Source organism: Streptomyces sp. NPDC058741 (genome assembly GCF_042746715.1).
Lineage (GTDB): Bacteria > Actinomycetota > Actinomycetes > Streptomycetales > Streptomycetaceae > Streptomyces.
In genome coordinates this window covers 1-57,671 of record NZ_JBHYQH010000033.1, presented here as the reverse complement: position 1 = coordinate 57,671, position 57,671 = coordinate 1, and the positions used below count along the sequence as shown (strand labels likewise).

At 69.9% G+C, this 57,671-nt stretch carries 46 protein-coding genes and 3 pseudogenes (1 of these 49 running past the window's edge); 28 read left to right on the top strand and 21 right to left on the bottom strand.

Going from position 1 to position 57,671, the window contains the following annotated elements; all coding sequences use genetic code 11:
* The 7 genes from ACFW6P_RS23690 to ACFW6P_RS23660 all read right to left on the bottom strand — a co-directional run.
* Positions 1-772: the 5' portion of a ParA family protein gene (locus tag ACFW6P_RS23690; RefSeq protein WP_386357358.1), read on the bottom strand. 494 nt of this gene lie to the left of the window's left edge; 772 of the gene's 1,266 nt are visible here — the first part of the coding sequence; its start codon is at positions 770-772; its stop codon lies off the left edge, out of view.
* 1,874 nt (positions 773-2,646) lie between these two features.
* The gene (locus tag ACFW6P_RS23685) at positions 2,647-3,756 is read right to left on the bottom strand and encodes a hypothetical protein (RefSeq protein ID WP_386357355.1); all 1,110 of its coding nucleotides are present in this window, start codon (positions 3,754-3,756) and stop codon (positions 2,647-2,649) included.
* Positions 3,757-4,022: 266 nt separating this feature from the next.
* Complete coding sequence (locus ACFW6P_RS23680; protein WP_386357352.1) at positions 4,023-4,334, bottom strand: replication initiation protein, RepL2; 312 nt, start codon at positions 4,332-4,334, stop codon at positions 4,023-4,025.
* Entirely contained in the window at positions 4,331-4,783 is a 453-nt protein-coding gene (locus ACFW6P_RS23675) for a MarR family transcriptional regulator (protein ID WP_386357349.1), read from the bottom strand. The genes ACFW6P_RS23680 and ACFW6P_RS23675 overlap by 4 nt, the downstream gene beginning before the upstream one ends.
* Before the next feature lie 1,132 nt (positions 4,784-5,915).
* Positions 5,916-6,362: a hypothetical protein gene (locus ACFW6P_RS23670; RefSeq protein WP_386357347.1), complete on the bottom strand. Its 447-nt coding sequence runs from the start codon at positions 6,360-6,362 to the stop codon at positions 5,916-5,918.
* A 325-nt stretch (positions 6,363-6,687) separates the two neighbouring features.
* Positions 6,688-8,130, bottom strand: a complete 1,443-nt coding sequence (locus ACFW6P_RS23665; RefSeq protein ID WP_386424676.1) for a hypothetical protein — start codon at positions 8,128-8,130, stop codon at positions 6,688-6,690.
* A 67-nt stretch (positions 8,131-8,197) separates the two neighbouring features.
* Positions 8,198-12,628 (bottom strand): AAA family ATPase, encoded by a 4,431-nt coding sequence (locus ACFW6P_RS23660; RefSeq protein ID WP_386424674.1) that lies wholly within the window; start codon positions 12,626-12,628, stop codon positions 8,198-8,200.
* Positions 12,629-12,725: 97 nt separating this feature from the next.
* Here ACFW6P_RS23660 and ACFW6P_RS23655 point away from each other — a divergent pair, with 97 nt between their 5' ends.
* Positions 12,726-13,724: a translation initiation factor 2 gene (locus ACFW6P_RS23655; RefSeq protein WP_386357339.1), complete on the top strand. Its 999-nt coding sequence runs from the start codon at positions 12,726-12,728 to the stop codon at positions 13,722-13,724.
* A gap of 347 nt (positions 13,725-14,071) precedes the next feature.
* Here ACFW6P_RS23655 and ACFW6P_RS23650 read toward each other — a convergent pair whose 3' ends face one another.
* From ACFW6P_RS23650 to ACFW6P_RS23615, 8 genes and pseudogenes are all read right to left on the bottom strand, one after another.
* Complete coding sequence (locus ACFW6P_RS23650) at positions 14,072-14,833, bottom strand: PfkB family carbohydrate kinase (protein ID WP_386424685.1); 762 nt, start codon at positions 14,831-14,833, stop codon at positions 14,072-14,074.
* 131 nt (positions 14,834-14,964) lie between these two features.
* Positions 14,965-15,174, bottom strand: a pseudogene (locus ACFW6P_RS23645) (PfkB family carbohydrate kinase); the annotation flags it as partial.
* Positions 15,171-16,670 (bottom strand): glycoside hydrolase family 32 protein, encoded by a 1,500-nt coding sequence (locus ACFW6P_RS23640; RefSeq protein ID WP_386424671.1) that lies wholly within the window; start codon positions 16,668-16,670, stop codon positions 15,171-15,173. The gene ACFW6P_RS23640 and the pseudogene ACFW6P_RS23645, both read right to left, overlap by 4 nt.
* 52 nt (positions 16,671-16,722) lie before the next feature.
* On the bottom strand, positions 16,723-17,601 hold the full coding sequence (locus ACFW6P_RS23635; RefSeq protein ID WP_386357333.1) for a carbohydrate ABC transporter permease: 879 nt from the start codon (positions 17,599-17,601) through the stop codon (positions 16,723-16,725).
* Positions 17,598-18,497, bottom strand: a complete 900-nt coding sequence (locus tag ACFW6P_RS23630; RefSeq protein WP_386424669.1) for a carbohydrate ABC transporter permease — start codon at positions 18,495-18,497, stop codon at positions 17,598-17,600. The genes ACFW6P_RS23635 and ACFW6P_RS23630 overlap by 4 nt, the downstream gene beginning before the upstream one ends.
* Before the next feature lie 103 nt (positions 18,498-18,600).
* Positions 18,601-20,013 (bottom strand): ABC transporter substrate-binding protein, encoded by a 1,413-nt coding sequence (locus tag ACFW6P_RS23625; protein WP_386424666.1) that lies wholly within the window; start codon positions 20,011-20,013, stop codon positions 18,601-18,603.
* 93 nt (positions 20,014-20,106) lie between these two features.
* Entirely contained in the window at positions 20,107-21,165 is a 1,059-nt protein-coding gene (locus ACFW6P_RS23620; protein ID WP_386424663.1) for a LacI family DNA-binding transcriptional regulator, read from the bottom strand.
* Positions 21,166-21,671: 506 nt separating this feature from the next.
* Positions 21,672-21,875, bottom strand: coding sequence for a hypothetical protein (locus ACFW6P_RS23615; RefSeq protein WP_386424688.1), 204 nt, complete (start codon positions 21,873-21,875; stop codon positions 21,672-21,674).
* Between the two features lie 126 nt (positions 21,876-22,001).
* Here ACFW6P_RS23615 and ACFW6P_RS23610 point away from each other — a divergent pair.
* Positions 22,002-22,216, top strand: a pseudogene (locus ACFW6P_RS23610) (hypothetical protein); the annotation flags it as partial.
* Positions 22,217-22,625: 409 nt separating this feature from the next.
* Here ACFW6P_RS23610 and ACFW6P_RS23605 read toward each other — a convergent pair.
* Positions 22,626-23,351, bottom strand: a complete 726-nt coding sequence (locus ACFW6P_RS23605) for a FadR/GntR family transcriptional regulator (RefSeq protein ID WP_386424661.1) — start codon at positions 23,349-23,351, stop codon at positions 22,626-22,628.
* A 313-nt stretch (positions 23,352-23,664) separates the two neighbouring features.
* Here ACFW6P_RS23605 and ACFW6P_RS23600 point away from each other — a divergent pair, with 313 nt between their 5' ends.
* From ACFW6P_RS23600 to ACFW6P_RS23555, 10 genes are all read left to right on the top strand, one after another.
* Entirely contained in the window at positions 23,665-24,663 is a 999-nt protein-coding gene (locus ACFW6P_RS23600; protein ID WP_386424659.1) for a substrate-binding domain-containing protein, read from the top strand.
* A gap of 78 nt (positions 24,664-24,741) precedes the next feature.
* Entirely contained in the window at positions 24,742-26,268 is a 1,527-nt protein-coding gene (locus ACFW6P_RS23595; RefSeq protein WP_386357313.1) for a sugar ABC transporter ATP-binding protein, read from the top strand.
* Positions 26,265-27,275, top strand: coding sequence for an ABC transporter permease (locus tag ACFW6P_RS23590; protein WP_386357310.1), 1,011 nt, complete (start codon positions 26,265-26,267; stop codon positions 27,273-27,275). Before ACFW6P_RS23595 ends, ACFW6P_RS23590 begins: the two co-directional genes overlap by 4 nt.
* Positions 27,276-27,403: 128 nt before the next feature.
* The gene (locus tag ACFW6P_RS23585) at positions 27,404-28,405 is read left to right on the top strand and encodes a mannonate dehydratase (RefSeq protein WP_386357308.1); all 1,002 of its coding nucleotides are present in this window, start codon (positions 27,404-27,406) and stop codon (positions 28,403-28,405) included.
* Positions 28,406-28,494: 89 nt separating this feature from the next.
* Positions 28,495-29,199: an RraA family protein gene (locus ACFW6P_RS23580; RefSeq protein ID WP_386357305.1), complete on the top strand. Its 705-nt coding sequence runs from the start codon at positions 28,495-28,497 to the stop codon at positions 29,197-29,199.
* A gap of 3 nt (positions 29,200-29,202) precedes the next feature.
* Positions 29,203-30,039, top strand: a complete 837-nt coding sequence (locus ACFW6P_RS23575; protein WP_386357303.1) for an SDR family NAD(P)-dependent oxidoreductase — start codon at positions 29,203-29,205, stop codon at positions 30,037-30,039.
* Complete coding sequence (locus ACFW6P_RS23570; RefSeq protein ID WP_386424656.1) at positions 30,036-30,656, top strand: bifunctional 4-hydroxy-2-oxoglutarate aldolase/2-dehydro-3-deoxy-phosphogluconate aldolase; 621 nt, start codon at positions 30,036-30,038, stop codon at positions 30,654-30,656. Before ACFW6P_RS23575 ends, ACFW6P_RS23570 begins: the two co-directional genes overlap by 4 nt.
* Entirely contained in the window at positions 30,653-31,630 is a 978-nt protein-coding gene (locus ACFW6P_RS23565; RefSeq protein ID WP_386424653.1) for a sugar kinase, read from the top strand. The genes ACFW6P_RS23570 and ACFW6P_RS23565 overlap by 4 nt, the downstream gene beginning before the upstream one ends.
* Positions 31,627-32,490, top strand: a complete 864-nt coding sequence (locus tag ACFW6P_RS23560; RefSeq protein WP_386357294.1) for an MBL fold metallo-hydrolase — start codon at positions 31,627-31,629, stop codon at positions 32,488-32,490. The genes ACFW6P_RS23565 and ACFW6P_RS23560 overlap by 4 nt, the downstream gene beginning before the upstream one ends.
* Positions 32,491-32,497: 7 nt before the next feature.
* The gene (locus ACFW6P_RS23555; protein WP_386357291.1) at positions 32,498-33,481 is read left to right on the top strand and encodes an aldose 1-epimerase; all 984 of its coding nucleotides are present in this window, start codon (positions 32,498-32,500) and stop codon (positions 33,479-33,481) included.
* Between the two features lie 382 nt (positions 33,482-33,863).
* Here ACFW6P_RS23555 and ACFW6P_RS23550 read toward each other — a convergent pair whose 3' ends face one another.
* Positions 33,864-35,012: a dihydrofolate reductase family protein gene (locus tag ACFW6P_RS23550; protein ID WP_386357288.1), complete on the bottom strand. Its 1,149-nt coding sequence runs from the start codon at positions 35,010-35,012 to the stop codon at positions 33,864-33,866.
* A gap of 217 nt (positions 35,013-35,229) precedes the next feature.
* Here ACFW6P_RS23550 and ACFW6P_RS23545 point away from each other — a divergent pair.
* The 13 genes and pseudogenes from ACFW6P_RS23545 to ACFW6P_RS23485 form a co-directional block, all read left to right on the top strand.
* A pseudogene (locus ACFW6P_RS23545) lies at positions 35,230-35,928 on the top strand (histidine phosphatase family protein); the annotation flags it as partial.
* An 836-nt stretch (positions 35,929-36,764) separates the two neighbouring features.
* Positions 36,765-37,361, top strand: coding sequence for a GTP cyclohydrolase II (gene ribA / locus ACFW6P_RS23540; protein ID WP_386357285.1), 597 nt, complete (start codon positions 36,765-36,767; stop codon positions 37,359-37,361).
* Complete coding sequence (locus ACFW6P_RS23535) at positions 37,358-38,737, top strand: FAD-binding oxidoreductase (RefSeq protein ID WP_386424650.1); 1,380 nt, start codon at positions 37,358-37,360, stop codon at positions 38,735-38,737. The genes ribA and ACFW6P_RS23535 overlap by 4 nt, the downstream gene beginning before the upstream one ends.
* A gap of 64 nt (positions 38,738-38,801) precedes the next feature.
* Positions 38,802-40,040 (top strand): glycosyltransferase, encoded by a 1,239-nt coding sequence (locus ACFW6P_RS23530; RefSeq protein ID WP_386424648.1) that lies wholly within the window; start codon positions 38,802-38,804, stop codon positions 40,038-40,040.
* Positions 40,037-41,317 carry an MFS transporter gene (locus tag ACFW6P_RS23525; RefSeq protein ID WP_386357277.1) on the top strand — a complete coding sequence of 427 codons (1,281 nt, stop codon included), beginning with the start codon at positions 40,037-40,039 and terminating at the stop codon, positions 41,315-41,317. Before ACFW6P_RS23530 ends, ACFW6P_RS23525 begins: the two co-directional genes overlap by 4 nt.
* Entirely contained in the window at positions 41,314-42,621 is a 1,308-nt protein-coding gene (locus ACFW6P_RS23520) for a glycosyltransferase (RefSeq protein ID WP_386424645.1), read from the top strand. Before ACFW6P_RS23525 ends, ACFW6P_RS23520 begins: the two co-directional genes overlap by 4 nt.
* 55 nt (positions 42,622-42,676) lie before the next feature.
* Entirely contained in the window at positions 42,677-43,252 is a 576-nt protein-coding gene (locus ACFW6P_RS23515; protein WP_310869145.1) for a disulfide bond formation protein DsbA, read from the top strand.
* A 51-nt stretch (positions 43,253-43,303) separates the two neighbouring features.
* On the top strand, positions 43,304-44,455 hold the full coding sequence (locus ACFW6P_RS23510) for a Gfo/Idh/MocA family protein (protein ID WP_386424642.1): 1,152 nt from the start codon (positions 43,304-43,306) through the stop codon (positions 44,453-44,455).
* The gene (locus ACFW6P_RS23505) at positions 44,361-45,638 is read left to right on the top strand and encodes a DegT/DnrJ/EryC1/StrS family aminotransferase (protein WP_386424640.1); all 1,278 of its coding nucleotides are present in this window, start codon (positions 44,361-44,363) and stop codon (positions 45,636-45,638) included. The genes ACFW6P_RS23510 and ACFW6P_RS23505 overlap by 95 nt, the downstream gene beginning before the upstream one ends.
* The gene (locus tag ACFW6P_RS23500) at positions 45,635-46,993 is read left to right on the top strand and encodes a thymidine phosphorylase (RefSeq protein WP_386424637.1); all 1,359 of its coding nucleotides are present in this window, start codon (positions 45,635-45,637) and stop codon (positions 46,991-46,993) included. Before ACFW6P_RS23505 ends, ACFW6P_RS23500 begins: the two co-directional genes overlap by 4 nt.
* An 18-nt stretch (positions 46,994-47,011) precedes the next feature.
* Positions 47,012-48,913, top strand: a complete 1,902-nt coding sequence (locus ACFW6P_RS23495; RefSeq protein ID WP_386424635.1) for an ABC transporter ATP-binding protein — start codon at positions 47,012-47,014, stop codon at positions 48,911-48,913.
* On the top strand, positions 48,913-50,706 hold the full coding sequence (locus tag ACFW6P_RS23490; protein ID WP_386424633.1) for an ABC transporter ATP-binding protein: 1,794 nt from the start codon (positions 48,913-48,915) through the stop codon (positions 50,704-50,706). Before ACFW6P_RS23495 ends, ACFW6P_RS23490 begins: the two co-directional genes overlap by 1 nt.
* Before the next feature lie 54 nt (positions 50,707-50,760).
* Complete coding sequence (locus ACFW6P_RS23485) at positions 50,761-51,651, top strand: fructosamine kinase family protein (RefSeq protein ID WP_386424630.1); 891 nt, start codon at positions 50,761-50,763, stop codon at positions 51,649-51,651.
* A gap of 59 nt (positions 51,652-51,710) precedes the next feature.
* On the opposite strand, the gene ACFW6P_RS23480 is transcribed toward ACFW6P_RS23485, so the two are convergent.
* Positions 51,711-52,613 (bottom strand): glycosyltransferase family 2 protein, encoded by a 903-nt coding sequence (locus ACFW6P_RS23480; protein WP_386424628.1) that lies wholly within the window; start codon positions 52,611-52,613, stop codon positions 51,711-51,713.
* 93 nt (positions 52,614-52,706) lie between these two features.
* Between ACFW6P_RS23480 and ACFW6P_RS23475 the strand changes: the two genes are divergently transcribed.
* Positions 52,707-53,675: an LLM class flavin-dependent oxidoreductase gene (locus tag ACFW6P_RS23475; RefSeq protein ID WP_386424625.1), complete on the top strand. Its 969-nt coding sequence runs from the start codon at positions 52,707-52,709 to the stop codon at positions 53,673-53,675.
* Between the two features lie 5 nt (positions 53,676-53,680).
* Here the strand turns inward: ACFW6P_RS23475 and ACFW6P_RS23470 are convergent, their stop codons facing one another.
* Positions 53,681-54,853, bottom strand: a complete 1,173-nt coding sequence (locus ACFW6P_RS23470; RefSeq protein ID WP_386424622.1) for a glycosyltransferase family 4 protein — start codon at positions 54,851-54,853, stop codon at positions 53,681-53,683.
* A 202-nt stretch (positions 54,854-55,055) separates the two neighbouring features.
* On the opposite strand from ACFW6P_RS23470, the gene ACFW6P_RS23465 reads away from it, so the two are divergent.
* Both ACFW6P_RS23465 and ACFW6P_RS23460 read left to right on the top strand, forming a co-directional pair.
* Positions 55,056-55,415, top strand: a complete 360-nt coding sequence (locus tag ACFW6P_RS23465; RefSeq protein WP_386424619.1) for a hypothetical protein — start codon at positions 55,056-55,058, stop codon at positions 55,413-55,415.
* Positions 55,408-56,331 (top strand): histidinol-phosphatase, encoded by a 924-nt coding sequence (locus tag ACFW6P_RS23460; protein WP_386424616.1) that lies wholly within the window; start codon positions 55,408-55,410, stop codon positions 56,329-56,331. Before ACFW6P_RS23465 ends, ACFW6P_RS23460 begins: the two co-directional genes overlap by 8 nt.
* A gap of 4 nt (positions 56,332-56,335) precedes the next feature.
* On the opposite strand, the gene ACFW6P_RS23455 is transcribed toward ACFW6P_RS23460, so the two are convergent.
* On the bottom strand, positions 56,336-57,397 hold the full coding sequence (locus tag ACFW6P_RS23455) for a hypothetical protein (RefSeq protein WP_386424613.1): 1,062 nt from the start codon (positions 57,395-57,397) through the stop codon (positions 56,336-56,338).
* 173 nt (positions 57,398-57,570) lie between these two features.
* A partial coding sequence (locus tag ACFW6P_RS23450) for a helicase associated domain-containing protein (RefSeq protein WP_386424682.1) occupies positions 57,571-57,671 on the bottom strand: 101 nt, incomplete at its 5' end.

Below are 57,671 nucleotides of genomic sequence, written 5' to 3'. Positions count from 1 at the left end.
GCACGTCGAGGAGGAAGGCGTCGTTGCAGGCGGGTAGGAGGTGGAGACGTCCGCCGAAGGTCTCGTCGTCGATGGAGACGATGAGGTTGCGGAGATCGCCCTTGGCGTCGCCGGCCATGTGGTTGGTGAGGCTGTCGCCGTTCATCGGCAGGGGAGAGGCGCCGAGTTGGTTGGTGAGGTGGCACTGGGGGTCGAAGTCGACCAGAAGCACTCGCTGTCCGAGTCCGGGGAGGTTCTCCACGTCGAGCGGATCGGCTTCTTGCTCGTGGTGATTTTCGTGTACTTCACTGGCGCGTAGGGCTTTGGCAAGGGCTTTGGCGACGCGCACGGAGTGCAGCGTGTTGGGGTCTTCGGCGAGCGCCTCGCCGAGACCGGCCGTGATGGCGGTCTTTCCTACGCCGCCTTTCTGGTTGCAGACGATGATGCGACGGGTGATGGACGGTCGTTTCACATCGGGGGCGGGGTGGGTGTCGAGCCACAGTTGGACGGACTGGGCCAGGCCTTGGACGAGGGAGACGCGACGGTCGGATGCAGTGCGTGTGAACTCTTCCCAGTGGCCGTGGGGGAGGAAGGTGGAGAAGGAACTCGCGCCGGCGGTGTCGACCTGGGCGGGGGAGGAGGCCAGGTTGCACCAGTCGGTGATGCCTTGTTCAACAGCGGCCTGGATCTCGATGCCGTGCTGCGCGGCTCTGATCTTGAGGTTCTGCCGGAGCCATCCCGGCAGTTTGGACACGACCTTCTCGCGGTCGCTGGAGGTGGCTGGCGAAGTCATGAAGGACACCATACTAACGCTCATGATCTTTTGCTGCCCTTGACACGTTACCTTGCCTACCTGTTGCTTCGTCAGGAGGACTTCGGGCCTGCGTGGGAGCTATTACGCCGTAATAGCTCCGCCTTCCGGGCGCGGGTGGACCCGACGGCGGGCGGGGTCTGCTATTACGCCGTAATGGCAGGCGATGGCCGTGAGAACACGCCCTGCTGGTTCGCACAGTCAGATGGGACGCGGCTGTAGCGGCAGGCAGGGCCGAGACAGTGCCTCCCAGCCGGGGCGCAATCCCGGGTGCCAACCGTGAGGTGGGCGGCACCCCGCGACTCCAGCGGCGGCCCCCGCCGGGCGGGCCTAGGCGTTCGAACGACTTCCGTGAATGGCCCGCAGAGCGTCGGCGGCCGGGGGGTCCGATCCGTTCCTCTCACTGCGTCGCCATAGGCGGTCCGCCGCCTGTGCCCGTCCAGCGACCTTGTCACACCTAGCGGTCGAGGTCTTGCGGAAGCACTCGACGTCGCGGTGGTCGCCCTCAGCCGGTCGAAGCGCTCACCCCTCATTCATCTTCATAACGTGGAACAGGTGGCCGGACGCACCACGCGCCGTCTCCTTCTTCTTCCACTCGGAGGTCCTGGAGTGCGGTGGAGTGTGGGTGGGCCTGCTGGAGTGTGGCGTTGCTGTCGGTCATCTGCTGTGAGGCAGACCGGGGGAGCCACCGCTTCCGTTGGCTCGTCAGAGGCAGCAGCATCCTCGTCCGTAGCGGCTGGCGCCGTCAGCGCGGCAGGGGCAACGGCCTCACCGACGACGTGTTGCAACGTCGCCGGATCAGCGTCGAGTTCGGTGGCCACGTCCTGGGGGCTGTTCTCGGCGGCACGTGCTGCTCCCATGCCTCCAGCTCAGCTTGGAACTCAGCGCGGACGTCCAGCGGTCCAGCGGCAGACGTTGGCACCGCGGTGACTCGCCGCGCCCCACAACAGCGCCCCCGCAGGCCGGCCGGCGCGTGGAAAGGGGCAGGCCCCGGGTGCAGGATCTCCGTCAGCCAGGCCTTTCCGGCGTCGATGCGACTCAACGCCGAACGACCGCGGCCTTGATGGAGGACATCGCCCGCTGCTGAGAAGAACTGGCCGCCGCTCGCCTCTCCGGTGAGTCAGGCCGTACCGCCGGCTTGGAGGCCCGTGTCGCAGTCCGCATGACGGTGCGCGACGTGGGTGGCATCGAGTACGCGATGCAGCTCTCCGTCCTCGCTGGCGCAGGCCCCTGCCGACAATGCCGGGCTCGCCGTCGCCGGATGGGAACCAACCCTGTTCGCCGCCGTCGAGCGCGCATCGAGCTGGGTACGGACTGCCCGTCGCCAGATCGCAGCTGTCTGACCACGATCGGAAAGACCTGAGTCCCGGAGTCGCAGACTCCGGGACTCAGGTCGGCCGCGCGGTCGCGTCCTGTGCACACCGTCCGAGTACGAGAGAGGGGGTGGACCGGCTGACCGTCATCGGTCCGAGAAGGGCTACCTGCCGTGTTCATGTTCGACGCGGGTGTCCAGCTCGCAGCGCGGGGAGTCCCCGCACCGCATCGCCCCCTCATGCGGGACGACTGTGGTGTTGCCCGGCGGGGCTGGGTGTGGGGTCGATCGGCGGGATGACAGGCTGCGCCGTGATGCAGTAGCGAGTGTGATCACAGCGGCGGCTCCGAGGGCGCCGAGCATCTCGGGCAGGGAAGCGATGAGTAGCGACAGCACCATGAGGGCTCACTCCGGGATGCGAACGGAGCAGGCGGCCCTGCGGGCGGGGAACACAGGTGACCCCATCAAGCCGGTTGGGCCCGCCGGTTGGGCGAGCCGCGCCGACTATGACGGAGCGCGGGGTTAGCCCCGCAACCCCTACCTGTCACTGCTCCTCGTCTTCGTTGCCGAGCAGCACGCGCGGCACGTCGTCGGTGGAGTCCCACCCTGGCGTCGGCACGAGTGCGCTGGGGGCATCGCCCTCCCAGACGCCGGCGCCCGCGGGTTGGGCTTCCCGTTCGGCGCCTCCCTTGCCTCTCACCATGCGGGTGAGTGCCTCGCGGAAGACGGGGAGGATCTCCTTGTCCATCCGGTACGCGATGTTCTGGTGCCAACTCGGGTTGTCGGGGTCGGAGACGGGGGTGATGGGTGCCAGGGTTCCCTCCGGCCACCACCCCTTGCGGACCCCGCGCGGGACGGCCCGGGTCAAGCCGTTGGAGGGGCCGTTGAGCCTGCCGATCTCGCGTCGGAGGTCGTTGGCGTCGATGTAGCCGTCGCTGTCGAGGATGACCATCTCGGCCATCCGTCGCGAGCCGGCGGTCAGGTCGCGCAGGTAGCGCTCGGCGCGGTCGACGGTCCACCCCGGCCGGACGGTGCTGATGGACAACTCTGCGTGGTGCTGGGCGGCGAGCGCGACGAGCTTCTCGGCGAACTCCTCGTTCGCGCCCTCGATAGTGATCTTCACTGCAGCCTTCCGGCAGATTCTCACCCGGTTCTCCCCGGTCTCCATGAGAGTGTTCCCTCCCCGCCCTCCTCCGTCTAGGGCACCGGCGGTGAAGACGGCTGGGGCTGCGGTGGTGTACGCGCCCCTTCTGACCGGAAAGGTGATCCAGGGCTGGCCGTCGCCCGGGGGGTCGTAAGCGAGGTAATGAGCACCGAACACCGTCGGGATGAGGAGCAGCCCACGTCCCGCAAGGTGAATGTCGCCGTCGCGGCCGGAGGCCGTCGTTACGTGCAGCACCGGTGATGTCCATGTGATGTAGTGCGGGCTGAGCTCGCTCAACAGGCGCTCGGCACCGTCCTCGGCCAGTTGCCGCAGACGCAGGGCCCGGCCGGCGCTGGCATGCTGCTCGATCCGCAGCCAGTACGGCGCGATGAACAGGTTATGCGGGCTCTGTACGGCGTCTGCGACGTGGTGGATGAGTGAGGGGTCTTGCCGCCGCCGCTCCGCTGGACACCCCAGCGCCGGTGCCCCGGTGCGGCTCCCGTCGATCACCTGCTGATGGTCCCGCCACCGGTCACAACGTCCGTTGCCTACCAAACGGCTGCAGCCGTTCCCACTCGACACCGTCGGATCGCCCTGCCCCATGCCTACGACAACGATCCGGGCATGGGGTGGGGCATTCATATGATTGTCCGGACAGCTCCTCTTCCTTATCCAGGGGGAGGCCCATGGCCCTCATGTACGTGAGGTCAATGAGCACCGATCCTGAGATGGGTGCTCATTGACCTCACGTACATGTGTTCTGCGTGCTGAACCGTTCAGGTGGCGCGGCGAAGAGGGACGACAACGTCCTCACCGGTGCTCTTTGCGCTGAGCCGGTAGTAACTGATGTGCGCGAGCCGCTCGGACTCCTCAAGCCAGCCGGCCTCAACGACCTGGCGTCGGGTGCGGGAGAAGACGGTCGGGGACATGCCGACGAGTTCAGCGAGTTTGGCGCCGGTCTCCACGACGGCACCGCCGCGGTCGGTGGGGTGCATCGCGTAGAGCATGACGACCAGGCGCTGGTTTGCGGTCATGCCGGCCGTGCGGTGGAGGACGTCCAGGAGCTTGTGCTTGTCGTCGTTATTCACTGGACCTCCCACAGCGAAGGGGTCGTGTTGTCGAAGCCGGGGATGTCCGGCGGGTTGCATGTCTTGATCGCTTCCCGTTGCTCGATGCCGGTCCCGTGGAAGGCAATGTACGGGCTGATTCGGTAGAGCCTGTAATTGCCGATGCGCCCGCGCTCGATGAGGATGCGCAGCTTGAGCAGCTTCCGGTTGATCTTGCCGACCGCATCGGAGGTCATCCCGACCTTCTTGGCGATGTCCGCGCCGGTCGCCCTCAGCGGCGCCATGCCCTGGGGCGAGACTCCGATCCACCACAGCACCATGTACTTCTGGCTCGGGGTGAATTCCTTGCTCTCGGTGATCGCCTCGACCCGGGCCTTGTCCACCTGAATGTGCTCGCCCGAGAAGGCGTAGGGGGCATAGGGGATGGCCTCGCCGGTATCGGCATCAACCAGTCTGCGTACCGCTCCCAACAGACCCTCCAGGCTCGGACATTGCCTCAACGTCGATGAGTGGCGACCCTCAGGGCCGACCAGATGAACTTAACGTACATGAGCGCGAAGTTCATCAAGTCCGCTTTCAGGGCGTGTCGGTCTACCAGGCGTTGATCCACACGGGATGCAACCCCCCGAGAAACAACGCCCGCTCATGTACGTGAAGTCAATCTGGTCAGATCCTGCAGCCGTTGTCACGGTTCATGAGACATGGGTACAACGGCTGTCGGAACTGCCTGCCCTGCTCCTGAGAACCGGGTGCACGATGCTCAGAACTGGCTGCCAGATCGGCAGAACCGTATGGGGAAGGAGGTTTCCGCAGGTCAGGGCGTCTTTGCTCTGTGCGCCCTCTCTTACAGCAACACAGGCTGTTAGCTGCGGGGCCAGCCACCCACACACCGTGCTCCTGCGCGCAGTCGCGCGGGCCGCGCCTCAACACAAGCCTGCGAGGCGTCACAGCAGTGCCGACTTACAACCCGTCGACGAAAACGCTGGCGCCCTCCCCCGTCCTCAGCCGACGAAAGCACGCCACGATGCGCCTGCAGGCGACGATTGACCCGCCACGTATGCTTCCCTCAGCCCTCGCTGACCTCGACCACGCCTATGTGTGCCTTGACCTGGCCCGCAGTCGCTCGACGGGCCGCGGCCCCCATCGGGGGCACCGCAGGCCCCCAAGGGCCGAGGATGCGCCCGATCCTTAGGCGCGAAGAGCGGCTCCGCCGGCCTCTCACCTCGTGCGAGGCAGCAGCGAGCGGCGGCCGTGACCGGACGACCATCTGGTGTGAGCGAGGGGGATCTCTCCATCCTCAGTGACCAGAACACCTGCCCCGCACGATCCCCGACCTTTCACCAAAGGTCTCCTCCGGGTCGGCCTCCCATCCCGGACGATCACGTTCCTCTCTGGGCCTGCCGCCGCTGCGTCGTCTCACGCACGAGTACGAGATCATCCAGACGGACCGAATGGAGACCTTGGTCGACCTTCAGCTTGGGGGAGCCCACAGCATCAGTGGGGCCAGGCGACGTGGCTGGCATGAGGAGGAACGAGCATGGAGTTGCCGACCACAGGGACGTTGGCAAAGGTGTCCCGGCTGTCGCCGGAGACGCTGCGTCTTCACGACGAGCTCGGCCTGCTCGCGTCGACCCTGTGAGGGGCTACGGCCTCTACGCACCGGAGCAACTGGATCAGACCCGGCTGGTCGACAGCGCCAAGCTGTCGCGCCCAGCCCTGGAGGGACAAGCCGTTGATGCTCTCGACCGCGGCGATCGATGACGCACGGGCAAGGCTCGTGGCGAAGTCGAGGGTCTTCTCATCAGGGACGTAGGCGAGAACGGGTCCGACACCACGGGCTATACGGCCCCGGGAGGCACGCGGTGTCGTGACAGCGTGCTCAGCGGCGAAGCGCCGCAGGGAGGGGACCTGCTGCTCGACACCGAAACCGTTGAGCACAAGCACTCCGGTGGCGCCCTGCTGACGGCATTCCTGCCGGACCCGGTCACCAGCCAGGCCGGCCGCGATCTCCCAGTCGCGCTGCGGGTCGTCATCGGGCAGCCACGCCACGCGCAGGATGTTGGTCGTGCTCGTCGTGATCGCGTCTCCTCTCCCCCTTGTGTCCGCGCGAAAGCACGGCCCTGCCGACACGAGGGCCGAAGCTCAGAAGTCGTCACCAGCGAAGCTGTGTGAGGTGGCGGACAGGACCGGTTGCAGCAGCCTGGTTGTCACCGATGAGGCATTCGACTTGTCGCAAGTGCTCATTCCGCAGGCTTGCTGTCACCAGTACGCAGGATCCGAAGTTCTCCGAAGTTCCTGGAGGTTGAAAGGGATTCCAGAGGGGATGCCGACGGCGGTCCCCATGTATCGGACCCCTTCGAGCTTGGTCAGAGGTTCACAGCTCGCCGACGGTGACGACTTCGTGGCACACCACGTACGGACGGTCGGCCTCGACCCGCAGGACCCAGGTCCCCTCGGAGGCCGTCAGTTCGGCGGCCACCCCGCCCGTGCCGTCCGGAAGCAGGGTCACCGGCTTGGCGTCGGCGAGCGGCCCGGAGGGAGGGGCGAGGCGGGCCCGCAGCGTCCGTTCTGTGACCGTCGGGCCGGTCGCCCGGACGATGAACGGCACGCCCGCCGAGGCCAGTTCGGGCACCTCGACGCCGAAGGCAGTGTCCCCGTCGAGCATCTGGCGGGCGGGCCTGCTGCGCCGGATCGCGCCGAGCTGATGCCGCAGGGACTCGGCACCGGCCATGCCGGAGTGCCGTTCGGCGCTCCACAGAGCGTCGTCCTCCCGCTCCAGTGCCCAGGAGGCCATGGCCGATCCACCAGGCACCGTGCCGTCGCCGCTCCAGTCCCCGTCGTTGTCCAGCCGTGTCACGAACTCCAGCGTCCCGTCGGCACCGACCACGACGCCGTGCACGGTGGGGTGCGCTCTCCCGGCGAAGCAGTGCACCCGGTACGGCGGTGCGGACAGTCCGGCTTGATGGCGTTCCCACGCCTCGTCGATGTCCCGGTGGAACGCGAACGCCTCCTCCACCAGCTCGGTGGGCAGGTCCGGCACGGGTACCCGGGTCAGCAGGCGCCGCTTGTCGTCGTCCTCGCTGAGCACGGCCTCGTACCGGGGCAGCAGTTGGGCGACCGACGGGAAGGACCGCGCAAGGTGGGCCAGTCTCTCGTTGACCGACAGGACGCGCTCGAACGCTCGGGTGACCGTATTCTGCGGCTCCAGGGCGTGGCCGGTGAGAACCCGGACCGCCTTGGCGGCTCCCCGGAACGGCGTGCCCAGGGTCACCAGGGCGCGGGTGTGCCCGCGTCCACCAAGGCACTCCAGGTAGTAGCGGGCGACCAGGCCCCCCATGGAGTGGCACATGAGGATCAGCTTCGGCGGGTCGTCATGTGCCGCCGGGTAGACGCTGGGCGCGAGTTCCCGCCATTCGGCCAGGGCCGTGTCGACCCGGTCCCGCAGCCGCCGCGCGGTGAGCCGGTTCGACAGGCGCCAATCGTAGGGGAACACCAGGTACTGCTTCGGATGCGGCTCCTGCCCGTCCCGGCCGGCGTCGCTCCAGCCGAGGGCGGCCCGGACCTCGGGGTACCCCATGTTGGACACGAGGCCGGGCAGCGCCTCGGGGCTCTTCAGCAGCCGGTCGGATTCCAGGGTCCACGGGCCTTCGGGCGCCTCATCGCCGATGCCCGGCGGCAGCAACAGACCTTCCACCGCCCTCCCGGGTCTCCGAAGGCCGAGCAGCGCCTGCTTCGACTGGTTCCACACGTCCTTGCCGTCGCGCGTCAGACGTGTGCCGAGGATGCCCGGTACGAAGACGACCAGGTCGTGGATCATGTGAGGGTTCTCCGCTCTCTTCTGCTCAGGGGGGTCTCGCCCGCCTGCCGTCGCCCCAGTTCGGGGTTCACCTGCGCCGCAGTGCGGCCGCCATGCGGTCCTGGGGAATCCTCACCTGGTCGCAGCGGTCGCGGCCCTGGACGAACAGCGTCAGTCCGTGGCGCGGGCTGTGCACGGCGTTCGCTGCCTGTACCTCCATGCCGCGGTACGGGATCGCCAGCTCGTCGAGCGGGGCGTCCCCGACCCCGTCCCGCACGGTGACGGTCCCGGCCCCGCCGAACGCCAGCAGCAGCGGCTGTCGGGCCGTACCCGCGAAGGCCAGCGCGGTGGGCGGGCCGTGCGGGGCGGAGAACCGGCCGACCGACCATTCGACGTCGTCGTACTCGGCCAGCCGCACGGTGCCCGCCTCGGTCCAGGCCACCAGGGGCACCCGTGCTCCGCCGTCGAGGCGAGTGGTCAGGACGACGCCCACGCGCTGGTCGGGGGCAGCGGCCCGCTGTCCCACGCAACGGAAGCCGCTCGCGGTGCTCTGCCACAGTGTCAGCGCGTCGCCGCAGTCCGCCACGACCCAGGTCTGTCCGTCCGCCGTGTGCGCGGCCATGTCGCACACCTTCACCTGCGCAGCTTCGATTGCGGGCTGTGCGGTCCACGTGTTGCCCTCTCGGCCGTATGGGACCACCCGCAGCCCGTCCGGGACGAACAGCAGGCACCCGCCCTCGGGGGCCGGTACGAGTGCGAGCCCGGGGACCACATCGTTTACGTCGCCGCTCAGTTCGACCGGGTCGTCCTCGGTCCACTCCGTGAGGTCCTCGGCCAGCCGCCACACCCGGACACGGCGCCCGGCCGCAGCAGCCACGAGCCACGCACCGTCGTGCCACAGCGAGGAAACCGCCGTGACCCGTTTCCCCCGGGAGAACGCGACCCCCGGACCCGCCTGACCGCGCAAAGGAGTGTGCACACCGAGCAGCACCCGCTCGCTGGTCGCCCGCGCCAGCAACACCGACCCCGAGGACGCCGTCGCCACGGCGATCCGCGGCCAGGCCTCGCCGCTCACCGGCCGTGGGGCCGAACCGGCGCCGCTGAAGGCCGCGATGTCGACCACCCGGACTTCCTCGCCGTCCCCGACAGCCAGCCGCCCGGTGCCGGTTGGGTCGAACGCTAGGCCGCTTCGCGGCGCGGTCAGCCGCAGCACCGCGTCGACCGTGTCGTCGGTGAGGCTGCGCACCCGGACTCGCCCGCCCTCGTGCAGCGCGAGCAGCGGCGCGGCACCCCGCCTGCCGAGGGCGATCTGCCGCGCAGGGGAGTCGAACCGCGCCACGCGGACGATGTCCGGGTCCCCGTGCCCCGGCGCGGACACGCGCCATACCGTGACGGTGTCTCGGTCGGCGCCCGCCTCGGCCACCGCCACGAATCCGTGGTCGGCGTCCTCGGCGAGGGCCGCGGCGGCGTGGTAGCGCACGCCCGGTGCGCTGTGGAACTCCCGGCTGCCGCGCACCAGGGGCCGGTCACCGTAGAGCTTGCCGTGCAGTTCGTGCAGGGCGAGCGAACCGGCGGCGGTGAGCAGGAAGCAACGGTCCCGTAACGCCAGCAGGGCCACCCGGTCGGCCGGCACGGGCAGGACGTCGTGGCGCACGTCTCGATCACCGGGCGCGCCACCCGACGCCACGGCCAAGCGCCATGCCCACACCCGGTGCCCGTCCGCCGCCACGATCTGGACGCCGTCGCCGCAGCGGGCGGCGTCCAGGGCGCTGATGTTGCCGTCCCAGCCGTAGGTCCGGTGTGGTAGGCGCTCGTCGCCCCACCACAGGTGCAGCGACCGGCCATCGTGCGAGGCGGTGATGCGCCGGCCTCGCAAGGACACCTCGCGGACCGCAGTGAACATGGCGTCCCGGGCCCGGGCCTGGGGGGCCCGCCGGGTGTGGACGTAGGCACCGGTTTCGGCCCGTCGTCCGACGATTTCCCCGCGGCCGGCGAGGGAGAGCGGTCGCGCCCGGCTCCAGTCCAGGGCCAGGACACCGCCGAGCGGGGCGGGCATCGTCAGCTCGGCCGGCCGCGGGGTCGAGTCTGTCCACACCTCCCGCCATCCGCGCTCCGCGAACCCCGGCAGCCGGTCGAGCGCCTCGTGGAGGTCGGGATGGCCGATGAACGCCTCGGCGGCGAGCACCGCTCTGCGCCGCGCTGGCGACTGGTCGTCCCGAAACGTGGCGCCGACCCGCCGGTAGAGGTCGGCTCCCTCGCAGGTGCCGGCCGACTGCCCGGTCAGTGGCAGCATCACGTCCGGATCCGTCCACACCAGGAACTCGGGGTCCAGGAACAACTGCTCCAGAGGGTGCTGCTCGTCCGGCGGATCGTCCGGACCCACCGGTACCTGGGCGGCGTGCGCGCCGAGATAGGCCAGGGTGTAGTTGTGCGCCCGTTTCCAGTCGCCCGCGGGACGGTGCAGGGCATCGAAGACACGGCGGTGCGCGGCCCCCTCGGTCAACCGGGCCCGCTCCAGCAGGGCCGTGCCGTAACTCGCGTGGTCGAGACGGTGGAGCGGGGGCAGGCCCAGCCTGCGTTCCGTGGTGATCAGGACGCCCTTGAGCCGGTGAAGCATGGCGTCGAGCATCCCGCGCGTGATCTCCGGTGTGCGCCTGCGGCGCAGCTTGTTGGCCAGGGTGAGCCAGAGGTCCCGATCCGCCAGGCCGGGGCCCTGGACCACGGCAAGCGGCAACAGCAGCTCGGCACACCGGTCCCGGTCCCCGGGGTCGAGCACGTTCAGCTCGTCGGCCATGCGCGCGCGCAGTTCGCCGCCCCCGCGCCGGACGAAGAGGTCGAGCGCGTCGGCGGAGAGCGGGGCGGACTGCCGGGCGAGTGCGCGGGCCGCCAAGCGGGCGACGAGGAACCTGCGGCCGCAGCGCCGGGCCACCAGGGCGGCCGCCTCCCACCGCAGTGCCGCATTCTCCGGTCCCGCGTAGGGGGAGCCGGGGGTCTCGGCAAGGACGATGGCCACCAGCGCGGCAACGTCCCGCTCGGTGTCCCGGTCGCGGTCGAGGTCCAGGACGGGGGAAGAGCCATCCAGGGCGTCGATCAGCGACTCGCGTGCCCCGCCGTCGACCGCCCGGCGAGGGTGGGCGCGGGTACCGACGACCAGCTTCACGCCGGGGCACCGGGAGAGGGGGTTCAGCAGCCTCCGGGCGATCTCGTGGGCCTGCCCGGGCATGGCCTCGTCCAGGCCGTCCACGAGCAACGTGACGCCGCCGACGCGCGGAACCAGCGCGCCGATCCGCTCCACCGCCTCCCGCGCGGTGATCCCCGCGTTGTGCGGCACCTCGGCACCCAGCGGGGCGAGGGCCCGGAGCAGGGAGTGAGCCAGGGAGTGCAGGGACATCCCGTGGCAGGAGACCGCCCCGTGGATCGAGCCGGGCCGGGGCACGGTCTGCGGGGGCGGCGCCGGGTCCAGATCCTGCACGTGGCGGCGCACCGACAGCAGTGCCAGCCGCGCGAGGAGCGCCGTCTTGCCGGTCCCGGCCGGACCGGTGACCACCAGCATGCCCCGGCTCTGGGAGGCGGTCCAGGTCACCAGCCGGCTGAGCGGACGCACCCGGCCGGAGAAGTGGCTCGGGAGCAGACCGTCGTTGACCGGCCCGAACTGCTCGGGCGCGAGCCAGGGTTCCTGGTCGGGCGGCAGATCCGCGGAACGGTAGACGGCATCGGAGGAGTCGTAGTACGGATTGTGCAGGAACCTGCGGCTCAGGGAGTGGACCTCGACGTACGCGGGCCGCAACGCGGCGTCCTCGTAACCAGCGTCGACGGCTCGGCGGTCCATGGCCTCCAGCAGGTCCGGCACCAAGAGGAACGGGGCTGTCGGCTCGAACGGGCGGACGGTGCCCTCCAGTTCGAGACTCCGGTCGGCGAGGGTGTCCTGGAGCCAGTCCACCCACAGGCTCTCCTCCACCGGGCGGTCGGCGCCCGCGGTGGCGAGGACCACGAACCCGTCGTGGGCGTGTCCGGTTTCTCGGGACGTCTCCCGGTGGCGCCGCAGGGCGGCGTGCAGCCAACGGGTTCCGTCGAGGGTCTGCTGCGATTCGCACGCGTCGACGATCACCAGCAGCTCGGAGCCGTGCACCTGGGCCAGGCGCTCCAAGAGCCGGGTGAAGGGCATGGCCCGCGTGGCGACGGGGTGCGGCTGGCCGGGCTCGTAGCTGCCGTGGCAGGCGAGGACGTAGGCGTCCTCCTCAGTGGCGTGCCCGTGGCCGGTCCAGTAGAGGATCTTCCGGGCCGCGTCGGCGGCGACGAATCGCCTGAGGCCCTCGTCCACGCGCTCCAGCGTGCCGTCGCCCTCCAGGTTCTCGGCGCGGTCGAAACCGAGCCGGTAGCACAGTTCCACGAAGCGGCTGCGGGCCCGCAGGACGTGCCTGCGATCGCGCAGTCCGCCACGCTCGCCGTACTCGGCGATCGCAACCGAGCCGACCAGACCGGTCGACCCGTCCCGTCTGATCTCGACATCGACAGACAACCCCGTAGTCCCTCCCGCACCTATACTGATCGACCCGCATGACACATGTCACGGAACTGCTGAACAAGGTCTCGAGAAGGGCAAGTTGATGACCCTCATGGACAGGTTCACCGTGGCAGGGCGCCAGACCGACTGCCATGTCTTCGAAGGAGACGGGACCAGTCCGATCGCAGAGGAGAACGTGCGGGTGAAGTACGTGCCCGAGCGTGTGGAACTGCCTGACGAGGTGGCCGGGTGGCGGCGCGAGATCGAGGCGGAGGAGGCCCGCAAGGAGGCGGCTGGCGAGCCGTACCGCTGGAACAACCCGCGCTTCGCGGTGCGGCGCCTCGTCGTCTCCCGCACCCACACAGCCGAGGTCCCGGTCGCCACCCTCACCCTGTGCGACGCCGACTACTACGACTTCCTCGCCACGTCGATCAACCTGGGCCGCGAGCAGAGAAATGGCCTGACTTTGCGTCAGCAGTACCTGGAGGGCAAGGACCTCTTGGAGGTGCCGCCGTTCATGTTCTGCAGTTTCGGGGTCAACGTCGCTGTCGAGACTGGCAAGGACGGCAAGATGCTGTTCTCCCGCCGCAGCTCACGGGTGGCTGGTCCCAACACGTCCAAGTGGAACTCTTCCGCCAACGAGGGACTCGCCCGTAACCACGACCTCTCTCCCGGCGGGCGGGTCAGCCTGCACGCCGCCGCTCGCCGGGCGCTGCGCGAGGAACTGGCCGTACTGGAATCGGACGAGGTCGACCTCGAACTCCTGGGCTTCGGCTTCGACGTGTGCAACAACCAGTGGGCCGGCTTCTTCCGCGCGGTCCTCACCGATCTGTCCGAAGAGGACATGCGGGTGCGCTGGAGCCACGGGGTGGCCGACAAGTGGGAGCACGACGGCCACGCCTTCGTCGACGCAGGCCCCGAGTCGGTCCTCAGGTTCATCCTCGACGAGCCTGAGGAATCATGGACCCCCTGCGCGCCGGCGCTCTTCTACCTCGCCCTGGTCCGCGGCGCGGTCCGCGCCCGCGGCGGCGACCCCGACGCACGGTATGAGGTGGAGGCCATCGAGCGCAGAGTGCTGGCGGAACTCGACGAGGAGGACGACACCTTCTAGATGGCGCTGGCGTGCCCCGAGGCCTGGCTGAGGCCAAAGGGGCGATCGTGCCCGGATTCTCGGCGAGGAGCACCCAGAGACTCTGGCGAGGCAGGCAGACCTGGCTAGAGGCCCGGTCTCCGCTGAGGAATCGGAACCTCCTCTCCGATCGGGCACAGGGACCGGTGACACGACGCTCCCGACGACTGCGGAGAGGTGCCCGCTGCTGGCCTGGGGCTGCACGTCCACCACCAGCACGCCGACCTGGCGCCTGTTGTCCGCCCACTCGACGTCGAACGGTGAGGTCGAGTACTGCAAGTGCAGTTGCAACGCCGTCGTGATGCTGTGCCACGGTGAGGTGGCCGCGCTCACCGGTCTTCCGGACGCCGAACCCGACTCACGTGACGGCAGGGGGTGAGGGACATGAAGAGCGTGGGAATTCCCTGTTGCGGCGTCACCTCTGCCCAGACGCACAAGTGAAGAAGAGTCACATCGTCTCGCTCGGGCATCCTGTTGTGCGAGATATGCGGTCGCCGGCCTTTCGGGCGAGTTGACGAGAAACAGTCGTAGATGGGGGAGTTCTCGGCTGCCAGCGTCCCAGTGATCTCCTCTCCCGTGGGAGGTTGCGCGCCCGCGCGGGTGCAGGTGAGGGCGCCCGCGGTGACGCAGCGGCGCAGGACGGTTTCCAGTTCGGCAGGTGTGGCCGGGATGTGGACCGTGCCGTCAGGCTGGAGGAGGGTGTCGAGGAGACAGGCGTGGAGGGCGTCTCCGGCGCCGATGGTGTCGACGACGTGCGTCGGCGGTGCGGGGACCATGATCTGGTGCTCGGTGGTGAGGGCGGTTGTCCCCCGGGCGTCGCGGGTGATGACGGCCAGGCGGGGGCCGAGGTCGAGCAGGGCCTGTGCCGCGGCTTCGGGGGTGAGGTCGGGGTGGAGCCAGGCCAGGTCCTCGTCGCTGGCCTTGACGAGGTCGGCGGCGGCGACCAGCCGTTCGGCCCGGGTGCGGTAGGCGTCGCGGTCGGGCAGGACGGCGGGGCGGACGTTGAGGTCGACGGAAACGACGCGTCCCGTGTGGCTGCGGTGTGTGTGGCAGGTCTCGACGACGGCGGCGAGTGAGCCGGTGTGGAGCAGGGTGGTCTGGGGCGGGAGGGGATGTCGACGGGTTCCCAGGTGGCGAGGAAGTCGTAGTGGGCGCTGCCGGTGGCTTCGTCGAGGGAGGCGAGGGCGATGGTGGTGCGGCCCAAGGCGCTGGGCCGGCGGTGCACGTCGACGCCGGTGGAGTCCAGGTGCGCGCGGACCAGGTCGCCCGGCGGGTCGTCGCCCCAGCAGGTCATGAGGGGGGCCGGCTGGCCGAGGCGGTGCAGGCCGACGGCGACGTTGGCGGGGCTGCCGCCGGGGTGCGGGGTGATGCGGGTGCTGCCGGAGGGCCAGCCGAGGTCGACCAGGGTCTCGCCGGTGACGACCGTCGTCATGAGGCGCCTCCCTTCCGGCCCGGAGCGGAGGGTGCGGGCTCCTTGATCTGGAGCGGCTGGAGCTCCCATGCGTCGACGGTGTAGCCGAGAGTCGCGCCTGTGGTGGCGCGTGCCTCCAGGCGCCACGGGCGGTCGAGTCTGGGGTGGCAGCCCTGTTCGCCGACCGGGTAGAAGCGGATGGTGAGGGTCTCGCCGGTGGACAGGAAGATCTCAGCTACGGAGTGGTCGACGACGATACGCAGGTCCACCGACCCGCTGCCGGGGCAGGGGATCGTGTAGGTGCCGCCGCGGGCGCGCGGGTCAAGGGAAGCGTGGTCGCGGTCGACGGTCAGCTCCCCGGCATCGGCGTCGAGGCGGATGTCGAGGTACTCGGAGTGGTCGGGGGCGGTGACCAGGCGCAGGTCGGCTGTGCCGGTGACGTCCAGCCGGGCTGTGAGGTCGAAGCTGCGGCCCACCGTGCCCAGGTCCACCGGTTCGGCGGTGGAGGCGAGTCCCGCGGAGCGCAGGATCCGCTCCCCGCGCAGCGCGAGGAGTTCCTCGGCGGGCCGCTGATGCGTCCGCCCGTCTGCGGTCAGCGTGATCTCGCGGGGCAGGGTGAGTATGCCGGACCAGCCGTCGGCGTCCGACCACTCCTCCTCACGTGCCTCCCAGGACCAGCCCCACAGCAGCCAGCGCCCGCCGGGGGCGGGCAGCAGGGCAGGGGCGTAGAGGTCCGGGCCGTGGTCGAGGAGTTGGGGCGGGCCGGCGTCGAAAACGTTGTCTCGTTCCTCGCCGGCCAGGGCCAGGACGGCGCGTGGGCCGTCATGGTCGTCCCAGGCGGCGACGATGAGCGCCCCGCGCCCGGAGCCGTCGGCAGCGGGGAGGTACTGGGGACACTCCCAGCCCTCGCCGGTGAGCAGGCCCGCACTGGGCGGCCCGAACGGCTCGCTGGCGCCGGTGTGGAAGGGGCCTCGGTAGGTCCAGGTTTCCAGATCGGGCGAGTCGTAGAGGAGGACCGCGGCGCGGCCGTCGTCGAGGGAGGCGCCGACCAGCATCCGCCAGCCCTCCTCGACCTTCCAGACGTACGGGTCGCGGTACATGGTCGTGCCCTCGGGCGGGGTGGGGATGAGCAGGTCCCCGCGGGGGGCGAAGGTGCGGCCGTTGTCGAGGGAGGTGGCGGTGGTGACCGGCTGGTCCCAGCGGTCGCGTCGGTAGGCGGAGTAGAACGCGACGATGCGGTCGCCGTCGGAGATGGCGTTGCCGGAGAAGCAGCCGTCGGCGTCCGGGCCCCCGGGCGTGGGCGTCAGGGCGATCGGCAGGGGTTCCCAGCTGATCAGGTCGGTGCTGCGGAAGTGGCCCCAGTGCATGTTCGCGTGGCGGGTGCCGAACGGGTTGTACTGGTAGCAGACGTGGTACGTGCCGTCGTGGAAGACCAGCCCGTTGGGGTCGTTGATCCAGTTGGCCGGGGGGCGCAGGTGCGCGACGGGGCGGTGGGCGTCAAAGGGCGCGGTGGACACACGCCTGCCTTTCGGTTGGTGCGGAGAGCCTGGGGGAGTGGGGGAGGGCGGCTCAGCGGAAGGAGCCGGCCACGATCCCCTCGACGAAGTACCGCTGGGCGGCGAGAAAGATCAGCACGCTGGGGATGAGGGCGATGATCACGCCTGCGAGGACGATGGAGACGCTGCCGGTGCCGTTGGTGCCCTGCAGGCTCACCAGCCCCAGCGGGAGGGTGAACTTGTCCGTGGTCTGCAGGAAGATCAACGGGCGGAAGAACTCGTTCCAGTAGGCGGAGAAGGTGAGCACCGCCAGCGTGGCCATGGGGGCGCGGGCCATGGGGGCGTAGATACGGGCGAAGACCTGGAAGTGCGAGGCCCCGTCCACGCGGGCCGCCTCGCCGAGTTCGCGGGGCATCTGCAGGAAGTACTGCCGCATCAGGAAGGTGCCGAAGGCGCCGCCCACGGCGGGCAGGATCAACGCCATGCGAGTGTCGGTCAGACCCAGGTACTTGATGATCAGGAAGACCGGGATGATGGTCGTCTGGATCGGGACCATCATGGTGGCCAGGATGACCCAGAACAGGGCCTTGTTGCCGCGGAAGCGGACCATGGCGAAGGCGTAGCCGCTCATCGTCGAGGTGATGAGCTGGCCGGCCACGATGAGCCCGGTGACGATCGTGCTGTTGAGGAAGAACGTGGTCAGCGGAACCTGGTCGAAGACAGCCCTGTAGTTCGACCAGATCGGATCCGTGGGGAACCACTTCGGCGGCTGGTCGAAGCTCGTGGCCGGGGTGCGCAGCGATGTGGACAGCGCCCACACGAGCGGGGCGACGACCAGCACGGCCGCCACGATCAGCACGGTGAGGGACAGCAGCCGTCCAAGGCTGAGACGACGGCGGCGGCGCGGCGCGGGAACGGCCGGTGCGGGCTGCTTGTCGAGGATGGCACTCACGAGTAGAACACCCACTTCCGGCTCACCGTGAACTGCACGGCCGTGATGACGAGAAGGACGGCGAACAGCAGCACGGAGATGGCCGAGGCGTAGCCGAACCGCAGGTTCTGGAAGGCTGTCTGGTAGACGAGCAGCACGGTGGTGTACGTCGAGTCGCCCGGTCCGCCCTTGGTCATCACATAGGGCTGGTCGAACAGCTGCATCGTGTTGATCAGGCCCACGGTGGACGCGAACAGCACGGTGGGGCTGATCAGCGGGAGCTTGATCCGCCAGAACATCCGGGCCGGGGAGGCGCCGTCGATCTGCGCGGCCTCCAGGACGTCCTGAGGCACGGAGCCGAGGGCTGCGACGAACAGGATGAAGGTGAAGCCCAACTGCTGCCACACGGCGACGATCACGATGGTGGCCGTCGCGCCGCCGGTGGAGCTCAGCCAGGACACCTCGGGCAGACGCAGCAGGCCCAGGTAGTAGTTGACGACGCCGAACTGGTCGTTGAAGACGTACGACATCACGATCGAGATCGACGCCGCGGAGGCCAGCATCGGCAGAAAGAAGGCCGCCCGGAACAGGTTCTGCACGATCTTCGAGGCCCGCTGGGCGACCAGCAGCGCCAGCCCGAGGCCGAGGACGACCTGCAGGAAGACGATCATCACGGCGAGGCTGGAGGTCACCAGCAGGGAGTGCGTGACCGACGTGTCGCTGAGCAGTGCGTCGAAGTTGTCCAGGCCCACGAACTGGGGGCTGGAGATGGCGTCCCACTTGAACAGCGCGAGGACGAACGAGGCGAGGATCGGGCCGACGGTGAAGACGACGACCACGATCAGGGACAGCGACACCATCCCGTGGCCGAACAGGGTCTCGCGGCGGGCGCGCCGGGCCTGGGCGCGGCGCCGCACAACGGCAGCGTCGTCGTCTGGGTGCTGTGGGGGGCGGCCGGGCCGCGCGGCCGCCGGGGCGGTCGCGCGGCTGCGGCTTCGGACAGGGTGGGACATCAGTGGATCATCCCGTCTTCGCGGCGGTTTCGAGGTCGCTCTGCAGACCGTCGAGAGCCGCCTTCGCCTTGCCCGAGGACATCGCCTGCGTGGTGCGCTTGTTCAGCGCGATGGCCATCGCCTGGTAGTACGGCGGGGCCGGGATCGGGGCGGTCTCGGGGAACTTGGTGAGGGTGTCGTAGAAGACGTTCCAGTGCTTGGGGCCGGTGGTGGCGTACCGAGCGGCCGTCAGCATCGACGTGCGGGCCGGGGTGGTGACGTTGCCCGGGATCAGCAGGTCGATGTTCTTCGGCTGGATCAGGCTCTTCAGGAACTCCCAGGCGAGGTCCTTGTTCTTGGACGACTTCATGATGCCGTAGCCGCCGGAGCCGAACAGGTGGCGCTGCGACTGCCACTTGGGGAAGTACTGCACGTCGAAGGCGTCGTCCGCCATGCCTGCGTTGTGCAGGCCGCCCGCCCAGAAGCCGCCGCCGATGGCCATGCCGATCTTGTTGCTGGCGAACAGGCCCTGCAGGGTGCCGCCGCCGCCGACGTCCGGCTTCGGTGAGACGCCTTCCTTCTGGAGCTGGATCAGGTAGTCCAGAGACTCGACGACCGGGGCCGAGTTGGCGGTCGGGTCACCCCAGCGCCAGCCGCCCTTGCGGCCCGAGGCGGCCGGGTCGTTCGGGTAGAAGGTGTTCCACAGCCAGTCGCCGCCGTCCCACTTGCCCTCGGTCAGCAGGTTGCCGCCGTTGGCGTACATCCACGACGTCCACGAGCCCCACAGCCGCACGACCCAGTTGTAGCCGACCGTGTTGCCGCCCTTGGCGGAGATCTTCTTGGCGATGTCGTAGAAGTCGTCCCGGGTCCAGTCGTCGCCCGGACGCTCCACGCCGACGCTCTTGAACAGGGAGGTGTTGTAGAACATGTTGCCAGCGTTGAAGTCGGTCGGCAGCTCGTACAGGTGCCCCTGGTACATCATCGCCTCGACCAGCGCCGGGTGGACGTCGGCGAAGTACGGCTTGAGCTCGGCGGCGTCCCGCTTGACGTAGGTGTCCAGCTGCTCGGCCAGGCCCTTGGCCGCGAACAGCTGCAGGCCCTCGGTGGCCACGCAGGCGATGTCGGGGGCGTTGCCCGCCGAGATCTGGGTGAGCAGCTTGCTGAAGAAGTCGTTCCAGTCGGTGCCGGTGGTGCCGGTGAACTTCACCTTCACGCCCTTGTGCGCCGCCTCGAACGCCGCGGCCGACTTCTGCATCGTGTCCGCCGACGCCTGGTCGGTGAAGACCGCGACGTTCAGCGTCTTCGAGCCCGACGAGCTGGAGGAGGAGCCGGACGAGCATGCGGCCGCCAGCGAGCCCACCCCAGCCACCGCGACACTCGCGGCGCCCGCTCTGAGCAGAGAACGGCGGCTGAACTGAGTGTTGAAGTCCCCAGAGGACATACGTGTACCCTCACTGTGTTCCAAGTACAGACAGGGATGACGACCGATTGCAGCGGCCGCCTGTCTTTGTGCGAATGCTTCGCCGTCCCGGGTTCAGATCCGGGGCGGCGAAGTGACCGATGCCCGCGCCACCAGCGGGCAATGCAGCATCTCCTGAGTGACCGGGCCCGGTGGCGAGTCCGGCGTTCCGGTGAGCGCGAGCAGCTGTGCCACGGCCCGCGCCCCCATCTCGTAGTGCGGGAGCTGGACCGTGCTCAGCGCCGGATACAGCGTCTCCGAGACCAGCTCCTGATTGTCGAAGCCCACCACCGACACATCGCCGGGGATGGACAGGCCAAGTCCGGTAGCGGCCCGGTAGGCGCCGGCCGCCATTCGGTCGTTGAAACAGAACAGCCCCGTCGGCCGCTCGTCCAGGGTCAGCAGGCGCCGCGCCGCTCGGTAACCGGCATCCGCGTCCCCGGCCGGCGTGCCTATGCGCACTGCCTTCTCCGCGGCCACCAGGGCAGGGTCGTAGGCGATACCCGCCTCTTTGAGTGCCTTGCGGTAGCCCTCGATACGGCCGTGCAGGGCGGGGATGTCTGCGACACCCACCGTCATGCCGATCCTGCGGTGTCCGTGCTCGATCAGCTCGCGCACCGCCGTGTAACCGCCCTCGACCTCGTCGGGGACCACGAACGGGACCGCGGGGTCCTCGCAGCGGGCGTCCAGCAACACGGTCGGCGTCAAGCGCAGGCTCTCCGGCAGCTCCACGACCCGGTGGTACATCGCCGCGTACAGCACGCCGTCGACCTGGCGCTGCAGCAGCATCTCGATGCTGCGGCGCTCCAGCTCCGCATCGCCTCCGGTGTTCACCAACAGCAACACCATGCCCTGGGCCGCCGCGGCCTCCTGCGCACCGAGGATGATCCGGCCCGAGTTCGGTGTCGTGGCGATCTCGTCGCTGATGAACCCGATGGTCTGCGAACGCTGCGTCCGAAGCCCCCGCGCCAGGTTGTTCGGCTGGTACCCGAGTTGCTCGGCCGCCCGCCAGACACGCTGTCGGGTCTCCGCGCTGGCCCGCTTCCCCTCCACCCGGTTGAGGATGTACGACACGGTCGTGACGGACACACCCGCCGCCGCAGCCACGTCCTTGATCCCGATCCGGCGCGCCATAACCCCTGCCCAAAGTAGTTGATACCGGGTTGGCCAATCGTTTCACCAACAGCGTGCACTGAGAGTGCCTGTGACCGAAGCGTGTGTCAATGGCCCGTTGCGAACTCGTGGCCACGGCATGTCCTCATCCGGTTCCAACGCCGTCGCTCCCCGGATGGGACATGACAGCGCGGGACTGGCCGCCCTACACGACTGGAACCGTCCGAGTCTCTGCGAGTCCCGTCGCAGGGCCACGAACGCCGTACTTCGGCCAGCATCGGCCCGACCGGATGAACAGCGTCCCTCTGGCACATCTCCGCAGGTCCGCTCCGGTCCGGACGCCGGATCCCTCGGTAGGCGAGTTCGGCAACCGGAGCGGTGGCCGTCACGGTCTTCGCCGGGAGGCTGTCACCAGGCAGGCGGGACCAGGACCATTACTCAGGCGTGGGCCTGGGGCAGCCACGTGTCGGTATCGCGCCAGGCAGGATGCCGGCGTGGCCCGGCGACGGGCCTGCGGCGGAGCAGGTTCATGCGTCCTCGGGGGAGGCGGCGCTGTCTGCAGCCCGGGGTCCCGGAACAGCCGCCGCGGCGAGGTTGAGGCGAGCGTCCGTGTCCAGGTTCACGTCGCCGTAGGGCCGGACGTGCGACCAGAACAGCGGGGTCAGGCCGCGCCGGTCGGCACAGGTGAGCAGGCCGGCCCACTCCGGCTCGCCGAGGATGTCCTGGAGCATCAGGGTTCACGTACACCAGGGCCGATTGCAGGATGCGCAGGCACAGGACGAACATCTCCTGCTCGTCGCGCCGATTCGAGGCGATCTTCCCGCCCTTGCCGTGGGCGATCACGCTGCGCTGACAGGCTGCTGAGCGTCGGTCAGCGGGCGGTGCCGGACTCGCTGCTGACCGTGCCGCCCGGCGAGCGGGTCTCGAAGCTGGACCGGCTGCGAAGCGGTCCGGTACGGGTGTCGGGTCCGCAGATGAAGTGGTCGCTCCAGCGGGCGGAGGAGAGCGCCGCCCTCGGCACGGCGACGTGGACGTCTCGGCGATCCCGCCCCGGCGGCCGGCGGAGCTGTCCCACGACATCTGCCGTTGGAGTGTTCGGCATCTCACCCGCGACCACGGGCAGCCCTCCAGCGATCCGAACAGACGGATGACCATGTCACCGGGGAGGGTTCCCGCTCAACCTGACCATGCCGAGCGGCGGTGTCTACGCCGAGCTCCTACTGGACGGAGGCAAGGTCGAGTGCCGACTGGGCGACCTCGGTTTTCACGCACCGCTCCCGCCGACCGCCCCAGGCGCGCACACCGTGTCGACGTCCTCGCGCTTCCCGAATAGCCGGGCAACGGCTGCCACGGCCGTACACCCTTGCGGGTGCTCTGGGCGATGGTGCTTTGGGTGGTGCCGGGGCCGCCCATCGAGCGGCTGGTACCACCCTTGGAAGGATCAAGCAGTCGGCGGCCTTCAGGCAGTGCACCGTGCGCGGTCACCCGGTGGCACGTGTGTCCCTGCGTCGCCGACCCAGAGCGAGGCCTTCACCTGCCTGGAGCAGGTGGGCCTGCATTGCCTGTGCTGCCGCGTCCGGATCGCGTTCATTGATTCGGTCGAGGATCGCTGCGTGTGCCTCGATGATCGGTTCGATCCCCTTGCCTGACTCCTTCCATCCACGCCAGGCCTCGACGCGCAGTTGATGCAGGAGCGGTGTGATGGCGTCTATGGTGAGCAGGACCAGCTGATTGCCTGCAGCGCGTGCCACCTCCCGGTGGAACGCCTGGTCGGCTTCGTGCAGATCCTCCTCGCTCTCGACGGAGCGCAGCGCATCCAGCCGTTTCCGGATGGCTTCGATGTCCGACTCCGTCGCTCTGGCCGCCGCGAGCTTCGCGGAGCCGACCTCGGCGACCTCGCGGTAGTCCTGGATCTCTTCGAGCTGCATTCCAGTGATCGCGAAACGCAGACGCAACAGCCGCTCCAGCTGGCGGGGCCCAGGAAGGGTGATCACGGTCTCCCGCCCCTGACGGCGTTCCAGCAGGCCCTGGCCGGCCAACTCGGCAATCGCCTCCCGGATCACCGCTCGGGACACGGAAAGCTCCGCTGCGAGGTCGGCTGTCGCTGGGAGAACGTCCCCCTCGGACAGGCCCCGCTCCTCGATCAGGCCGATGAGCGCATCAACGGCCATCTCAGTCAGGGACTGCCGTTGGATCGGCTTAGGCACACGCCCTCCCACCTTCCGCGCAGGTCACCGGCCCCTGCGAGACATCCGGACGAATAGCATACATGTAGATATCAGCCTAGCTGAAGAGAGACCTTCGGGCGGATGAAGGGCATCATCTCTCCTCGCGCAGCCCATCGGGCAGTCGGCGGCCGTCCACCGCGCTGGCGTGCGCTCGCGCGCCGCCCGGCCTCGGCCGTACGTCGGCGACAAGCTTCGGTAAGCACTATTGACAGGGGTGACACGCGACTCCTACCTTCCCACTTATCCGCTAAGCGGCTAAACCGATAAGGAGACGCCAATGAGACACCGGATAGTGATCGCGCTGGCTGGCGCGCTCGCTTTGGCCGCAACCGCGACGGCGTGCAACGCCGCGTCCGGAGGGACTGGCGGTAGCGCGGGCGGTGAGTCGAAGCAGGCCGGCGGTGGTGCGAAGCCTGCGACCATCGGGCTCGTGCTCCCGCAGGGCGACAAGTACTTCCAGGGCATCCAGAGCGGGATCGAAGCCGCTGCCAAGAAGGACGGCAACCGCGTCGTCGTGGTGAACACGAACAATGACGCCGGTGCGGAGGCGAGCGGGGTCCAGAACCTGATCCAGCGCGGCGTCAGCGCGATCATCATGCAGCCGGCGACCTCGTCGGCCGGGTCGATCGCCACGATGAAGTCCATCGGCGCTGCCAAGATTCCTCTGATCTGCTTCGGCAACTGCACGGGGAAGGCGGCGAGCCCGGACGTGGTGAAGGGAGTGGTGCAGTCGGACAACACCGCACTTGGTACCGCAACCGGTCAGGAAGCCGCCAGGTACATCAAGGAGAAGCTGGGCGGCAAGGCGGTCGTCGGGATTCTCAACTGTGACTCCTTCGAAGTCTGCAAGCTGCGCAAGGCGGGATTCAAGAAGGCTCTGAAGGCAGCGGGCGTCCAGACGAAGTACGTGGCCGACCAGGAGGGCTTCCTCGCCGACAAGGCGACCCCCATTGCGACCAACATGCTCTCGGCGAACCCGTCAATCAACCTTCTGTGGGCCGCCAATGAGGGCGGCACCTTGGGTGAGATCGCTGCGGTGAAGAGCGGCGGCCGCGAGGTTCCCGTCTTCGGTACCGACATCAGCGACCAGCTCGCCACAGCCCTGCTGAGCAAGGACGCGATCCTCAAGGTGACCACGGGGCAGGACGCGAGTGCCACCGCGGCGAAGGCTTACGACTTCGCGATCCAGTCCGTCGCGGGCCGGACGAACGAGCCCTTCTCGGTGGGTATCCCCGGCATCGCCTACTCGGGGAGCAGGCCCGTCGTCGTCCGCGCGTACCTCGGCCAGTGATGGCGGCCACGACCTCTTGTGATGCCGCCCGCCGCGCATCTGCCGCCGGTTCGCGAAGACGAACTGAGGAGGAACCCGATGCCTGACAGGGAAACCGCACCTCCAGTACTCGAGGTGATGCATCTGGTCAAGTCGTACGGTCCGGTGCGGGCGTTGAACGACGTCAGCCTGCAGCTCAGGCGCGGTGAGATCCGTGCCCTCCTCGGGAAGAACGGCGCCGGCAAGTCGACCCTGGTCAAGCTCATCTCGGGCGCGGAGCAGCCGGACTCCGGCACCCTCCGCGCCGGGGGTAAGGAAGTCCGGTGGAGCGGCCCCGCGGCGGCGCAGGCGGGTGGCATCAGTGTGGTGCACCAAGAGCTGTCCCTCGTGCCCGGGCTGTCCGTGGCGGAGAACATCTGCCTGGGCAGATGGCCGCGGCGGGGCACGGGCAGCGCGTTCATCGACACCAAGGCCGTGGAGCGCGCTGCGCTCCGGGCACTCGAGCTGGTAGGGGAACCGATCCCACCGTGGCGGGAGGCCGGCCGGCTCAGCCTCGCGGAGCAGCAGCTGGTGGAGATCGCCAAGGCCATCGTCCACGAGCCCCGCATACTGATCCTCGACGAACCGACCAGCTCGCTGAATGCGCGTGAGGCGGATACCTTGCTCGCCCTGGTCCGGAGGCTCGCTGCCAAGGGCGTATCGATCATCTACGTATCGCACCGGATGCAGGAGATCCCGCGGATCGCGGATTCGATCACCGTATTGCGGGACGGTGCCGAGGTCGCGACCCTGCCGATCAAGGAGGCGTCGCCGACCAAGGTGGCAGAGCTCATCATGGGCGACGCACCCGTGAACCGAGAACCACTCGCCACTACACGCAGGCTCCGCTCGTCCCGGCCGGTGCTGAGTGTGAAAGGCCTCAGTAAGCCGCACCTGCTGGACGACGTGTCGTTCGACGTCTGCCCGGGCGAGATTGTCGGGATCGCCGGACTGCTCGGTTCCGGGCGCAGCGAGATTCTCGAAGCGATCTTCGGAGCCCGCCATGATGTGTCGGGCGAGGTCAGCGTCGCGGGCCGGAAGATCAAGAGGCGCAGTCCCAGTCGCATGCTCTCCCTGGGGCTGGGGATGACCTCCGAGGACCGCCGCAGCGCCGGGATCGTCCCGATGCTCAGTGTGTTCGAAAACATGCTGCTGTCGGCTCGGGGCCGCGTCCTGCCGAAGATCTGGCTGCGTTCAGGGCGGGAGCGGCGCATCGTGACGGACCTGTGCGAGTCATTGGGGGTGGCCACCTCCTCCCCCTGGAAGGCGATCGGCGATCTGTCGGGCGGGAACCAGCAGAAGGTGGTCATCGGCCGGCTCCTGGCGGCGGGGCTGAACGTTCTTCTGCTGGACGAACCGACGCGAGGTGTGGACCTCCACGCCAAGCAGCAGTTGTACCGGCTGATCCGCGCACTTGCCGAATCCGATGTCGCGGTCGTGTTCGTCTCGTCGGAACTCGAGGAGCTCACCGAAGTGTGCGATCGCGTCCTCGTACTGCGCGACGGCCGAATCGTTGACGAAGTACCGGGAGAGGACGCGACTCCGGACCACCTTCTTGCCCTCGCCATATCTGGAGAACAACAGTGAGCCCTGACGTTGCCCTCGCGGACGCGGAGACGCGCCGCGGTCCCCGCTCCCTTTCCTGGCATCGGATCGGCAGCTGGGACAATCTCGGTCTCCTGCTGGCGGCCGTCGCCATGTTCATCTGTTTCACCTTCACAGCCCCGCACTTCCTCGAGGTCTCGAACCTGCTGAACGTCCTTCAGCAGGCGGCCTTCTTCGGAATCATCGCCTACGCCATGACCCTGGTGATCGTGGCAGGTGAGATCGACATCTCGGTCGGCTCCCAGGCGGCCCTCTCCTCTGCCCTGCTCGGCGTGTTGGTAGCGCAGCACGGATGGCCGATGTGGCTCGCCTGTCTCGTGATCATCGTGCAGGCCGTGCTGGTGGGCGGCATCGCGGGCTGGATCAGAGCCCGGTTCCAGGTCCCCAGCTTCATCGTCACTTTGGCGCTCTACATGGCATTGCGTGGCCTGGCCATGCAGCTGACGAACGCGTATGCCATCCCGATCGACTCCGGCACGTTCTTCTACTCGGGCTCCGGGAAGATCTTCGGCGAGTTCCCCGTCGCGGCCCTCTACATGCTTCTGGTTTTCGCCGTGTTCACTCTGGTCGCCCGGTTCAGCGTCTTCGGCCGGTCGGTATACGCGGTCGGTGGGAACCCGAAGGCCGCGCAGTTGTCCGGCATCAAGGTGCGCCACGTCCGGATCGCCGTTCTCGCGCTGACCGGCTTCACCGCTGCGGTGACAGGTCTGCTCCAGTCGGCTCAGCTCTCATCCGGGACCCCCACTATTGCGGTCGGGCTCGAGTTCGACGCCATCGCGGCTGCGATCATCGGGGGGACCAGCCTGTCCGGGGGGCGCGGCACCGTCGTCGGGACGTTCATCGGGGTGCTGTTCGTCGCCATGCTGTCGAACGGCATGGTGCTGCTCGGCGTGGACCCGTATGCGCAGAACGTGGTGCGCGGGGCCGTGGTGCTGGGCGCTGTCCTCATCAACGTCCTGCGGGCCGAGCGATCGGCCAAGAAGAAGTAGCGATGTCGCGGGGCCGTCTGCGAAGGTCCGCCTCCGGCGCTGCCTCGATTGGCTCCCCCAGTGTCAGAAAACGGATCATTACGACCCCGGTCGCGCGTCCCGTTCACGGCGGAGAGAGGAAACGTGCCGTGATTCACCTCAGCGAGCTACTGGACCCGAGACTGCCGCAAGATCTCTGGAAACTGGTCAAGCAGTGCGGCGTTGACGACGTTGTCGCCCTCCTGGAGGGCGGTGAGCAGCAGCGGAGCTGGCCTCAGCCGCCTCAGCCGCCTGTCGCCGAGCCCTGGAGCAAGGAGAGCCTGAAGCGCGTCATCGACCTGTTCGCCCGACACGACATGCGCGTGATCGCCTTCGAGGACACCCCGCCGATGGACGGCGTCCGTCTGGGTCTGCCTGGAGGCGAGGAGCAGCTGGAGCGCATCCATGAGCAGATCCGCGCGATGGGGGAACTGGGTGTGGGTGTGCTCTGCTACAACTGGATGGCGCTCAGCGGCTGGGCTCGCACCGATGTGAGCGTCCCCGACCGCGGAGGGGCTCTTGTCACCGGGTTCCGGCTCGCGGACGCCGAGCAGGAACCGCCACTCGTCGCACCTGGCCAGGTCACGGCCGAGCAGTTGTGGGACGGCCTGCACGCCTTCCTGGACGCGACGCTCCCCGTGGCGGAGGAGGCGGGCGTCAAGCTCTCGCTGCACCCGGACGATCCGCCGCTGCCGTCCGTGCGCGGCATCCCCCGGATCATCAACTCGCTGAACAGCTACCGCAGGATCCTGACGGAGCACCCGTCGCCGTCGAACTGCATCACCTTCTGCCAGGGCAACTTCCGGCTGATGACCTCGGATCTGCCGAACACCATAAGGGAGTTCCTGCCGCACATCGCGTTCGTTCACCTGCGCGACGTGCGGGGCTCGGCCGAGGACTTCAGCGAGACGTTCCATGACGCGGGGCCCACCGACCTGGCCGAGTGCATGCGCATCTACCTCGAAGGCGGCTTCGACGGTCCCATGCGGCCTGACCACGTCCCGGCTATGCACGGCGAGTCCAATGAGCGCCCCGGCTACGCCACGCTCGGCCGGCTGTTCGCCCTGGGTTACCTCCGGGGGCTGCAGCACGGCGTCGGCGGCAGGCATTGACACCACAGGAACGGACACGGATCCCGCCCGATCGGCCGCCGACGCGGATGCGCGCGGACTGCCATGACCACGACTGCGAGGACTCTTCCATGAGCCAGACCCCATCGACCGAGCGCCTCACATCTGGCCCGGACCATGACGCCGGACCGGATCCGCTGGTGGAAGCGGTGCGGACCCGCCTGACCACGCCGGTCGTCGGGGACATCCTGGACCAGCTGGGACACCGCCACCAGTTCCTGCCTCCGCAGATCCGGGGCCTGACCCCGGACACCGTCGTCGCCGGGCGCGCGATGCCTGTGCTCATCGCCGACTGCTTCGGCGCGCAGAGCAAGCCCTTCGGCCTGCTCACCGAGGCGCTGGACGACCTGCGCCCCGGCGAGGTCTACCTGGCACGCGGCTCGGTGACCCCGTGCTCGGCCTGGGGCGAGATCCTCACCGCCACGGCACGCACCCGGGGCGCCGTCGGGGCGGTGATCGACGGCTTCCATCGCGACACCCCCAAGGTCCTGTCCCAGAACTGGCCGGTGTTCAGCCGCGGGGCCTACGCCCAGGACGCCGCAGTACGCACCCGGGTGGTCGACTACCGGGTGCCCGTCGAGATCGGCGCGGTCACCGTGCGCCCCGGCGACCTGGTCTTCGGCGACATCGACGGCGTGGTCGTCGTCCCGCGGGAGGTCGAGGCAGAAGTCGTCGAGCGCGCGCTGCAGAAGCTCTCCGTCGAGAACGTCGTCCGCAGCGCCATCGAATCCGGCATGACCGCCACCGCCGCCTTCGCCGAACACGGAGTCCTGTAACCCATGAGAGGCCCGGAGATGACCCCGACGCCCGGCCGGCTTGAAGGCAAGGTCGCCCTTGTGTACGGCGGCACGCGCGGCATCGGCGCGGCGACCGTGTGGCGCCTGTGCCAGGACGGTGCCAAGGTCGCCTTCGCGGGAGTGGACCAGGACGAGGCGCGGAACCTCGAGCAGACCTTGCGCGCTCGGGGCTTTGAGGCATGGGGCAGCGCCGTGGACGTCCGCAGCTCCCGCCGGATCGCCGAGTTCACCGCCGAAGCCGCCGACAGACTCGGGCGCCCGAAAGCCATGGTGTACTCCGCGGGCATCCAGCGTTACGGCACCGCAGTGACGACCAGCGAACAGGACTGGGACGAAGTGTTCGACGTCAACCTCAAGGGCGCCTTCCTGGCCGCGCACTCGGTCCTTCCGCACATGCTGGACGGCGGCCGGGGATCCATTGTCCTGGTGTCCTCGGCCCAGGCCACCGCCACGCAGAAGAACGTCGCAGCTTACACCGCGAGCAAGGCCGGGATCCTCGGCCTGATGCGCAGCCTGGCCGTCGATTTCGTGCGCGACGGCGTCCGGACGAACGCCGTCCTGCCGGCAGCCGTGGACACCCCGATGCTCCGCGCGTCCGCGGCTCAGGTCGCCGGCAGCGCCGAGCAGGCCGACCGGGTGGTCCGCGAGTGGGGCGAGATGCACCCGCCCGGGCGCGTCGCCCTGGCTGGCGAGGTTGCCGACGTCATCGCCTTCCTCATCGGCGACCAGGCATCGTACGTCAACGGTCTGGAGATGCGGGTCGACGGCGGACTGCTCGCCGCGCTGCCGCTCGTGGCCCCGGGCGAGGCGGACTCGTGACACGGACAAGGCCCGCCGTTCGCATTCTGCAGGCGATCCGCGAATCGGTCGTGCTGCCGGTGCTGCGGGAACCGGACCAGGAATCGCTGGTCGCCTACGCCACCGAGCTGCTGACCACACTGTTCGACGTCGCCGAGCTGACGACCACGACACCGGGCTGGCAGGGCGCCCTGACCCAGCTCCGCCGCGACCACCCCGACGCCGTCCTCGGCATGGGCACCGTCCTGGACGAGCAGGCCGCGCGGGAAGCACTCGACCTCGGGGCCGACTTCCTCGTCACCCCCTGCCGGGTACCCACCCTGGACACCGTGGTACCCGCCGACGTACTGCTGATCCAGGGCGGTATGACTCCCAGCGAGATCGCCCCCTCACGGGCGCGCGGCGTGGCCAAAGTGTTCCCCGCCCACCTCGTCGGCCCGTCCTATCTGGGCACGCTGCGCGCGGTCTTCCCTGGCCTGACGTTCATCCCGACCGGGGGCGTCTGCCTGCGCCAGGCCCCGGCCTGGCTCGACGCCGGGGCGGCAGCCGTCGGCATCGGCGGCGGCCTGCGGTCCGACCTCACCGACCCGGAGGGCGCGGCGCTCCTACGTACCCTGCGATCCGAGGTGGCGCCGTGACGTCGGTGGCCGTCATCGGGGAATGCATGCTCGAATACCTGGCCGACGAGCCGGACCGAGTGCTGACCGCGGCCGGTGACACCTATAACACCGCCGTGTACCTGGCCCGTACCACTGATCCGAGCCAGGTGGTCATCAGCTATGTGACCGCCCTCGGCGACGATGACGGCAGCGGCGCCATCCTGCACAGCCTTCGCGCCGAAGGCATCCAGGACGCCTTGGTGGTCCGGCTGCCCGACCGGAACTGCGGCACCTACCACGTGCACACCGACGCGACCGGCGAGCGGAGCTTCACCTACGACCGTTCGCAGTCGGCAGCGACCGAGATCTTCGGCGACCTCTTCCCGACCGCGATCGACGAACAACTCGGCTCCTTCGACGTGATCTACCTCAGCGGCATTACCCTCCACATCATGAGCGCGACAGCCCGATCGCGGCTCGTCGCGTGCCTGACCCGTGCCCGTGCGCACGGCGCCACCATCGTGTTCGACAGCAACTACCGTGCCTCGGCCTGGCCATCTCCGGGCGTCGCACGAGACACGTTCGCGCAAGTCCTCGACATCACCGACATCGCCTTGCCCTCCTTCGCCGACGAAGCGGCGCTGCACGGCGACCAGGATCCGACCTCGTGTGCTCGCCGGCTGGCGGCCGCCGGAGTCCGGGAGATCGTGGTCAAGGACGGCAGCCGTCCGGCCTGTCTGACCAGGGACGGCACCAGCGAGGTCATCGCTGCTGACAGGCCTTCCGCCGTCGTGGACACGACCGCGGCCGGCGACTCCTTCAACGCAGCCTTCCTGGCCGCGCGGCTCGCCGGGCTCGCACCGGCACAAGCGGTCAGGGCCGGACACCGTCTGGCCGCCCTGGTCGTCCGGCACCGCGGAGCCATCGTCCCGGAAGACGTCCTCCGGCGCCGCGCGGCCATCGGCTCCCTGAAAGACCCCGAGACATCCGAGACCTCACGGAGCACCTCATGATCGAACCGCACCAGATCGGGGGGACGCTGCTCGCGGACATCGGCCGTGACGTCGCCGAAGGATCCGTCGCCATCTGGCCGCTCGGACAGTCGGGCCTCGCACTGCGCTTTTCCGGCCGCAGAACCGTCTACATCGACCTGTACCTGTCCCAGCACTGCGAGGCCGTCCTGCCGCGGCCCTTCGACCACCGGCGTTTGAGCCGCGCGCCCCTGGACCCCGCGGAGATCGACAACGCGAACGTCGTCGTGTGCTCGCACGACCACCCGGACCACCTCGACGTACCCACCCTGCGCAGCCTGCGGGACAGCTCGCCGCACGCGACGGTCGTGGCGCCGTCGGCGGCCCGCACGACCCTGCTCGACCTCGGCTGGACCGACGACCGGCTCCAACTCACCAGGCACGGTGACACCGTCCACATCGCAGGGCTGAGCATCACAGCCTTCGCCGTGCCGCACGACGACTACGACGAGGACCCCGAGCTCGGACACCCCTATCAAGGCTACGCCGTATCAGACGGCGCAATCAGCGTCGCCCACGTGGGAGACGCCCGCGCCGACAACCGCGTTGTTGCCGAACTCGCCCGCCTCGCACCGGATCTGCTGTGCCTGCCGATCAACGGCCGTGACGAGCACCGCGCCGCCCTCGGCTTCGCCGGCAACATGAACGCCGCTGAGGCCGTCGAACTCGCGGCCACGGTGGGAGCTCGCCGCGTGATGCCGATGCACTACGACATGTTCGCCCAGAACGTCGACCCGAATGCGCTGGAAGACTTCACGGCGCAAGTGAAGAAGCACCCGGCGCTGGAGATGGTCCGACCCGCCATCGGCCAGGTAGCGGTCATCACGCGCGCAGGGAGCTGACGAATCCATGACACCCTCTCTGTGGCTGCGCAGCGACCGGCTGGCCATCGAGGTCCGCCCTGGCAAAGGCGCCGACATCACCTCCATCACCGAGCGCCGCAGCGGTATCGACATCCTCTTCCAGTCGCCGTGGGGACGTCGGGAACTGGCCGAGACACCGCACACCGGCAACAGCAAGGTCGACTGGCTGGCCCGTTACGGCGGCGGCTGGCAGCAACTCGTGCCCAACGCCGGCGATGAACGCGTCATCGGCGGCGTGACGCGCGGATTCCACGGAGAGGCCGCAGTGGTGGCATGGTCGGTCGAGCGCGCCGACGAAACCTCCGCGCGGCTGACCACTGACCTGGTCACGGCTCCGCTGCGTCTCACCCGCACGGTGTGGCTCGACGGAGCGGCGCTGCACGTCCGCGACACGATCCTCAACACCTCCGACGAAGCGGTGCCGGTGATGTGGGTGCAGCACCCCGGCTTCGGGGCACCGTTCATCGACGAGCGCTGCACCATCGCCACCGGCGCCCGCACCGTTCTCACCGACGCGCAGGCACCCGGCAACGCCCTGCCTCCCGACGTGCGCGCACCATTCCCACTCGTCCCGCGCGCCGACGGCGCCGGCGAGGTGGACCTGCGCCAGGTCCCAGGACCGGACAGCGGCCGCAGCGTGTTCGGATGCCTCACCGACTTCGACGCCGGATGGTTCACCATCGACAGCCCGACCGCCGGGTTCGGGATCCGGGTCGACTGGGACGCCGACGTGCTGCCGCACGCCTGGCTGTGGCAGGAATGCCATGCCAGCGAGGGCTTTCCGTGGTACCGGCTCGCCTACGTCGTCGCCATCGAGCCGGCCAACGTGCTGCCCGGCGACCCCTCCCCGGCCGAGCCGGCACGCGGCGACGCCCCCCTGTTGCCCGGAGGATCAACGTGCACCCACAACATGATGCTGAGCGTCCAAGAGCTGTCTGGACGAGGGGAGCGGGGAGCCTTTCTGCCGTGACAGGACTCGCGCCGGTCGTGGCCCCGGTACGCCTGGACGCTGTTGGGCAATCCGGGGTCGTGATCACTTCGCCCCGCCGACTTGTTCGGCGGGGCGAAGCGCTGAGAAGTGGCTGGTGCGGGTGCATGCCCGGGGCGTGCCGGTGAGGTGGGCGTCGATGCGGGCGAGGTGAGTCGCGGCGCCGGCGAGCCGGGGTGGGAGGCTGGTCTTCAGAAAAGGCGTGTGCTCACGTGGTTGGCTGATTGACGACGCCGAGCACTGCGCCGGCGGCGCGGCCCGCACGGGGTTCGGCCCCGGCCCCGAGGCTCACCTCCGGAAAACACCGACGACGGATACGGCCGGTGTCCGCGAACCGGTGGGTGCGGCAGCCGGGGTCCCGCGGTCAGCCCGTGCCGAGCAGATGCGTGTTGGCCGCCTTCGCGTCCACGGCGAGTTCGGGCAGCTCCACCACCGTCACCCCGGCCGCCCGGAGTCGCTCGACGCCCACGCAGTCGTCCACGAACAGTGAGGGTTCGCGCCAGGCGATCACGACCCGCGGGAGACCGGAGGTGAGCACGAGCTGAGCGCACGGATGCGGGCGCGACCGGCGCTGGGAGCAGGGTTCCAGGGTGGTGTAGATCGTCGCCGTCCGCAGCCTCGGATCAGCGGCCGGCAGCTTCGCGAGCGCTGACTCCTCCGCATGGACGTGCGGATCGCCCTCGCGACTGTATCCGTGGGACAGTTCGGTGCCGTCGGCACCGACGATCACCGCGCCGACGGAGTACGCGCCCTCGGAAGGAGGGCACTTCCCGGCCAGTTCGATCGCCTTGCGCATCCAATGGAGGTCACGCTCACGGGTGGGGCCGGCCGCCTGGACCCGTTCCTTCGGCGCGTAGCGGAGCAGCACGACATCGCCGGTCGCCCTCGTCTCCAGCAGCCGCATCCGCGCGGTGGGGCCGCCGGGGTAGTCGGCCGGGCCGAGGAATCTCGGTGCCCCCGGCTGTCCCACGAGCAGCGGGGCGACGGCCAGGTGCAGCTCGTCGGCCAGGTCCTGTGCCATCAACTGGGTGTGCACGGTGCCCCCGCCCTCCACGACGAGCCGCTCGACGTGCCGGCGGCCGAGTTCGTCGAGGACCCGGCCCCAGTCGAGCTCGGCGCCGGTGCTCACCACGTCGGCCAGTCCGTCCAGATCCGTCCGGACCCTCTCGAGCGCGGAGTCGACGGTGAGGACGAGCTTCTTGTCCCCGTACCGCCAGAACCTGAGGCCGGGGTCGAGCCGGCCGGAAGCCGTGACGGTGACCTTCAGCGGATGCGCGGGCAGGCCGCGTGCCAGGCGGGCGGCTCGGCGTTCCTCGCTGTTCACCAGGAGACGTGGATTGTCGCGGCGCAGGGTCGTGGCGCCGACCAGGATCGCGTCGGCGCCCGCCCGCACTTCGTCCACACGGTCGAAGTCCTCAGCGTTGGACAGCAGCAGTCGCTGGTCGGTGGAGTCGTCCAGATAGCCGTCGACGCTGCTCGCGGCGGACAGCACGACGTACGGGCGGCTGGTCATCGGATCATCCGTTCTGTTCTGTGCGGATTCACGCTGGAGCCCGGTCCGCCGCGGCGTACGGGCGGTGTCCGGGTACGGCCGGGTACGGCCGGGGATCCCGGGCTCTGAGAAGGTAACAAGCTTGCACCATAGGGGAGTTGGTGAGACGGTCTGCGTCGCCCTGATGGCTGGAACCCAGGGCTAGCCTGTGCGGATGACCTCGACAACGAATCCGTATCCGGACGCTGGACCCGTGACGCCGACGCACGTCCTGTCGGGCGGCAGCGGGTGGGCCTCCCCGCCGGAGAGCGCGGAGCCCCGTACGACCCTGCTGATGCTGCGTCACGGCGAGACCGCCCTGACTCCGGAGAAGCGCTTCTCCGGGAGCGGCGGCACCGACCCCGAGCTGTCCGACGTGGGGCGGTGGCAAGCGGACCGCGCCGCCGGGGCCACGCTCCTGGCGGGCGCCGGCGTCGAGGCGGTGGTCTGCTCCCCGCTGCGGCGCTGCCGTGAGACCGCCGCGGTCGTCGCCCGCCGGCTCGGCCTGGACCCGGTGGTCGAGGACGGACTCCGGGAGGCCGACTTCGGAGACTGGGAAGGGCTGACCTACGACGAGGTGCGGTCCCGCTTCCCCGAGGACCTGGCGGCGTGGCACGCGTCGACCGGGACGGCGCCCACCGGGAGCACGGAGAGTTTCGCCGATGTGGCACGGCGGATGGCCGGGGTCAGGGACGACCTGATCTCCCGGTACCGGGGCCGGACGATCCTGGTCGTCAGCCACGTCACGCCGATCAAGGTGCTGATACAGCTGGCGCTCGGAGCACCCGGCGCATCGCTGTTCGCCATGGAGCTGGCCCCGGCGTCCTTCTCGGGTCTCTCGTGCGTCGGAGTGAAGGCATCCCTGCGTGTTTTCAACGACACGTCGCATCTGCGCTGAAAGCGCCGCTACGGGAAGTCGGTGTCCGGGCGGGCCGCGGTCTGTCGCCGTGCTCCGCCGGTGCTCGCGTGAAGCCGTGCGAACGCCTCCGACCCGGGGTGTTCCGGGTCCGCGGGTCCGGCCTGCCGGGCCGGCCGAACAGAGGCCGGGACAAGATCTGTTGACGCGGGCAAACCTCCGTGCAAGGCTCCTGGGAGCGCTCCCGAGTCGCAGGCTGCGGGGAGCGCGTGTTCTGTGTCCGTATCGAAGCCCATGCATTGACGTAGCGTCACTTTGTTTGTCGACGGGGGAGTCGAACGCTGTCATGGCTGCACCAGAACATCATGATCATCTCAGCACCGTGGGTTTCCGTACGCGTCGGACACGGGGACACCTTTCCCTGGCCGGCTTTTCCCTCGGCCCCCTGACGGCCGTTGTCGGCAGAGTGACGCCACGCCTCAGAGGCGCGTCCGCCTGCTGTCTTTGACCCTCACCATCACGCGTCGGTACCGGCCCGGCCCGCACCGGACCTGTGGGAAGTCCTGGTGAGCACTGGTGTGCGCACCGATCCAGGCCGGCCGATGACGCGGTTCGCCTCCAGGCCGTGCACGCCCGTGGCATCGGCGCATGCCCAGCACGGCCACCCATGCCGTCCCGCGGTCACCTTCGCTTCCACGCGGTGACCGCCGGGACGGGCCGGTCGCGGTGCCGCTGCCGCCCGTCCGGCATGAACTCACTCACGCACGAGATGCACACAACGCTGTTCTGTGAGAAAGGAACCACGGATGACCCAGGTCACGCATGCGGGGAAAGGCGATCAGGACAGGTTCTCGTTAACCATCCGCACCACGGTGAAGATGCCGATCGCCCTTCCGGACGGATCGGAGGCCATTCCCACCGTCCGTTCCTTCCGGGGGCTGCCGCCCGACTGGCCCGTCGACAAGGAACCCCTCGCCCTCGTGTTCGGCGACCCCGGCCCCGTGCCGCTGGTCCGCCTGCACTCGGAGTGCCTCACGGGTGATGTCTTCGGATCGCTGCGCTGCGACTGCGGTCCGCAACTCGCCGAGTCGTTAACGATGTTCGCGGCTCAGGGCGGAATTCTTCTCTACCTCCGTCAGGAGGGCCGGGGCATAGGCCTCTACAACAAGCTGGACGCCTACGTCCTCCAGGACTCGGGCGTCGACACCTTCGAGGCCAACCGGAAGCTGAACCTGCCGGACGATGCGCGGGACTACGGGGTCGCGGCCGCGGTCCTGTCCGCCCTGGGCCACGACGAGATCCGGCTGGTGACGAACAACCCCGACAAACAACGGCAACTGTCGGAGCACGGCATCAGAGTGGCCGAGTCCGTGCCGACGGGTTGCCACGTCAACCCCTTCAACGACCACTACCTCCGGACGAAGGTGGACTTCGCGGGGCACCGGATCGCCTTCGAACCGAGGACCGCTTCGTGAACCCCTCGCTGGCCGAACGCCTGGAGGAACTGTGTCCCCGACGGGTCGTCACCACCGGACACCCCCGCTACGACGAACTGCGCGGCATGTTCAACGGCATGCACGACCGACGGCCGGCCGTGATCTGTCTGCCGGTCGACAGCCGCGAGATCGCTGCTGTCGTCCTGGCCGCGCGTGAAGCGGGTACGACCGTCACCGTCCGGGGAGGCGGACACAACGTCGCGGGATCCGGCTCCAACGACGGCGGCCTCGTGATGGACCTCAGGCTGATGCGGGGTGTGACGGTCGACCCGGTACGGGCCCTCGCCCGTGTACAGGGCGGTGCCACCTGGCACGACATCGACGCCGCCGCCGCGCGGTACGGGCTCGCCACCACGGGAGGCACGGTGGGGTCCACCGGCGTCGCCGGGCTCACCCTGGGCGGCGGGCTCGGCTATCTCACCCGCAGCCTGGGCCTGGCCTGCGACCGGGTGGAGTCCTACCGGATGGTCACGGGCGACGGACGACGACGGCAGATCGACGCCGAGCACGACGCCGAGCTGAACCGGCTGCTGCGCGGCGCGGGACACGGCCTCGGGGTCGTCGACGAGTTCACCTTCCGGCTCGCGCCCGTGCCGCGGGTGTACGGAGGCCGTTTCGCCTATCCGCTGCGGTACGCGGCCCCGGTCATGGCGGCGTTCACCGAGCTGATGGCGGACGCGCCCGCGGACATGACCTGCCTGCTGCTGCTCGAACCCTGGGGTGACCCGGCCGCCCGGTCCGTCGTCGCCAACGTCTTCTACTCCGGCGGAGACGAGGCGGTCGTACGACGGATCGAACGCACGATGGCCTGTGCGCCGCTGAGCGGCAAGGACTTCGGTCCCCGCTCCTACCTGTCCATGCAGGCCTCGCTGGGCGAGACCGACTGCGGCCTGCGGCACTACTGGTCCACGTCCTCGCTCACCGCGCTGCCCGGAGAACTGGCCGAAGGGCTCGTCGACCAGTACGCGAGCGGCGGCTGCGGAGACGGCGTCGAGGACACGGTCATCATCACACCGCTCGGCGGGGCCGTGCCCGACGCCGAGGAACCGGGTGCCATCACCTTCCGCGACGCGGCGTACACCGTGCTGGCGATGGCGATCTGGCGTGATCCGGCCCAGGACGACGCCCGGCGGGACTGGGCACGCGGCATCAGCCGGCTGACCCGTCCCTGGTCCCTCCACGGCGAGGGGCACGCCGACTACGTCAATTACGCCAGCGATCCCGTCGACCTGGACCGTCCCGGCCGGATGACCGACGACACGAGCCGGTCCCTCCAAGACGTCGGGCGACGGGTCGATCCCGACGGCGTCTTCGGACCGGCGCATCCCGCCCCGTCGGCACCCGCTCCCGCCTGAGCGCAGCTCTGCCCCACAGCGAAGGACAGCGATGACGCAACCACCCGATGCGCAGGTTTCCGTGGTGATACCGACCTACAATCGGGCCGAACTTCTCCGGCAGCAACTTCACGGGCTCGCGCGGCAGCGGTTCGCGCCGGAACGGTTCGAGGTCGTCGTCGCCGACGACGGGTCGTCGGACCACACCGCCGAGGTGGTCGAATCGTTCGCCACCAGACTGAGGATCGTCTCCTACACGCAGGAGGACCTGGGCTTCCGGGCCGCCGCCGTCCGCAACGGCGGCGCCCGGCTGGCCGGCGCCCCCCTGCTCGTCTTCCTCGACACCGGCGCCCTGGTCGGACCCGACTTCCTCGCCGAGCACGTCTCGGCACACGAACACGGCGAGGCCGTCGGCCGGCTGGTGCTGGGCTACACCTACGGCTACAACCCGTACCGGCCGTTCCCGGGGCTCACGGAGGCCATCGCCGGCAACGAACCCGAGGAGGTGGTACGTACCTACGCCGACCAGGCCGAGTTCCGGGACCTGCGCCACGACGACCTGGAGAAGGTGGGCTTCGACCTGGGGCGTCTTGCCGCCCCCTGGATGAACGTGTGGGCGCTCAACATGTCCCTGCCCGCGGCCGACTTCCACGCGGTCGGCGGCTTCGACGAGGACTTCCGTTCCTGGGGCGGGGAGGACCTGGAGTTCGGGTTCCGCGTCCACCGGCGGGGAATGCCGATCGTCCTCTCGCACCGGGCGTGGGCCCTGGAGAGCCCGCACGAACGGGACTTGGACGGCAATCGCAGCAGCAACTGCGCCAACTCCTGGACCTTGTGGGAGAAGCATCCCTCTCCGGTCATGGAGCTGTACGGGGCGATGTACTCCCGCAACCACTACGACCCGCCGCTGGAGTACGAGTACCGGCGACTGCTCGACTGGACCGAGCAGGCCCGCGACATCGACGTACGCCAGGAGGTGGCGCGTCTGGTGGCCGAACCCCTGCCGGACGGCAGCCGGCCGACCCGGGTGGTGGTCATGGGCGCGGGAGGCCTGCGGACCCTCGGCGCTTCCGGCAGCGGCGTGGCGTGCACGTTCGTCGACTTCGACGAGTGGCCGGAGGACGACGTGGCGGCGGACGGCGCGACGGCCCTGCACGCGGTCGGCCTGCGCACCGTGCTCGAACCGGGCTCCGCCGACCTCGTGGTGATCACGTCCCGGCTGCGTGGACTGTGGGAACGCTGGTCCGGCGACCTCCTCACCGAGGCCCGCCGGATCGGCGGCGCGGTGCGGGTCGCCTTCCTTGACGGGAACGGCCCACGGTGACCGGAAAGGCCACGCGGAGACCACTGGCCGACACCCCCCAGCGGAAGATCATGCTCGGTGTCCTGCTCGTGGACACGCTCGCCGCCGGGGCCTTCTACCCCCTCACCTTCCTCTACCTCACGCTCAGCACCGATCTGCCGGTCGCGCAGATCGGCCTGATCCTGACCGGGGGCGGTCTCGTCGCCCTGGTGCTGAATCCCGTGGCCGGCAGTGCGGCCGACCGCTGGGGTGCCCAGCGGACCCTCGTGCTGGCCAACGCGTGCTGCGGGCTCGGCTACCTGGGACTCGTCGACATCCACGGCTGGTTCCAGCTGGTCGCGGCGGTCGCGTTCATCTCCTTCTCGCAGCGCCTGTACTGGGTCGGCTGGCCGGTGTTCATCGCGGAACAGGTCGCCGAGGGGGAGACGCTGGACCGCTGGTTCGCGGTCGTCAACGCCTTCAAGAGCGCCGCCCTCGGCCTCGGCGCGGCGACCGCCGCCGTCGCTCTCGCCGCCGGTGACGTAGGCACGCTCCGGGCGATCCTGGTCGTCGCCGTGGCCGCCTCCTTCCTGTCGGCCGTGGTGTTCTTCCGGCTGCGCATGAACCCGCGGGACGCCGTGGGGGACGCGGACGGCCCCGGGGGCCCGGACGCGGAACCGGCGGCCGGGCCCGGAGGGTGGCGGATGGTTCTGGGAGACCGCCCGTACGTAGCGATGACCGTGGCGCACACCGCGCTGACCGTGGCGTGGCTGCTGCCCAGCGTCGTGCTGCCGGTCTACTTCGTCGACACGCTGGGCCTGCCCCCGTGGGTGCCCTCCGTGGCGTTCGCGGTGAACACGGCCATGACCGTGCTGTTCCAGACGGTCGTCTCGCGCTCCCTGGCAGGCCTGCGGCGCACCCGGGCGGTGCTCGCCGGGGCCTGTGCCTTCCTGCTCGCCTTCGCCGTGTTCGCGGGCGCGGGCAGTGGCTCCCGGGCGGTCGCGACGGGGCTCGCGCTGGTCGGCATCATGCTCTTCTCCGTCGGCGAGATGTCCGCCGGACCGCCGGCCCAGTCGCTGTCGATGGAGGCCGCGCCGGTGCCGCTGCGCGGCAGGTACTCGTCGGTCTTCCAGATGTCGTGGACCGTCTCCAGCGTCGGCGGTCCCGCCGTCGTCGGCGCGCTCCTGCAGTGGAACAGCCTGGCCCTGTGGCTCGTACTGGGCGCACTCGTCGCGCTCGGCGGACTGGGCTTCGTCGCCTGCGAGAGGGCGTTTCCCGCACGTGTCCTGTATCCCGAATCGAAGAGGAGCAACGCATGACCCCGGACGGACCGCGCATCCTTCACGTCAGCACCACCGACAAGCTGGGTGGGGTCAGTGAGGTCGTCCGCAGCGAGCTGCCCTACCTCGTCGAGTCCGGATGGCAGCCCCGATGGGTCACGGCGAACGATCTGGACGAGGCACACGAAGCCGCGTTCGTCCTGCACAACGCCCTGTACGGCGTGCCGGTGGGCGACTTCCCGCAGGACCGGGTGCGTTCGGGCGTCGAACGGTTCCTCGGCGCGAACGCCGAAGCCGTGGTGGCGGCGGCCCGGGACGCCGACGTGGTCGTCCTGCACGACCCCATGGTGCTCAACTTGGCGTCCGCGATCCGCCCCGTGACGCCGAGGATCGCCTGGCGCTGCCACGTCGGCTCCGAGCACCTGGACATGATCGACCAGGACGCCGTCTCCTTCCTCCGGCCTCAACTGGACGTCGTGGACCACCTCTTGTTCCCGCATCGCGGCCTGATCTGGCCGGGCTGGGAGGACGACGAGCGGATCCTCGTCGTCCCGCCGGGAATCGACCCGCGATCGTGGAAGAACCGGGACCTGCCGGAGGAGACCTACGCCGCGCTGTGGTCCGACGTCCACGCGGCCCGCGGCACCGCCGGGCCGACGGACATCGGCGGGGAAGACACCCATATCGTCCTGGACGATCACGGCACCGGTGGCCTGCGCGCCCCCGAGTCGCCCTTCGTGCTCCAGGTGTCCCGCTGGGACCCGCTGAAGGGACAACTCGGCGTGGTCCGGGCCTTCGCGGACCTTGCGCGGCAGGAGCCGGACGTGGAGCTCGTACTCGTCGGCCCCCACATCGACGACCGGGAGAACTACCCGGTGAACCGGAAGGTGTGGGGGGAACTCATGCGGGCCCGCGAGGAACTGGCGGGACCAGTGCGTGAACGGGTCCACGTCTGGCGGTTCGGCCCGCTGCGGCGCACCGGCGAGGACCTCGCGCTGAACGTACTGCGGCGGTACGCCCGGACGGTGGTGCAGAACAGTGTCCGGGAGAGCTTCGGACTGACCGTGGCCGAAGCGATGTGGCGGGGCGCCGTGGTCGTCGGATCCGACGTCGACGGCATCAGCGAGCAGATGGAGCACGACGTCAACGGTCTCCTCACGCCCTACACCGACGGCGGTGGACCGTGGGCGGAGACGGTCCGTAGATCGCTGACGGACGAGGCCGGCCGGCTCCGCTGGAGCAAGGCGGCGCGGGCCACGGTCGAGGAGCGTTTCCTGTCCCGCGCCGGAACGCTGCGTCAGACGGCCGCGTTCACCGGTGCTTCCCCAGGCGCCGGCCGTTGACCGGCCCACAGCCGAGAACGACAACTCCGAACTGGAAGGGCGCACAATGGGCGCGATGATGTGGTTCGACCCCACCTGTCCCTTCACCTGGCGCACCTCGCGCTGGCTGCGGTCCGAGGCGGCCGTCCGGGGCGAGAAGGTGACCTGGCGGCTGATGAGCCTCGCCGTCCTCAACGAGGACCGGGACGACGTCCCGAGCCAGTACCGCGAAGGGCACCGGCGCGGGGCGCGCGTGCTGCGCGTGCTGGCAGCGGCCGCCGAGCACGGTGGGAACGAGGTGGTGGACGCCCTCTACACCGAACTGGGAACCCGCGTGCACGACAAGGCCGGAGAGTGGGACGACGGGACCATCGGCCGGGCGGTGACCGCGGCCGGCCTGCCCCTTGGACTGGCGGACGCGGCCGACGACCCGGCGTGGGACGCGGCCGTGAGGGCGTCCCACGAGGAGGGGCAGGGCCGGGTGGGCCAGGAGTCGGGCACCCCAATCGTGGCGTTCGGTGACACCCCCGGCTTCTTCGGCCCGATCCTCACCGCCGTACCGGCGGGGGAGGAGTCCGCCCGTCTCTACGACAGCATCGCCGCCCTCTCCGCCGTCACCGCCTTCAGCGAACTGAAGCGGGCCCGGGCCTGACCGCCCGCGCCCTCTCCTGCTCACCGGCTGAAGTTTCTCCATGAATGTCACATGATTCGCTGGAAGGGGTCGGTCAACTTGCCAGGCTCACCTGTCATTCGCTGTGCCGTCATCGGCGCCGGCCACAGGACCGTGGACGACTACGTACCCGCCCTCGTCGGCCTGTCCTCACGCATCGAACTGGTCGCGGCGTGCGATGTGGATCCGGCCGCGGAAACGCGTCTGACGCAGGCACTCGCCAGGAACGGACACGCCGCCCGTCCGAGGTTCTTCTCCGATCACGCGTCCCTGCTGGACGCTGTGGACCCCGGCCTCGTCATCGTCGCCACACCGCACCACACCCACCACGAGATCACTCTGGAGCTGTGCCGCCGCGGTATCCCCGTGCTGAAGGAGAAGCCCTTCGCCCTGTCGCTGGCGGAGGCCCGGGATCTCGCTGCGGCCGTCCGGGAACACGACGGCCACCTGAGGCTCTGCGTCCAGCGGCGCCATCACCCGCTGTACCTGGGGGCGAAGGAAGCGCTGGGACGGATCGGTGCCGTCAGGCACTTCGACGCCACCTACCAGCTCAGTACCGACGCCTACCAGGCCGGTTGGCGGGCCGAGGCGAAGACCTCCGGCGGCGGGGCCATCATCGATATGGGGTACCACATCATCGATCTGCTCCACTGGTTCTTCGGAATGCCGTCACTCGTCTACGCGAGCGCGGCGCCCAAGCTGGTTCCGGACGCCGCCTACGACATCGAAGAGACCACCCTGTCGACACTGACCTATCCGAACGGTGTCACCGGGGTGCTCCGTCTCTCGCTCTGTGAGTCCAGGAAGAGCGAGTTGATACGCGTCTACGGTTCCGACGGGCACATCGAGCTCACCCGGGACCGTCTCGACCGGTTCGACCGCTCGCATCACCTGGTCGAGCGGCTGACCGGTGAACGTTCCTGGGATCCGGCGTCCGGCGTGCTGGTGAGCACGCTCGACCACCTCTCCGACCCGGACTTCACCGAACGCGAAGTGCAGGACGGTGTACGCGTCACCGCCACCATCGAGTCGCTCTACCGCTCCATTTCCCTACAGACCTCCGTACGACCGCTGCACGAGGAGACTCAGAATGCCCGCTTTGGATCTGGCCATCGACGGGGGACAGCCGGTACTGAGCCGGTCGACGGAGTATCCATGGCCGAAGCGGCGATCGGAGTGGTCTGAGCGCGTTCTGAAACAACTGGAGAGCGGCAAGCTGTCGCTGTACGACCGCTCCGGTGTGGTGGCGGAGTTCGAGGACGCCTGGTCGACCGCGCATGACCTTCCGTACAGTCTGGTGACCAACTCCGGTACCGCGGCGTTGCATTCGGCGTTCTACGGCATCGGCCTCGGCCCCGGCGACGAGGTTCTCTGCCCGTCGTACACCTTCTTCGCCACTTCCGCCTCGCTGTTCCAGCTGGGCGCGCTGCCGGTGCTGGCCGACTGCCGGCCCGACGGCTCATTCGACCCGGAGGCCGCTGCGGGGCTGGTCACCGAGCGCACGAAAGCGGTCGTCATCACGCACATGTGGGGTCTGCCGTGTGACATGGACGCTGTCGTGGCCTTCGCCGAGGAGCACGGGCTGGCACTGGTCGAGGACTGCTCCCACGCGCACGGCGCGACCTACCGGGGGCGCCCCGTCGGCACCTTCGGCGCGGCCGCGGCCTGGAGTCTGCAGACCCAGAAGCTCGTCGCCGCCGGCGAGGGCGGCGTGCTGGCCACCCGCAGCCGGGAAGTGTACGACCGGGCGCAGTTGCTGGGGCACTTCAACAAACGGGCGATGAAGGAGATGGATCCGCAGGGGCCGCTCTATCCGTACTCCGTGACCGGTCTGGGCCTGAAGTACCGGGCGCATCCCCTGGGCATCGCCTTCGCGGTGGGCCAGATCGCCGAACTGCCGTCCTGGATCAAGGGGAAGCAGGTGTTCGCGGAGGAGATCGCGGGACTCTTCGGGCGGATCGACGGGGTCATGCCGCTGACGCTGTCGACGCCGGAGCGGACCTCGGCCCACTACGCGCTGCTCTTCGACGTCGATCCCGACCGGGTTCCGGGCGGCCGGGACCGGCTGGTGGCGGCGTGCAACGCCGAGGGGCTGGACGACGCCGACATCCCGAAGGCGACGTCGCCGCTGCACACGCTGCATCTGTTCCGGCATCCGATGTCGCCGGTGACCACCTACGACCGGGCCTGTGTGCGGACGGAGTTCCCGGTGGCCGAGCGTCTCGCGGCACGCACCTTCAAGATCTCGGTGCCCTGTGCCCCGGCGGGCTTCGAGGAGGAGGACGAGCGGTACCTGTCCGCCGTACGGGCCGTCACCGACAAGGTCGCCGCCCATCTGGCGTCCGGAGCGCGGAAGGAGCCCGCATGAGTCCCGTCCCGTCGGCCGGTGACCTCGAGGACGCCGCGGCGTCCGCCCGGGTCATCGGCTCGACCAACCGCAAACGCGCCGGAGCGGTCCTGGACGCCGGGGAGATCGAGGGCGTCGTCACGGACTACGTCCACGGCCGGATTCCGGATTACCAGATGGCGGCCTGGCTCGCGACGGTCGCCTGCCGGGGGCTGTCCACGGCGGAACTGGCGGCCCTGACGCGGGCCCACACCATCGGCGGCGGCCGGCTGGACCTGAGCCGGGTGGACGGCCCGGTCGTGGACAAGCACAGCACGGGCGGCGTGGGGGACACCACCACGCTGATCGTGGTGCCGGTGGTCGCGGCGTGCGGTGTCCCGGTGGCGAAGATGACCGGCCGGTCCCTCGGCTTCACCGGGGGCACGCTCGACAAACTGGAGTCGATCAAAGGACTCCGGACCACGATCCCGATCGAGGAGATCGCGCCGATGCTCACCTCCGTCGGCATGGTCCTCACGGGCCAGAGCGCCGATCTGACACCGGGTGACGGCGCCACGTACGCGCTGCGCGACGTCACCGGCACCGTGGAGAGCATCCCGCTGATCGCGGCCAGCATCATCAGCAAGAAGTTCGCCGTACGGGCCGACGGGCTGGTCCTCGACGTCAAGACGGGCGCCGGAGCGCTGATCCAGGAAAGGGACCGCGCGACCGAGCTCGTCCGCACGATGCTCGACCTGGCCGCCGAGTTCGGGCTGAGCGCGCGGGCCGTGCTGAGCGACATGAGCCAGCCGCTCGGGCCCGCGGTGGGCAACGCGCTGGAGATCCGCCAGGCGCTGGCCGTACTCCGCGGGGAGCGCGTCCCCGGACTGTGGGACCTGTGCGCGACGGTCTGCAGGCTGATGCTGCGGAGCGTCGACGCCGCGCTCACCGACGAGCAGGCCATGGCCAGGATCGACCGGGTCCTCGACGACGGGTCGGCGTACGAGATGTTCGTGCGGTGGGCGGTCGCGCAGGGGGCGGACGCCGCCGCGCTGGAGGCGGAGCGGCTGCCGTCCGCCGGGCGGCGGATGACGGTCACGGCGCCCGGATCGGGCTGGGTCACCGGGATCGAGCCCCGCTCCGTGGGCCGTGCGAGCCTGCTGCTCGGGGCGGGGCGGCTGACGTACGACGCGCCCCTGGACCACGGCGCCGGCGTGCTGTTGCGGCGCCGGGTCGGGGACCGCGTCGACAAGGGCGATGTCCTCGCGGAGCTGTGCTACGACGGCGGTGACGTCGCCACCGCCCGGTCGCTGGTGGAGTCCGCGTTCCGGCTCGGTGACACGAGGGTCGACGCGCCGGCGACCGTGCAGCGGGTCTTCGAGCCGGGAACGGCCTGAGATGCGCGGAGGTGCCCGATGGGGCGCCGCCTGACCGGTTCCGGCCGGGCGGCGCCCCGCGCGCGGCGGGCCGGGCTGCGGCGGATCGCGGGGCTGCTGCCTGCGGCCGGACGCGGTCCGGTGGCGGCGACGGTGGCCTGCGACGTGCTGCTGGGCGTACTGCCCGTGGTGTTCGTGGTCAGCAGCAGTGTGATGGTGGGCCGGGTGCCCGCCGCACTGGAGGCGGGCACCGGCTCGGCACGGTGGTCGGGGGTGCTGACGGCGTTCGTGGTGGCGTCCGCCGCGTTCACCGCGCAGCAAGTGCTCGCCCCGGTGCAGGGGATGCTCGGTGAGCTCGTCGCCAGACGGGTGGACGGGGTGCTCTTCGACCGGATCATCGCGGCCTCGCTGCGCGGACCGGGCATCGGACCGCTGGAGGACCCCCGGCTGCTGGAGCGGCTCAGCGAGGCGCGGCGGGAGCTGGAGACCGGCGCGGACAGCCCCGGGAAGGCGTGCGCCGGCCTGCTGCATCTGCTGGCGCGGGGGGTGCAGCTGGCGGGCTGTGTGGGGGTCATCGGGTTCTGCTTCTCCTGGATCGCCGGGCTCGCGGTCTGCGTCGCCGTGCTGGCGATGCGCCACTCGCTCCGCCACGGACTGCGGGGTCACATGGCGAGCTGGGCGTCGCTCGTGGGGCGCCGGCGGGAGGAACGCTATCTGCGGGATCTGGCCACGCGCGCCGCGGCGGGCAAGGAGATCCGGATCTTCGGGTTGGCCGGCTGGCTGCGCGACCGGCACCGCGCGGTGGCCCTGGAGTGGATGGCACCGGCCTGGGCGGAGCGCCGTCGCCTGCTGCTGTGGCCCCATCTGCGGTACACCGCCTTCGGCCTGGTGGTCACGGCGACGGTGCTGGCGGCGGTCGCGGCGGCCGGAGCGGGCGGGGCCACGCTCACCGGGCTGGCGCTGGCGACGCAGGCCGTGCTGATCGGCGTCCGGCTCGGTGAGTTCTACCCCGAGTCCGACATGCAGACGATCCTCGGGACGAACGCCCATGACGCGTTGACGGCGTTCGAGGAGGGCGTGGCCAGTCACCCGGCACGGCCGGACAACCCGGAGACCCCGCAGGCGCCGCCGCTCGACCTCCGGCGGGAGATCGCCTTCTCCGGGGTCTCCTTCGGTTACCCCGGCCGGGAGCAGCGCGTCTTCGAGGGCCTCGACATGAGGATCGAAGCCGGGAAGTGCACGGCGATCGTCGGCGCCAACGGCGCCGGGAAGACCACGCTGATCAAGTTGCTCACCCGGTTGTACGAGCCCGACGAGGGCCGGATCACCGCGGACGGCACACCGCTCGGGGACTGTCCGGCGGAGGTCTGGCGGTCCCAGGTCGCGGTCGTCTTCCAGGACTTCAACCGGTACGAGACCAGCGCCTTCGACAACGTGGGCTACGGCAGCGTCCACCACAAGGACACCGCCGGGGCACGGCGGGAGATCCGTACCGCGGCGGACGAAGCCGGTATGGCGGATGTGCTGGACGCGCTGCCCGGCGGCTTCGGCACCCCGCTGGCCGGGCACCTGACCGGCGGCACCGAGTTGTCCGGCGGGCAGTGGCAGCGGGTGGCGCTGGCCCGCGCCCTGTTCCGGCTGCGGCACGGCGCCGGGGTCCTCATCCTCGACGAGCCCACAGCCAGTCTGGACGTACGTGCCGAGGCCCGGTTCTACCAGGAGTTCGTCCGCCCCGGGGTGACCACCGTGCTGATCTCCCACCGCTTCGCCACCGTGCGGCACGCCGACCACATCGTCGTCCTGTCGGGCGGCAGGGTGAGCGAGCAGGGTTCGCACGGCGAACTGATGCGCGCGGGCGGCGAGTACGCCCGGATGTTCCGGCTCCAGGCGTACCGTTTCACCGAGAAGCGCCCCCCGTCGCCCCTGCCGGGAGCACGGTGATGAGCGGCGGTCTGCCCCGGGCGTCCGCGGACCTGCTGAGGACGTGCTGGCGGCACAGCCGCGCCAGGACGCTGACAGCGCTCGGACTGATGCTGGCCGGCGGCGTCGCGATGCCCCTGGCGGGACTGGGGCTGCGCGGGCTGGTCGACGCGGCCCAGCAGGGCGCGGCGGGGCGGGCGGTGGCGCTGGGGGTGCTGGTCGCCGTACTGCTCGTCGCCGCGCTCACCTGCGGACACTTCGCGCACATCGCGTACTTCGAGCTCGCCGAGCTGAACATGCTGCACTACGGCGACGAACTGATCGTCCTCGCCAACGGGACCGCCGGCCTGGACAGCCACGAGGACCCGCGCCGCGCCGACCTGCTCGGGGTGCTGGAACGAGAGGTCGCGCAGACCCGCAACACGCTGCAGGCGCTGCTGTCCCTGGCCGGACTCGGCTGCGGGCTGCTGCTCACGGTCGTCGTGCTGGCCCTGCTGCATCCGCTGCTGCTCCTGCTCCCGCTGGCCGCCGTACCGCCGCTGCTGGCGGGGCGGCACGCCGAACGGCTCATGGACGACGCCAGGGGCACGGCCGCCGAACCGACCCGGCGCGCCCTCAACCTGGTCCGCCTGGCGACCGACGCCTCCTCCGCCAAGGAACTTCTCGCCTACCGGCTGGAGCAGGAGGCGCGTGGCAGCCACGCGGAGCTGTGGGAGCGGGCCGGTGACATCCTGTGGCGGGCGGAGCGCCGGGCCGCCGTACTGCGGGGCCTGAGCCAGCTGGTGTTCGCCGCCTGTTATGTGGGCGCGGTGCTGCTGATGCTACGTCAGGCGGTCGCCGGACGACAGTCGGTGGGCGACGTGGTGCTGGTCGTCGTGCTCGCCGCGCAGGCCAACACGCAGGTCGCGCAGACCGTGGCGCTGGTGCCCGATCTGCAGCGCCTGACCGGGGTGGACCGGCGGATGCGGGAGCTGCGGCAGGCATGCGAACCGGAACAGCCGCCGCCCGCCGCGGCCCGTGCGGCGGCGGTGCCGCGACGGCTGCGGCACGGCATCACGTTGAGCGGGCTGTCGTTCGCGTATCCGGGTGCCGCGAGGCCGTCACTGCGGGACGTGGATCTGCACCTGCCGGCCGGCTCCGTGGTCGCGGTCGTCGGCGAGAACGGGGCGGGCAAGTCGACGCTCGTCAAGCTGCTGTGCGGGCTCTACCGGCCGACCGCCGGGAGCGTTCTCGTGGACGGCGTCGATCTTCGGCGGATACCGCCCGAGAAGTGGCGGGCCCGGACCGCGGCCGCGTTCCAGGATTTCGTCCGGTACGAGTTCACGGTCCGGCAGGCCGTCGGTGTGGGCGATCTGCCCCGTGCCGGCTCGGAGGAGGCCGTGCGGACGGCTCTGACACGCGCGCGGGCGGCCGGTGTGCCCGACGCGCTGCCGGAGGGGCTGGCCACCCGTCTCGGCAGGAGCTACACCGACGGGGCGGAACTCTCCGGCGGCCAGTGGCAGAAACTGGCGCTCGGCCGCGCGTTCATGCGGGACGGGCCGCTTCTGATGGTTCTGGACGAACCGGCCTCCGCCCTCGACGCCGAGGCGGAGCACGCCCTTTTCCAGCGCTATGCGGCTCAGGCCGGAAGATCGGCGGCCGACGGCGGGATCACGCTGCTGGTTTCCCACCGTTTCTCCACCGTGGGAATGGCCGACCTCATCGTCGTGGTCAAGGGTGGCCGGATAGCGGAATCCGGAGACCACGCCACACTGCTGCGGCGCGGCGGTCTCTACGCGGAGTTGTACACGCTTCAGGCCGGCGGCTACCGATGAACTGTCCGGAACGGTTCCCTGGTGTGCACGGGGAAAATGTGGTGTGATTTCCGGGTGTCTGACGAAGAGATACTCATCAAGCGTCTCCACGAAGCGGGATACACGGCGAAAGAGGTGGAGAAAGCCACCGGCGGAGTGGTCGCAATCGCCGGACTGGTGACCCTGGAGGACGATTCCCAGGTATTCGCGAAAACACTCCTCGGGCCGGACCGGGACATTTTTCCCGTCGAAGCCGCAGGTCTGACGGAGCTCCGCGGAACCGGCGGGGCGATCACGCCGGAGGTGCTGTGCGCCTCTCCCCGGCTGCTCGTGCTGGAGAAGATGCTGCCGCGCCGCGACGACGAGCTTTTCTGGGAGCGGCTCGCCCGCACGGTCGCCGCCCTGCACACCTCCACAACCGCCGAACGGTTCGGCTGGCACCGTCCGGGCTGGCTGGGCCGGCTGCGCCAGGACAACACCTGGGACAGCGACGGCCACGCGTTCCTCGCGGAGCGGCGCATTCTGCGCTGGCTACCGGAACCCCTGGTCGAGGCGGCCTTCGACGCCGCGGAGCGGCAGGCTCTGGAACGGCTCTGCGCGGCCCTGCCCGAACTCGTGCCGGACCGGCCCCCGTGCCTGACCCACGGCGATCTGTGGCAGGAGAACATCGTCGCCACCGCTGACGGCGCGCCCGTGCTCATCGACCCCGCGGTGTCCTACAACTGGCCGGAAATCGACCTCAGCATGCTGTGGTGCTCCCCGCGCCCGCCCGCCTCGGACCGGTTCTTCGCCGTGTACGAGGAGATCACCGGGATCGACGACGGCTGGCGGGACCGGATGGACCTCTTCCATCTCAGGGAACTCCTGAGCGTCATCGCCCATGACGACGACGACTGGGGAGCCGCGGAAGCCGTACGGAGCATCATCGCCCCGTTCCGGCGGGACGGCCGCCCGGCGACGGTGTGACCGGCGTGTCACCGCCGGACTCCCCTGCCCGGAGAACCCGGCGGTACCGGGCCGCCGCCCTACTCCAGGGCCGCCTCGGCGGTACGCCGTTTCTCCCGGCGGGAGGCGTCGTACGCGCGGAACCGGTGGCGCAGCGCGGGCCCCGTGTCCTCCCAGCCGGGGTAGTCCGTGTAGTCGAGGGAGCAGTGCGCGAAGCGGAACCCGGGGTCGTCCACGTCGATCCTGCCGCCGTTCTTCCCGAGATGATCGAGGAACCGCTGCGACTCCCCGACGATCGACCGGTGCAGCAGGCGCCACTCGCCCGACGAGTAGGCCGCCACCCGCCTGGTCAGCCGGGGTCGCGCGGAGGCGGTCCACTTGAAGTGGTGGACCTGGGCGTAGATCTCCTCGACGGGAACGCCCCTGCCCGTCCAGGCGTAGTGCTGGCCCAGATCGAGTTCGACCGTGCCCCGGGCGAGAGTCACCTTGGTCGGCCGGCCGTCCAGCAGCCCGAGGGTGAGCTGGCCGGCCAGCGGATACTGGCCCCACAGTGGCTCCCCGCCGTGCGGCAGCGGGCCGGTGAGCCGGCCGTCGGCGCTGACCCGGTCGAGGAAGGCCCCTTCGACGAAGTCGAACCCGTGCTCTTCGCAGTAGGCGGCGACCTCGGCCGGTGATCTGTCGTAGACATGGAACTCGTCGAGGTCGGCGACGATCCACCAGTCGTCCGGCCAGGCGCTCATCTGCTTCCGGATGAGCGCGGCGTTGAGATCCTCGTGCCACGGGGCCACGCAGATGTCGGCGAATTCGTGTCCGGCCTCCCGCATCATTTCCACGGAAGGACCCAGCGTCGGGTCTGCGCGGCTTTCGACGTGGCGTATCACATGAAAGCTTTCGACCCCCAGTTCCCGATAATGATTCAAGGAATAGGGCAGCAGGGAAATGTCGCCGCCCACCACGGAAACGAAGCGTAAAGTCACGCCCATTACTTTCTGGGCGTCCCGGGTGTTCTGTCAAGGTGGTGCCGTACTCCGCGACGGCCCGTGCGGTGAGGAGGACGTGTGAGGCCGAATGTCCGAATGGGATGGTTTCTGGCGCATGAGGAATGGCAGCCCGAAGCGCTGATACAGCAGGGAGTGCTCGCCGAATCAGCCGGCTTCGACGCGCTCTTGGTGTCCGACCATCTCCAGCCCTGGACGGACGTCGGCGGAGCGGCCGGATTCAGCTGGGCGACGCTGGGCGCGCTGGCCGCGTCCACGCGGACGGCGACGCTGATGACGGCGGCCGTGTGCCCGCTGTTCCGGATGCATCCGGTGCTCGTGGCGCAGGCGGCGGCGACAGTCGGGCGGATCTGCGGCGGCCGGTTCGAACTGGGCGTCGGTATGGGGCAGGCGGTCAACGAGCAGCCCCTGGTGGGGTCCCTGCCGCCGTACCGCGAGCGGCTCGCGCGTACCGAGGAGGCCCTGCGGCTGATGGATTCGCTGCTGGCGGGCGCCGAGGTGGGCTCCGACGGGCCGTACTACCCCCTGTCGTCGATGAAGCTGCACAGTCCGCCCCCCGGGCCGGTCCCCGTTCTGCTGGCCGCGTCGGGGCCGAGGTCGGCCGAGGCCGCCGGGCGGTTGGCGGACGGCGTGATCACGTCGGTGAAGGACGTCGGCCATACCCGGCGTACCGTCGTCGACGTGGCCCGTAAGGCCGCGGCGGCGGCCGGCCGCCGGCCGCCGAGGGTCGTCCTCACCTGCTTCCTCGTCTTCGCCCGCAGCGACGCGGAGGCATGGGAGGCCCTGCGGCCCTGGCGCGGAATGCGCACCCCGCGCCGGCTCCAGGAGGGCAGCCCGCGCCGGCTGCGCGAGGACGCCGACGCGATGGGCCGTGAGGGCGTCCTCCAGCGGTTCCCCCGCTACGACGACGTCTCCCGGGTGGTGGAGTTGTGCCAGGGGATCATCGACGGGATCTCCCCCGACGTACTGGCCCTGCAGGTGGCGGCCGTCGATGGTGCCGAAGCGCTGAAGAGGCTGAGCGAGGTGCCCACCCGGCTGCGGGGGTGACGCGGCTACCGGTCCAGGGTGGCGAGCAGGGCCTTCTCCGTCCGTTCGGCCATCCTCTGGAGCGTGAAGTGCGTCAGAACCTGCTCGCGAGCCAGCTCGCCCGTGCGGCGGCGCAGCGACTCGTCGGAGAGCAGCTCGAACAGCGCGTCGGCGAGGTGGGAGGGATCCGGGGACGGCACGAGGAAGGCCGATCGCCGGTCCCGCACCAGTTCGTCGATGCCCGGGAAGTCGCAGGTGAGCAGGGGCCGTCCGGAACTCATGGCCTCAAGCATGACCAGGCTCAGCCCTTCCCCGGTGCTGGGCTGGGCGACGACGTCGGCCAGGGCCAGCACGTCGGGCATCCGGTGGAACGTCACCTCACTGTCGATGCGCACCGCCTCACCGATCCCGAGCCGGTCGATCTCCTCTCGCAGCTTCCCCGGATAGTCGCCCGAGGAGGAACTGACGGCGCCCGCGATCAGCAGCCGGGTGCGGGGCAGCCGGGTGTGCACCGGCGAGAACGCCCGGATGAGCTCCAGGATCCCCTTGCGCGGCTTGAGCTGCGCGGCGCAGACGACGACGAGGTCGTCCGGGCCGTATCCGTAGCGCCGGCGGATCCGGTCCGTGTCCCGGTCCGGGCGGAATCTCTCCGTGTCCACCCCGTGCGGGATCAGCCGGGTGACTGCGGCCGATCCGTGCCGGCGGGCGCGGTCGGCGTAGTTCTCCGCGCAGGCCAGCACGAGCGAGGGGCGCAGGATCTCGTGGACGACCCGCAGCCGGGCACTGCCCAGGGGCTGCGCCTCCGGCTCGTGTTCATGGAAGGTCGCCACCCACGGTATGTCCCGGTCCACCGCGATCCACTTGCCGGCCAGGGCGGCGTCGAGGGTGTTGGTGAAGACCAGGTCCGGCCCGAACTCCTCGGAACTGGAGGCCAGTTCCGGTGCCAGCGAGAAAGCCATCTGCTCCCACAACACCTTGCTGGCGTCCGCGAGCAGTTCCCGGTACCCGGTGAGCCGGTGGACCGTCACCCCACGTGGATCCCCCTCGACCGCCCGGCCGGCCGGGTCCTCCCGCGGCGCGTCGGTCACCAGCATGATGTCGTGCCCCCGGCCGGCGAGCCCTTCCGCGATCACATGCGCGTACGTCTCCGCACCTCCGATGGTGGGGTGAAAGCTGGAGGCGATCATCAACACTCTCATGTCACTCCGTTACCGCCGACATCATCCCGCGCCGATCCATGCCCCCTTCCCCATGGCCTTACGCGGAGTCGCCGGGCCCTTTTCGATCAGCCGGTTCACATATTCGGAACACCGCGTCCACGCACACGTGGTACTGATGTACGGGCCGCCGAGCGGCCTTGCTCCGCCATGCCCTTCCCGTACGAAGGCGAGGTCACTACCGATGATCAGCGACGCGCTTCCGGCCGGACCTCCGGCCGACGCGACCCTCACCGAGTGCCAGGAGCTGACCGGGGCGTTCCGCCGGCGTGTGAACATGCCGGTCACCGCGGACGTCGCCCTGCTCGACGCATCCGCCGAGCTGGGGGAGCTGGCCGGCGCCTACCTGAAGAACTGCGGGTACGCGCCCTCGGCCACCAGCGCCCCGCCCTCGGACCAGGTGCGGTCGGAGTTCGGCGACGTCCTGTTCGCGTTGTTCGGCTTCGCGGACGCGGCCGGGCTGGACGCGGGCGCCGAGTTCGCCGCGACGCTCGACCGGTACGAGGCGCGGTTCTCCGGCAGGACGGCCGAGCGGCATGGGTGACTATCACGTCCATCTCCATCCGCACACGCCCCGCCCGGACAGCCCGCCGCCGGGCGTGTATCCGAAGGGGCACGTCGACGCGTATGTGGAGCGGGCCCTGTCGCGCGGCGCGACCGAGGTGGGCTTCACCGAGCACATGCACCGTTTCGTGGACCTGGAACCCGTCGCTGCGGGGTTCTGGGACACCGGTGAGTCGGCCGATCTCTCCGAGCGGTCCCGCCGGTACTACTACGACGAGCTGAATCTCCGTCTGGACCGCTACACCGAGGCCGTCCTGGGCGCCCGGGACCGGGGGCTTCCGGTGCTGCTCGGGCTCGAGGTCGACTTCCTGCCCGGCCGGATGGAGAAGATCCTCGACATCCTCGCCTCGTACCCGTTCGACTATCTCATCGGGTCCGTGCACTGGATCGGCTCCTGGGCCGTGGACCACGACGGGATGACGGACGAGTTCGAGCGCCGCGGGGTGCGGCGTTCGTACGAGGACTACTTCCGGCTCGTCGCGGACCTCGCCGAATCCGGCATCGTCCAGGTGCTGGCCCACCCCGACGTGGTGAAGAAGTTCGGTCACCGCTGCGAGGAGGAGCCCGTCGACCTGTACCGCCGCGTGGTCGACGCCGCACGGCGTGGCGGCGTGGCGTTCGAGGTGTCCAGTGCGGGTCTTCGGTACGAGGCGGGGGAACCGTATCCGGCGCCGACCCTGTTGCGGATGTGCCACGAGGCCGGCGTGCCGATCACCCTGGCCAGCGACGCCCACTACCCGGACCAGGCAGCGGACCGGTTCCGCACGCTCGTCCGCTACGCACGCGCCGCCGGACACCGCAGCCGACTGAAGTTCGGCACCGGGGCCGAGCCGGAACTCGTGCCCCTGCCCGACCCGGACGACGACGGCGCCTGGCCGCCATCGGACGGTTCGTGAGCCGTCAGACGGCCAGACCCACCCGAACGGCGTCGCGCACCACCGGCGTCAGGACCGCGGCGGCCTTGGCGAACAGCGGGCGCGGTACGCGGTTGCGCACCGCGCCCAGCGCCATGGTGCCCAGCGCGCGGCGCCCCACCCGGGTCTCCATGCCTTCCCCCGCCGGGGACGCCCCGGCAGCGGCGGCACAGACGCCGAGGCCGAACGCGGCGAGCCACAGCTCGGACAGCAGGTGCTCGCCGATCAGCCGCCGCGCGTGTCCCATGTCGCGTTCCCGGCGCAGGGCGTCGCCGGCGAGCCGCAGGACGTGGTCCTCGCCGAAGCCGAGATCCGCGAGCGCCGCCAGAGCCGGCACCTTGCGCCAGCCCTCCTCCGTCGTCGGGTCGCGGAAACGGAAGTAGGCGCCGGGCTCGCCCCACCAGGCCAACACGGGAACCGCGTCGATGCCCGTGACCGACCGCCGTGGGTCGACCCCGGACAAGGAGGTGACGCCCGCGGTCCAGCAGGTGGCGCAGCGCATGCCGTGACGGCTGTTGCCGGTCAGGCTGGTGGCGTCCCGGTGCTCGACCACGTTGGGCACGGCGACCTGCGGGGTCAGGCCGGCCGAACGGAGGTAACGGCGCAGCGTGACATCGTCGGGCTCGTCCCCGCCGAGCGCCTCCTCGAACCAGGCGCTGACGTCCTTCGCGAGGGCCACCGGCATCACGACGGCCTGTGTCGGCACGTAGTCGTCGACGACCTCGGCCCAGCCCGCCCCGCAGAGCGCCGCGACGCGCGCCACGGAGGCGGTCCAAGAGCCCCACTCGACGAAGAGGGAGGACACACCCTCGGGGCGGTACTCGATCAACTCGCCCACGAGATCGAGAAAGTTGCCGGTCAGCCGGACATCGTCCTGCAGCACCAGATGATGGGTCGCCCAGGGCGCCGCCGCGGCCCACGCCCCGCGGGCGGACCGCAGTGAGCCACGCTCGCCCAGCGGCCCGCTGTCGCAGACGACACGGATGTCGAGGTGCGGGTGGGCGTCCCGCAGTCGCTCGGCCATGCCCAGCCGCAGCTCGTGGGTCATGACCGCGATGGATAACCGCCAGTTCCGCTCGGGCAACTGTCCAGCCTTTCAGGAGCGAACGACACCGCACGACCTCCTGATTGTCGCGGCTCGAACCGTTCCGGTGAAGACATGGCCGTGCAGACCGAGCCGGCATGCACAACGGCGCTCTCCGCCGGTGACGACGACGCCCATCACGACCATCGCATGCCGATGGTGGAGAGTTGCTCGATCCGCTGTGGGGACAGCGTTGCGGTCCGGCTGCGTTGGTTGTTGATCCATGCCCCGAGCCGGA

Excerpts from the sequence above, each read along its gene's own strand:
- ACFW6P_RS23550 (WP_386357288.1), bottom strand. The coding sequence starts at position 35,012 with ATGACCAGCCGCCCGTACGTCGTGCTGTCCGCCGCGAGCAGCGTCGAC.
- ACFW6P_RS23555 (WP_386357291.1), top strand. The coding sequence starts at position 32,498 with ATGACACCCTCTCTGTGGCTGCGCAGCGACCGGCTGGCCATCGAGGTC.
- ACFW6P_RS23470 (WP_386424622.1), bottom strand. The coding sequence starts at position 54,853 with ATGAGAGTGTTGATGATCGCCTCCAGCTTTCACCCCACCATCGGAGGT.
- ACFW6P_RS23665 (WP_386424676.1), bottom strand. The coding sequence starts at position 8,130 with ATGATCCACGACCTGGTCGTCTTCGTACCGGGCATCCTCGGCACACGT.
- ACFW6P_RS23480 (WP_386424628.1), bottom strand. The coding sequence starts at position 52,613 with ATGGGCGTGACTTTACGCTTCGTTTCCGTGGTGGGCGGCGACATTTCC.
- ACFW6P_RS23455 (WP_386424613.1), bottom strand. The coding sequence starts at position 57,397 with ATGACCCACGAGCTGCGGCTGGGCATGGCCGAGCGACTGCGGGACGCC.
- ACFW6P_RS23520 (WP_386424645.1), top strand. The coding sequence starts at position 41,314 with ATGACCCCGGACGGACCGCGCATCCTTCACGTCAGCACCACCGACAAG.
- ACFW6P_RS23575 (WP_386357303.1), top strand. The coding sequence starts at position 29,203 with ATGAGAGGCCCGGAGATGACCCCGACGCCCGGCCGGCTTGAAGGCAAG.
- ribA (WP_386357285.1), top strand. The coding sequence starts at position 36,765 with ATGCCGATCGCCCTTCCGGACGGATCGGAGGCCATTCCCACCGTCCGT.
- ACFW6P_RS23505 (WP_386424640.1), top strand. The coding sequence starts at position 44,361 with ATGCCCGCTTTGGATCTGGCCATCGACGGGGGACAGCCGGTACTGAGC.
- ACFW6P_RS23500 (WP_386424637.1), top strand. The coding sequence starts at position 45,635 with ATGAGTCCCGTCCCGTCGGCCGGTGACCTCGAGGACGCCGCGGCGTCC.
- ACFW6P_RS23580 (WP_386357305.1), top strand. The coding sequence starts at position 28,495 with ATGAGCCAGACCCCATCGACCGAGCGCCTCACATCTGGCCCGGACCAT.
- ACFW6P_RS23595 (WP_386357313.1), top strand. The coding sequence starts at position 24,742 with ATGCCTGACAGGGAAACCGCACCTCCAGTACTCGAGGTGATGCATCTG.
- ACFW6P_RS23515 (WP_310869145.1), top strand. The coding sequence starts at position 42,677 with ATGATGTGGTTCGACCCCACCTGTCCCTTCACCTGGCGCACCTCGCGC.
- ACFW6P_RS23495 (WP_386424635.1), top strand. The coding sequence starts at position 47,012 with ATGGGGCGCCGCCTGACCGGTTCCGGCCGGGCGGCGCCCCGCGCGCGG.
- ACFW6P_RS23460 (WP_386424616.1), top strand. The coding sequence starts at position 55,408 with ATGGGTGACTATCACGTCCATCTCCATCCGCACACGCCCCGCCCGGAC.
- ACFW6P_RS23510 (WP_386424642.1), top strand. The coding sequence starts at position 43,304 with ATGATTCGCTGGAAGGGGTCGGTCAACTTGCCAGGCTCACCTGTCATT.
- ACFW6P_RS23475 (WP_386424625.1), top strand. The coding sequence starts at position 52,707 with ATGGGATGGTTTCTGGCGCATGAGGAATGGCAGCCCGAAGCGCTGATA.
- ACFW6P_RS23655 (WP_386357339.1), top strand. The coding sequence starts at position 12,726 with ATGGACAGGTTCACCGTGGCAGGGCGCCAGACCGACTGCCATGTCTTC.
- ACFW6P_RS23625 (WP_386424666.1), bottom strand. The coding sequence starts at position 20,013 with ATGTCCTCTGGGGACTTCAACACTCAGTTCAGCCGCCGTTCTCTGCTC.
- ACFW6P_RS23620 (WP_386424663.1), bottom strand. The coding sequence starts at position 21,165 with ATGGCGCGCCGGATCGGGATCAAGGACGTGGCTGCGGCGGCGGGTGTG.
- ACFW6P_RS23465 (WP_386424619.1), top strand. The coding sequence starts at position 55,056 with ATGATCAGCGACGCGCTTCCGGCCGGACCTCCGGCCGACGCGACCCTC.
- ACFW6P_RS23490 (WP_386424633.1), top strand. The coding sequence starts at position 48,913 with ATGAGCGGCGGTCTGCCCCGGGCGTCCGCGGACCTGCTGAGGACGTGC.
- ACFW6P_RS23615 (WP_386424688.1), bottom strand. The coding sequence starts at position 21,875 with ATGCTCCAGGACATCCTCGGCGAGCCGGAGTGGGCCGGCCTGCTCACC.
- ACFW6P_RS23560 (WP_386357294.1), top strand. The coding sequence starts at position 31,627 with ATGATCGAACCGCACCAGATCGGGGGGACGCTGCTCGCGGACATCGGC.